The 57671-nt window shown below is 64.2% G+C and carries 47 protein-coding genes (1 of these 47 running past the window's edge); 14 read left to right on the top strand and 33 right to left on the bottom strand.

Annotated features, from left to right (window positions below; all coding sequences use genetic code 11):
* Positions 1–331: the 3' portion of an acetyl-CoA hydrolase/transferase family protein gene (locus ACVOK8_RS01740; protein ID WP_481565292.1), read on the top strand. The gene continues 1184 nt to the left of window position 1, outside the view; the window shows 331 of its 1515 coding nt (coding positions 1185–1515); the start codon falls outside the window, past its left edge; it ends in the stop codon at positions 329–331.
* A 263-nt stretch (positions 332–594) separates the two neighbouring features.
* Here ACVOK8_RS01740 and ACVOK8_RS01735 read toward each other — a convergent pair whose 3' ends face one another.
* The 13 genes from ACVOK8_RS01735 to gspE form a co-directional block, all read right to left on the bottom strand.
* Positions 595–930, bottom strand: a complete 336-nt coding sequence (locus ACVOK8_RS01735) for a YegP family protein (protein ID WP_481535920.1) — start codon at positions 928–930, stop codon at positions 595–597.
* 129 nt (positions 931–1059) lie between these two features.
* On the bottom strand, positions 1060–1317 hold the full coding sequence (locus ACVOK8_RS01730; RefSeq protein WP_481565291.1) for a GIY-YIG nuclease family protein: 258 nt from the start codon (positions 1315–1317) through the stop codon (positions 1060–1062).
* Positions 1318–1333: 16 nt separating this feature from the next.
* Positions 1334–1777 carry a hypothetical protein gene (locus ACVOK8_RS01725; protein ID WP_481565290.1) on the bottom strand — a complete coding sequence of 148 codons (444 nt, stop codon included), beginning with the start codon at positions 1775–1777 and terminating at the stop codon, positions 1334–1336.
* Between the two features lie 149 nt (positions 1778–1926).
* Positions 1927–3000 carry a 3-deoxy-7-phosphoheptulonate synthase gene (locus ACVOK8_RS01720; RefSeq protein WP_481565289.1) on the bottom strand — a complete coding sequence of 358 codons (1074 nt, stop codon included), beginning with the start codon at positions 2998–3000 and terminating at the stop codon, positions 1927–1929.
* A gap of 262 nt (positions 3001–3262) precedes the next feature.
* Positions 3263–3736 (bottom strand): type II secretion system protein GspM, encoded by a 474-nt coding sequence (gene gspM, locus ACVOK8_RS01715; RefSeq protein WP_481565288.1) that lies wholly within the window; start codon positions 3734–3736, stop codon positions 3263–3265.
* A 35-nt stretch (positions 3737–3771) separates the two neighbouring features.
* Positions 3772–4926: a type II secretion system protein GspL gene (gspL, locus tag ACVOK8_RS01710; RefSeq protein ID WP_481565286.1), complete on the bottom strand. Its 1155-nt coding sequence runs from the start codon at positions 4924–4926 to the stop codon at positions 3772–3774.
* Entirely contained in the window at positions 4923–5867 is a 945-nt protein-coding gene (gene gspK, locus ACVOK8_RS01705; protein ID WP_481565285.1) for a type II secretion system minor pseudopilin GspK, read from the bottom strand. Before gspK ends, gspL begins: the two co-directional genes overlap by 4 nt.
* On the bottom strand, positions 5864–6478 hold the full coding sequence (gene gspJ, locus ACVOK8_RS01700; protein WP_481565284.1) for a type II secretion system minor pseudopilin GspJ: 615 nt from the start codon (positions 6476–6478) through the stop codon (positions 5864–5866). The genes gspK and gspJ overlap by 4 nt, the downstream gene beginning before the upstream one ends.
* Complete coding sequence (gene gspI, locus ACVOK8_RS01695) at positions 6475–6837, bottom strand: type II secretion system minor pseudopilin GspI (protein ID WP_481565283.1); 363 nt, start codon at positions 6835–6837, stop codon at positions 6475–6477. Before gspI ends, gspJ begins: the two co-directional genes overlap by 4 nt.
* Positions 6834–7340, bottom strand: a complete 507-nt coding sequence (gene gspH, locus ACVOK8_RS01690; protein WP_481565282.1) for a type II secretion system minor pseudopilin GspH — start codon at positions 7338–7340, stop codon at positions 6834–6836. Before gspH ends, gspI begins: the two co-directional genes overlap by 4 nt.
* A gap of 2 nt (positions 7341–7342) precedes the next feature.
* A complete protein-coding gene (gspG, locus tag ACVOK8_RS01685; protein WP_481516645.1) occupies positions 7343–7771 on the bottom strand; it encodes a type II secretion system major pseudopilin GspG in 429 nt (142 codons plus the stop codon).
* Positions 7772–7778: 7 nt separating this feature from the next.
* Positions 7779–8984, bottom strand: coding sequence for a type II secretion system inner membrane protein GspF (gene gspF, locus ACVOK8_RS01680; RefSeq protein WP_481565281.1), 1206 nt, complete (start codon positions 8982–8984; stop codon positions 7779–7781).
* A 28-nt stretch (positions 8985–9012) separates the two neighbouring features.
* Complete coding sequence (gene gspE / locus ACVOK8_RS01675) at positions 9013–10521, bottom strand: type II secretion system ATPase GspE (RefSeq protein WP_481565280.1); 1509 nt, start codon at positions 10519–10521, stop codon at positions 9013–9015.
* A 306-nt stretch (positions 10522–10827) separates the two neighbouring features.
* On the opposite strand from gspE, the gene ACVOK8_RS01670 reads away from it, so the two are divergent.
* The 5 genes from ACVOK8_RS01670 to trxC all read left to right on the top strand — a co-directional run bounded on the left by ACVOK8_RS01670 (position 10828) and on the right by trxC (position 17122).
* Positions 10828–11283 carry a type II secretion system protein N gene (locus ACVOK8_RS01670; RefSeq protein WP_481565279.1) on the top strand — a complete coding sequence of 152 codons (456 nt, stop codon included), beginning with the start codon at positions 10828–10830 and terminating at the stop codon, positions 11281–11283.
* Positions 11280–13193, top strand: coding sequence for a type II secretion system secretin GspD (gene gspD, locus ACVOK8_RS01665; RefSeq protein WP_481565278.1), 1914 nt, complete (start codon positions 11280–11282; stop codon positions 13191–13193). Before ACVOK8_RS01670 ends, gspD begins: the two co-directional genes overlap by 4 nt.
* A gap of 94 nt (positions 13194–13287) precedes the next feature.
* Entirely contained in the window at positions 13288–15990 is a 2703-nt protein-coding gene (locus ACVOK8_RS01660) for a M66 family metalloprotease (RefSeq protein ID WP_481565277.1), read from the top strand.
* A 47-nt stretch (positions 15991–16037) separates the two neighbouring features.
* On the top strand, positions 16038–16592 hold the full coding sequence (locus ACVOK8_RS01655) for a type II secretion system protein N (protein ID WP_481565276.1): 555 nt from the start codon (positions 16038–16040) through the stop codon (positions 16590–16592).
* 83 nt (positions 16593–16675) lie between these two features.
* On the top strand, positions 16676–17122 hold the full coding sequence (trxC, locus tag ACVOK8_RS01650; RefSeq protein WP_481565275.1) for a thioredoxin TrxC: 447 nt from the start codon (positions 16676–16678) through the stop codon (positions 17120–17122).
* A gap of 193 nt (positions 17123–17315) precedes the next feature.
* On the opposite strand, the gene ACVOK8_RS01645 is transcribed toward trxC, so the two are convergent.
* From ACVOK8_RS01645 to ACVOK8_RS01610, 8 genes are all read right to left on the bottom strand, one after another.
* A complete protein-coding gene (locus tag ACVOK8_RS01645) occupies positions 17316–17924 on the bottom strand; it encodes a DUF6445 family protein (protein WP_481535937.1) in 609 nt (202 codons plus the stop codon).
* Positions 17925–18023: 99 nt separating this feature from the next.
* Positions 18024–19670: a chaperonin GroEL gene (groL, locus tag ACVOK8_RS01640; RefSeq protein ID WP_481565274.1), complete on the bottom strand. Its 1647-nt coding sequence runs from the start codon at positions 19668–19670 to the stop codon at positions 18024–18026.
* 143 nt (positions 19671–19813) lie between these two features.
* A complete protein-coding gene (locus ACVOK8_RS01635; protein ID WP_057631623.1) occupies positions 19814–20101 on the bottom strand; it encodes a co-chaperone GroES in 288 nt (95 codons plus the stop codon).
* Positions 20102–20555: 454 nt separating this feature from the next.
* On the bottom strand, positions 20556–22871 hold the full coding sequence (locus ACVOK8_RS01630) for a hypothetical protein (protein ID WP_481565273.1): 2316 nt from the start codon (positions 22869–22871) through the stop codon (positions 20556–20558).
* 20 nt (positions 22872–22891) lie between these two features.
* On the bottom strand, positions 22892–23599 hold the full coding sequence (locus ACVOK8_RS01625; protein WP_481565272.1) for a PilW family protein: 708 nt from the start codon (positions 23597–23599) through the stop codon (positions 22892–22894).
* On the bottom strand, positions 23596–24015 hold the full coding sequence (locus ACVOK8_RS01620) for a hypothetical protein (RefSeq protein ID WP_481565271.1): 420 nt from the start codon (positions 24013–24015) through the stop codon (positions 23596–23598). Before ACVOK8_RS01620 ends, ACVOK8_RS01625 begins: the two co-directional genes overlap by 4 nt.
* Positions 23999–24499, bottom strand: a complete 501-nt coding sequence (locus tag ACVOK8_RS01615) for a pilus assembly FimT family protein (RefSeq protein WP_481565270.1) — start codon at positions 24497–24499, stop codon at positions 23999–24001. Before ACVOK8_RS01615 ends, ACVOK8_RS01620 begins: the two co-directional genes overlap by 17 nt.
* Positions 24496–24903: a type IV pilin protein gene (locus tag ACVOK8_RS01610; RefSeq protein WP_481565269.1), complete on the bottom strand. Its 408-nt coding sequence runs from the start codon at positions 24901–24903 to the stop codon at positions 24496–24498. The genes ACVOK8_RS01615 and ACVOK8_RS01610 overlap by 4 nt, the downstream gene beginning before the upstream one ends.
* 187 nt (positions 24904–25090) lie before the next feature.
* Here ACVOK8_RS01610 and cutA point away from each other — a divergent pair, with 187 nt between their 5' ends.
* Genes cutA through ACVOK8_RS01595 form a run of 3 tightly spaced genes read left to right on the top strand, consistent with a single transcriptional unit; the run spans position 25091 to position 28368 of the window.
* Positions 25091–25414 carry a divalent-cation tolerance protein CutA gene (gene cutA / locus ACVOK8_RS01605; RefSeq protein WP_481565268.1) on the top strand — a complete coding sequence of 108 codons (324 nt, stop codon included), beginning with the start codon at positions 25091–25093 and terminating at the stop codon, positions 25412–25414.
* Positions 25415–25417: 3 nt separating this feature from the next.
* Positions 25418–27778, top strand: coding sequence for a protein-disulfide reductase DsbD family protein (locus tag ACVOK8_RS01600; RefSeq protein ID WP_481565267.1), 2361 nt, complete (start codon positions 25418–25420; stop codon positions 27776–27778).
* Positions 27778–28368, top strand: a complete 591-nt coding sequence (locus ACVOK8_RS01595) for a TlpA family protein disulfide reductase (RefSeq protein ID WP_481565266.1) — start codon at positions 27778–27780, stop codon at positions 28366–28368. The genes ACVOK8_RS01600 and ACVOK8_RS01595 overlap by 1 nt, the downstream gene beginning before the upstream one ends.
* A 412-nt stretch (positions 28369–28780) precedes the next feature.
* On the opposite strand, the gene ACVOK8_RS01590 is transcribed toward ACVOK8_RS01595, so the two are convergent.
* From ACVOK8_RS01590 to ACVOK8_RS01535, 12 genes are all read right to left on the bottom strand, one after another.
* Positions 28781–30343, bottom strand: coding sequence for a sodium/sugar symporter (locus tag ACVOK8_RS01590; RefSeq protein WP_481565265.1), 1563 nt, complete (start codon positions 30341–30343; stop codon positions 28781–28783).
* Between the two features lie 119 nt (positions 30344–30462).
* Positions 30463–33039 (bottom strand): glycoside hydrolase family 3 protein, encoded by a 2577-nt coding sequence (locus ACVOK8_RS01585; protein WP_481565264.1) that lies wholly within the window; start codon positions 33037–33039, stop codon positions 30463–30465.
* 2 nt (positions 33040–33041) lie between these two features.
* The gene (locus tag ACVOK8_RS01580) at positions 33042–34451 is read right to left on the bottom strand and encodes a sugar porter family MFS transporter (protein ID WP_481565263.1); all 1410 of its coding nucleotides are present in this window, start codon (positions 34449–34451) and stop codon (positions 33042–33044) included.
* 41 nt (positions 34452–34492) lie between these two features.
* Complete coding sequence (gene xylA, locus ACVOK8_RS01575) at positions 34493–35827, bottom strand: xylose isomerase (protein WP_481565262.1); 1335 nt, start codon at positions 35825–35827, stop codon at positions 34493–34495.
* 38 nt (positions 35828–35865) lie between these two features.
* Positions 35866–37359, bottom strand: coding sequence for a xylulokinase (gene xylB / locus ACVOK8_RS01570; protein WP_481565261.1), 1494 nt, complete (start codon positions 37357–37359; stop codon positions 35866–35868).
* 28 nt (positions 37360–37387) lie between these two features.
* Positions 37388–39769, bottom strand: a complete 2382-nt coding sequence (locus tag ACVOK8_RS01565; protein WP_481565347.1) for a glycoside hydrolase family 95 protein — start codon at positions 39767–39769, stop codon at positions 37388–37390.
* A gap of 97 nt (positions 39770–39866) precedes the next feature.
* Entirely contained in the window at positions 39867–42734 is a 2868-nt protein-coding gene (locus tag ACVOK8_RS01560) for a TIM-barrel domain-containing protein (RefSeq protein ID WP_481565260.1), read from the bottom strand.
* A gap of 52 nt (positions 42735–42786) precedes the next feature.
* Positions 42787–44478 (bottom strand): DUF5597 domain-containing protein, encoded by a 1692-nt coding sequence (locus ACVOK8_RS01555; RefSeq protein WP_481565259.1) that lies wholly within the window; start codon positions 44476–44478, stop codon positions 42787–42789.
* A 67-nt stretch (positions 44479–44545) separates the two neighbouring features.
* Complete coding sequence (locus ACVOK8_RS01550; protein ID WP_481565346.1) at positions 44546–46381, bottom strand: sialate O-acetylesterase; 1836 nt, start codon at positions 46379–46381, stop codon at positions 44546–44548.
* An 83-nt stretch (positions 46382–46464) separates the two neighbouring features.
* Positions 46465–48738 (bottom strand): cellulase, encoded by a 2274-nt coding sequence (locus ACVOK8_RS01545; RefSeq protein WP_481565258.1) that lies wholly within the window; start codon positions 48736–48738, stop codon positions 46465–46467.
* 28 nt (positions 48739–48766) lie between these two features.
* A complete protein-coding gene (locus tag ACVOK8_RS01540; protein ID WP_481565257.1) occupies positions 48767–51703 on the bottom strand; it encodes a TonB-dependent receptor in 2937 nt (978 codons plus the stop codon).
* Between the two features lie 305 nt (positions 51704–52008).
* On the bottom strand, positions 52009–52962 hold the full coding sequence (locus tag ACVOK8_RS01535) for a LysR substrate-binding domain-containing protein (protein WP_481516668.1): 954 nt from the start codon (positions 52960–52962) through the stop codon (positions 52009–52011).
* A 245-nt stretch (positions 52963–53207) separates the two neighbouring features.
* Between ACVOK8_RS01535 and ACVOK8_RS01530 the strand changes: the two genes are divergently transcribed.
* Genes ACVOK8_RS01530 through ACVOK8_RS01510 form a run of 5 tightly spaced genes read left to right on the top strand, consistent with a single transcriptional unit; the run spans position 53208 to position 57543 of the window.
* On the top strand, positions 53208–53942 hold the full coding sequence (locus ACVOK8_RS01530) for an SDR family oxidoreductase (RefSeq protein ID WP_481565256.1): 735 nt from the start codon (positions 53208–53210) through the stop codon (positions 53940–53942).
* A gap of 1 nt (position 53943) precedes the next feature.
* Positions 53944–54561: a 2-dehydro-3-deoxy-6-phosphogalactonate aldolase gene (locus ACVOK8_RS01525; protein WP_481565255.1), complete on the top strand. Its 618-nt coding sequence runs from the start codon at positions 53944–53946 to the stop codon at positions 54559–54561.
* Positions 54558–55709 (top strand): galactonate dehydratase, encoded by a 1152-nt coding sequence (dgoD, locus tag ACVOK8_RS01520; RefSeq protein WP_481565254.1) that lies wholly within the window; start codon positions 54558–54560, stop codon positions 55707–55709. Before ACVOK8_RS01525 ends, dgoD begins: the two co-directional genes overlap by 4 nt.
* A gap of 8 nt (positions 55710–55717) precedes the next feature.
* Positions 55718–56623 carry an SMP-30/gluconolactonase/LRE family protein gene (locus ACVOK8_RS01515; protein ID WP_481565253.1) on the top strand — a complete coding sequence of 302 codons (906 nt, stop codon included), beginning with the start codon at positions 55718–55720 and terminating at the stop codon, positions 56621–56623.
* Entirely contained in the window at positions 56620–57543 is a 924-nt protein-coding gene (locus ACVOK8_RS01510; protein WP_481565252.1) for a 2-dehydro-3-deoxygalactonokinase, read from the top strand. Before ACVOK8_RS01515 ends, ACVOK8_RS01510 begins: the two co-directional genes overlap by 4 nt.
* Positions 57544–57671 lie beyond the last annotated feature (128 nt).

Here is a 57671-nt window from a genome sequence, read left to right as displayed (position 1 = left end):
CGGCTTCCTGTCCACCTTCCTGAGCCCGTCGATGGCCAAGGGCGGTTCGATCTCGGCGATCGTGCCGATGGTCAGCCATGTGGATCACACCGAGCACGATGTCTCGATCATCGTCACCGAGCAGGGCCTGGCCGATCTGCGCGGCCTGCCGCCGCGTGCACGTGCGCGTCAGGTGATCGACAACTGCGCGCACCCGGATTACCGCGACCAGCTCAACGATTACTTCGACCGCGCCTGCCGCGACAGCTACGGCAAGCACACGCCGCACCTGTTGCCGGAAGCCCTGTCCTGGCATCAGCGCTATATCGATACCGGCAGCATGAAGGCCTAAGGCCAGCCCTGTAGTGCCGAGCCATGCTCGGCAGAGGCTCTACCAGCGAAAAGCCGCCCTCACCCCAACCCCCGCTCCGCGCCCCGGCCCTTGCGCTGGCGCAAGGTCGTTCGAATGGCTGCGAACCTTTGGTTCGCAAGCAGCCCTTCTCACCCCGCGAACGGGAGAGGGGCTTAAAGCGCATTCCCGAGCATGGCTCGGCACTACAATTGAAAAACCCCGGGCAAGCCGGGGTTTTTTTCAACACAACAGCAACCACACCGCTACGCGGTCTTGTCCTTGATCGTGGTGCTGGGGCCATTGCCCTTGACGCTGGTGATGCCTGCTTCGCGCGCGGCTTGCGATGCGTACAGCTGGCTGCTGCCGATAACCTGATGGTTGGCCGCTTTCAGGTTGAAATGGTAGCGACCGTCACTGGCGGTCTTGCGCTCGTAGTTCGCTTCATCCGGGCTGTTCTTCTGCACCGAGGCGATGCCGTTCTCTGCACCAGCACGACCGGTGTAACGCTCGCTGGTCAGGATGACCTCGGCGTTGCCTGCCTTGAGCACGAAGTAGTACTGACCGTCGCTGCTCTTGTCCAACTCATACCAACCTGCCATTGCAATACCCCACTTGAGGATGATGCCGGCACGCTGCCGCCCTGCTACCGCCGCTGCATGCGTGGCTGTTGCCCGGATGACCGGACGTTGGAAGCCGCTAACTGCCGCGGCTACAGGTACGACTCTACCTCAATCCTCTGTCCGTTCCAGCCAGGCCAGCTTGCGCTCACGCGGCAGCTGCTTGATCTGCCACTCGGCGCGTGATGCGGCCGAGCGATCAGCATAGGCGCGGCTGGCCAGTATCCGCAGCGGCGGGTGCGAGCGGGTATAGCGCGCACCCTTGCCGGCAGCATGGACCAGGAAACGGGCCTGCACATCGGTACTGATACCCGCGTAGTAGCTGCCATCACGGCATTCCAGCAGATACAGAAACCACAGCCCCTTCACTTGAGCCTGCCTCGTCTTACAGGCTGGCTGCGTCAGCAATCTTGCACAGGCCTTCGCCAACCGCCTTGTTGGAGGTCATCTGCCCGCCCTTGATGCTGAAACGCACTTCGACGCGGACACTGCCATCAGGCTGGCGACGCACGGTGGTGCGCAGCGGAACGGTTGAACCACCACCACCGCGGACCGGGTTTTCGGCAGCGATATAGCCAGTGGTCTCGTTCGGGTAAATACCAACCATGCCTTCGGCTTCGATCGCCGCCACGGTCTTGGCGAATGCGTCGGCGTAGCTGACACCTTCATGGTCGGTCGAGGCCAGGAACTGCTTGCCGCTGGTGAAGCCGCCGGCCACCGACAGATTCTGCAGGCAGCCACTGCCCGAATCCACGACTTCCTTCTTGGCCAGCGCCAGCGACGGGACCAGCATCAAAGCCAATGCCACGGTGCACATACGGGTACGCATCAGTTCCTTCTCCATGGAGCGTTGATTCATAGCCTTCCTGCCGGAGACGGTGCTCCCCTGTCTTCACAGCAGGCGGGAGGCCTACCGCCTCCCGCCGGGTAAATTACGCGGGCAGCCCGATGTGCGCCAGTGAAACTGTCACGGAATCCTCAGGCGGCCGCTTCCAGCTGGGCGCGACGACGGGCCCGCACCGCATCGGCCAGACGCTCCAGCACCTGCACGGTACTGTCCCAATCGATGCAGCCATCGGTGATGCTCTGGCCGTAAACCAGCGGCTGGCCTTCGACCAGGTCCTGGCGACCGGCAACCAGGTGGCTTTCGATCATCACCCCGACAATGCGCTGCTCACCGGCTTCCAGCTGGGTAGCAATGTCATCGATGACCTTGGGCTGGTTTTCCGGCTTCTTGTTGCTGTTGGCGTGGCTGGCATCGATCATCAGCCGCGCCGGCAGCTGCGACTTGGCCAGCACGTCGCTGGCGGCCTGCACGCTGGCGGCGTCGTAGTTCGGGGTCTTGCCGCCGCGCAGGATCACATGGCAATCCGGGTTGCCGCGGGTGGCCACGATGGCGGTGCCGCCTTCCTTGGTCACAGACAGGAAGTGGTGCGGGTGCGAGGCCGCGCCGACCGCATCGGCGGCGATCTTCACATCACCGGTGGTGCCGTTCTTGAAGCCGACCGGGCACGACAGGCCCGAAGCCAGCTCGCGGTGCACCTGACTTTCGGTGGTACGCGCACCAATCGCGCCCCAGGCCACCAGGTCGGCGATGTACTGCGGCGAGATCACGTCGAGAAACTCCACGCCGGCCGGCAAACCGAGGCGGTTGATGTCACGCAACAGGCCGCGCGCCACGCGCAGGCCCTTGTTGATGTTGAAGCTGCCGTCCAGGTCCGGGTCGTTGATCAGGCCCTTCCAGCCCACCGTGGTGCGCGGCTTCTCGAAGTACACGCGCATCACGATCTCAAGCTCGCCGGCCAGCGCATCACGCAGCGGACGCAGGCGCTGGGCGTACTCCATCGCCGCCACCGGGTCATGAATCGAACACGGGCCGACCACGACGGCCAGGCGGTCGTCCTGGCCGTGCAGGATGCGGTGCAGCGAGGCGCGTGCGTCGGCCACGGTCTGCGAGGCGTCTTCATCACAGGGCAGCAATGCCAACAGCTGCGCCGGCGAGGTCAGGGGTTCAAGTTTGCGGATGCGCAGATCGTCGGTATGGGGGGGCATGGGGGGTCTCCAGTTCAAAGCTAGTGAATGGTTTGGCCCCAGCGTGGCGGCATGAAAAAAGCCGCCAGGTTCGCTGGCGGCTTTTCGGGAATGCATCTGAAAGTTTCTTCAGGGTAAGCGCAGTCCTTCCTCCGCCAGCGGCTTGGGAAAGTAATACCAAAAATAAAAGCTGGCGCGGGCTGCGTTCATGGGGAGCATTGATAACATGGTTTTTTGTGTGATGCGACAGTTTCAGCGGCAACAGACCCTGCGGTCGTCACGTTCAGCTTCGCGAGACGAGCAACAACACCTCGCCATTCCAGCTTGCATCGGGCTGCTGTGCCAGTGTCAGCTCATCCACGGAAACGCCCAAACTCTGCAGCGTCTGCAACCAGAGCATCACATCAGCTGGCGCGCCACTCAAGGCAAGTTTTATGCGCTGATCCGCCTGCTGCACCGCACTGATTGCCAGCCCATGTTTGTCCGCCGTTGCTGTCAACAGCGCGGGCAGCTGCTCCGGGTTTGGCGCAGCAGTGCGCTGCGTTGCTGCAATCAAACGTGGTGCATTGGCACGCAGGTGGGTCTGCAGTTGCTGCTCCGTAGTCACATTGCTGCGTGCCTGTCGCAGTGCTTCGCGGGTGGGCAACCATGCACCAAACCAGAATGCCAGCACAATCGCAACCGCCAACAACAGCTGCAATGCGGCGCGATCGCGCGGAGCCAACATGCGCCAGCGCGCGGCGAGCCAATCGCGCATGACCTGCATTCCTGGCGTGTTTGAAACAGGCGCACTCATTGCGTTTCTCCAACACTCAATTGCAGGCCACCTTCATCCAAGCGCGTCGCCTTCACCCGCAGCGGCATGGACTGCAGCCCTTGCTGCAGCCCGTGCAACGCAGACTGTTCGCCCTGCAGTTGCAGCAGCAACTCGCCCTGCCCGGCGTGATAGTGCATCCGTCGCAGCTGCACCTCCGTCGTAGCCGGCATGACCTCGGCAACCGCCGCCAGCAAATTCTGCAACTGGGTGGAGGAATTGCCTAGGCGCAAATGCTGGTCGAACTGCGCTTTCAGATCGACGATACGCCGCTCCTGCGGAAACAAACCCTTGTAGATGGCTTCGTTGGCTTGCCGATAAGCGGCTGCCTGCTGGTTCAACAACCACGCCTGTGCACCATCGAATGCAAGCTGCGCCAGCAGTACAGCCGCCAGCGCCCATGCCACTGGCTTCCAGTGATGCAGGCGCAGGCTTGAGGCGGCAGCAAATTCTCCCTGCGCCAGATTCAATGCATGCGAACACTGCCCGGCCATCCACGTCGGCTGCGTGCCGTCGAACATCTGCAGTTCGACTTTCGCCCCGGCCGGCAACACCGGTTTGTCATCGAGGGCGTGGAATACCTTGCAGGTTGCTGGCAGCCGCTCCAGCACTGCACGTAGCTGCGCTGGCGTCAGCGCGAGCCGCAGCCCATTGGCAACGGCCAAAAGACAACGCTCACTGTCCCAATACAAGCTGGCAGGCTCGTTCGGCAGCAGGTCCGCATCCACATGGATTGCGCTTACCCGCACACCGTTCTCGCGCAGGTAACGCAACCAGGTCTCCAGCAGCGTGCGCTTGATGGCCACCACCCGATGCTGACCATCGTGCAGGCGTTCGCCCAGGACCAGATGCATTCGCTCCACCTCTTCGGCCAGCAGCGGCTCCAGCGCATAGGGCAAGGCTTTCAACTGCCAGTGCCTGCTGCCTGCGGGCAGGCTGACTGCACAGCTGGCGACGTGCTCAACCGGCACGATCAAGGCGATCGTGCGGCCCTTGAGTGTTGCCAACGCCTCACGCAAGGGCAGCTGCGCGGCCTGCTGGCCATCGCTCCAGCTGACCTGCAGATCATCCTGCAGGCTCGCGCTGCACCATGCAGGCAGGAACAGACACGGCAATGGCGGTTGTGGCTTCATCGATCTTTCTCGGGAAATGCAGGGGGAGCCAACTGCCGGGCAACTACCTGCACGCTGCCCGCATCGCGGTGCAAGGTGCTGAGCAGACGCAGGCGGCGTTCGCCGATGACGACTTCAGTACTGGCGAGGAACCAGTTGCTACGCACCGCCAAGCCGCTGCGTGCCACCAGCCGCCGCTGCAGCACCGGCTGCGCCAGCACCTCATCGACACTGGCAAAACCATTGCCAGCGCGAGCGGCAACCAAGCGTTGGCCATCGGCAAGGCCGAGCCCATCGGCGAGACTCGCCAATAGCAGCGGATCGGCGGTATTGAGATTGAGCGCAGCCGTTGCCGGTAGCGCGCTGACATGCGGCAGCAGGCGCTGGTAAGCCGCGTCGTCGACGCCGGCCAGCAAGCGCAGCTCACTGACATCCTGCAGGGCGCGGCGCGCTGGCCGATACGCCGGCTGACGGCGCTGGTACTCGCGGTCGCTGGAAAGACGGATCGCATCCGGCGCCAACGACGGGGCCAGCCAGGCCACCAGTTGCCAGGCCAGCTGCGGATCCATCCGCAACAGCACCAGCAGGCGCTGCAGGCGTGCAAATGCAGCGGAATCCAGTGCGCCGTTCTGCACAACACTGTTGAGATTGAAGCGGCCGGACAGATCGTCGATCGACACACTCAGCTGACCACCGTCCACTGGATACACCGGCAGGCCTTGCGCCCAGGGCTCGCCGCGATGATCGATGCCCGCACTTTCGCGCAGATCCGCCGTCAACATGGCGCTGGCCAGCTGCTCGCCACCTCGCGCGTAGTGCCAGGCCTGACGCGCATGCAGTTGATTGGCACTGGCGCGTATCGACAGCTGCTGACGGGTGACCAGTGCCGCACACACGGTGGCCGCCAGCGCAACCACCAGCAACACCGTGATCAGCGCGATGCCTTGCTGCGCCCGCTTCATGGCGACTGACTCCCGGTGGCACCTGCGGGCAGCAACAGCACCCTTCGCAACGCACCGAAACGGGCGTGTTCAATGCGTACTTCCAGTGCGCGCGGCAATGGCTGCGCCTCCGTGCCCTGCCATTGCGTGCGCCATAGGCCCTGCCGATCCAGATAGCGCCATTGCAGGGCGATGACGTTCTGCAGGACGTGTTGCCGCTGGGCTGCGGTGTCGTCGCCACGATCGAGCACCGGCCAGTACTCGCGCAGGAGATCCGAACCGTCGTGCCGCCAGTGCACCCGCTGCAGCTGTGCGCGCGGCGCGCCCTGCGGATTGCTCCAGCCAGCACGCGTCCAGTGCAGGCCCTGCCCGTCGGGATCGCTCCAGAATGCAGGCTCATCGCTACCGTCATTGGCCAGTACCGGGCGCGCGACGGCCTGCTCGACATCGCGTTCCAGGCTGGTCATCGCCCGCAGCAGTTGCCGCAGTTGCTGCTCCTGCTCGCGGGTCTGCGAATCCACGCGTATCGCTGACACCAGCAGACGATGGCTGGCAATGCCGATCAGGGCAAAGATCGCCACCGCAACCAGCACTTCCAGCAGGGTAAAACCAGCATCTGCGCGCTGCTTCACCGCCCCACCCCGACGAAACCGGTCAGGCTGACACCACCATCCTCGTTGTCCGCATCCGTCACCCGCAGCTGCACCAGCCGCAGCTGCGGCTCGGCGGTGGCCTGTATCTCGCACCGTACCCGCCAGCGCCGACTGCCCTGTTCGACGACGACATCACTGCTGCCCGGTGCCGCCGCCCCCTGCAGCTGCAGCTCGGCCAGGGTGGTATCGGCGAGCCAGCCGGCCAATGCACGGTTCTCCAGCAGGCGCGCATTGTGCACATGGCGCTGCAGGGTGACATGCACCATCGCCGCAACCACGGCCAACACAGCCAGTGCCACCATCACTTCCAGCAGGGTGAATCCACGCGCCTGCTTCATTGCTGCGACACCAGTTGTACCTGCGGGTCACTGAAGCCGTCCGCGGTGATCCGGTAGGCAAGACCGTGCTTGTCAGTGGCAGTCATGGTTGCGCTGAAGGGTGTCGATTGCGCCGAAGACGACAGCACGATCTGTGGCGGCTGTGCATCGACGCCGGCATCCGTGAGGACAACCGGCGCACCTTCCACACTCAACGTCAGCTGCATGGTCGGCGGCAGCTGTCTCGATGACCAGTCCGACTGCACACGCCAGCGCCCATCGAAGGCGTCATAGGCACGCAACTCGTAGCCCTGCGCACTGATACGCACGCCGTACTCGCGATTGTCCTGCACAGCCTCATCGGCTAGCACGCGCAGCACCGCAGCAAAGCGCTCGGCCTCCTCGCGCAGCACATAGCCATCGCCACGCGCCGCCCCGGATAAGCCCACCGCTCCGGCCAGCACGCCAATGATCACCATCACCACCAGTACTTCCACCAGGGTGTAGCCGCGCGCATGCCGCACGCTCAGATATCCCTGCTGTCCAGGTCGGTGTCCAATGCATCGCCGCCTTCGCGACCATCGGCACCGTAGCTCCACAGGTCATAGGCGCCCTTGCTGCCAGGTGCCAGGTACAGATAGGGTTTGCCCCAGGGATCAACCGGCAGGCGCCCGAGGTAGCCCTCGGGATTCCAGTTGTCGGCACCACTGGGCGGGCGCTGCACCAATGCTTCCAGGCCCTGCTGGGTATCCGGATAGCGGCGGTTGTCCAGCCGATACATTTCCAGTGCCGAGGCGATCGCCTTGAGATCGCCACGGGCGACGGTGACCTTGGCCTGCTCAGGCCGTCCCATCACCTTGGGCACCACCAGCGCGGCAAGAATGCCGATGATCACCACGACCACCATGATTTCTATCAAGGTGAAGCCGGCCTGCTGTCTTGCCGATACGTTCATTGCTGTTTCAACCCACTAGTTGGTTCAAGGACATGATCGGCAGCAGGATGGCCAGCACGATCAACAACACCACCGCCCCCATCAGCACCAGCATCAAGGGCTCGAACAAGCCGATCAGCAAGGCGATGCGTGCGGCCAGATCGGTTTCCTGGTTGCGTGCGGCGCGCGCCAGCATCGCCTCCAGCACACCGGATTTCTCACCTGCGGCAACCATGTGCAGCAGCATCGGCGGCAGTGGCGTGTGCTGTTCCAGCGCGCGGGTCAGGCTGCCGCCCTCGCGCACAACGACTTCGGCGTGCAGCAGACCGGCCTTGATGCACTGATTGCCAACCACCTGTGCGGCGATACGCAGCGCATCCACCAAAGGCACGCCGCTGCGCACCAGGATTGCCAGCGTGGAGGCAAAGCGCGCACTGTCCAGGTCGCGCAGCAGCAGGCCGAACAACGGCAGCTGCAGCAACGCCCTATCACAGCGCAGACGCCTGGTCGGCTGCTGCAACCCACGCCACACCAGCACACCGGCAACGGCCAGCACCGGCAGCAGCCACGGCCCCCACTGGCTGAGCGCGTTACTGCTGGCCACCAGCGCACGGGTCAGCAAAGGCAGCGCCTGGCCGGAATCGACGAAGACATCGATCACATCCGGCACTACGTAGCCCAGCAGAAAGCTGACGATCAACCCAGCCACCACCAGCAGGATCAACGGATACAACAAGGCCAGCTGGATCCGCTGCCGTGACTGCTGGCGCTGTTCGGTGTAGTCGGCAAGCTGCTCCAGCACCACACCGAGATGGCCACGTTCGCCTGCCGCTACCATGCTCCGATAGATACCCGGGAAGGCACGCGGATACGCCGCCAGCGCCGCAGCCAGGCCGTGCCCTTCCAGAATCCTGCCGCGCACCGCCAACAAGGTCGCGCGTATGCGCGGCTTGCTGGTCTGTGCGGCGACCGCGCGCAGGGCTTCTTCAACCGGCAGAGCGGCCTGCACCAAGGTGGCCAACTGCCGGGTCAGCAGAGCCAGGTCGGCGCTACCGATGCGCCCGCCGCCGCTACCGCTGGCCGTACCTTCGCGCGCCGCGACCGGATCCACCTGCACCGGTGCCAGATTGCGCTCACGCAGCTGCTGCCGTGCCTGGCGTGCGCTGTCGGCCTCGACCACACCCTTGTGACGACGGCCATCGGCGGATAAGGCCAGATACTCGAACGCCGCCATCAATCCCTACTCCCTACGACACTGGCACTCACAGGTCGCGCCCAACCCGCAGCACTTCTTCCAGCGTGGTGACGCCATCGAGCACCTTGGCGCGGCCATCGTCCAGCATCGACGGGCCCTGTCGTCGCGCCTGCTCCAACAGCTCAGCCTCACCCGCGCCGTCATGCACCAGCGCGCGCAGCTCGGGACCAAATTCGACCAGCTCGTAGATGCCGGTGCGGCCGCGGTAACCCTGGCCTTTGCAGTGATCGCAACCAACCGCGCGGAACAGCAGCGGCCGTTGCCAGGCTTCCATACCCAGCTGCGCGCACTCGGCGCTGGACGCCGGCGTTGCCGCCCGACACTGCGGGCATAGCCTGCGCACCAGCCGTTGTGCCAGCACACCTAGCAGCGAGGAGGACAGCAGGAAGGATTCGATCCCCATGTCGAGCAGACGGGTGACCGCACCAACCGCGCTGTTGGTATGCAGGGTGGACAGCAGCAGGTGGCCGGTAAGCGAGGCCTGTACGGCGATGCGCGCGGTTTCGCTGTCGCGGATTTCGCCGACCATCAGCACATCGGGATCCTGGCGCAGGATGGCGCGCAGGCCGCGTGCGAAGGTCATGTCGATGCGGGCATTGACCTGGGTCTGGCCGACGCCATCGAGGTGGTACTCGATCGGATCTTCAACGGTGAGGATGTTGCGCTCGCGGTTGTTGATGGCGCGCAGGCCGGCATACAGGGTGGTGCTCTTGCCGGCGCCGGTGGGGCCGGTGACCAGCACGATGCCGTGCGGCCGGCACAGCATCGCCTGCATCACCCCGACATCGCGCATCCGCATGCCCAGGTGCTGCAGCGACAACTGCCCGGTTTGCTTGTCCAGCAGTCGCAGCACCACCCGCTCACCATTGGCCGCAGGCAGGGTGGACACACGGATATCCACTTCGCGTCCACCCACCCGCACCGAGATACGTCCGTCCTGTGGCAGCCGCTTCTCGGCGATATCCAGCCGCGCCATCACCTTGATGCGCGACACCAGCAGCGCTGCCAGTTCGCGCCGTGGCTCGACCACGTCACGCAGGATGCCATCCACGCGGAAACGCACCACCAGGCGGCGTTCGAATGATTCGATGTGGATATCGGAGGCTTGCTCGGCCAACGCCTCACCGAGCAAGGCGTTGATCAGGCGGATGATTGGCGCATCGTCCTGCTGGTCCAGCAGATCCTCCACCTGCGGCATGCCTTCCACCAGGCTGGCCAGATCCAGGCTGTCGCCGAGCTCATCGGCCATGCTCATGGCGGTGCCGGAGTCCTGCTGGTAGGCCTGCTGCAGTGCCAGCTCGAAAACCTCGTCGGCAACGATCTGCTGCGGCAGTGCGCAACCGGCAATGCGCTGCACTTCAGCCAGCGCGCTCAAGCCGGCATCGCTGCGGCAGACGATCTGGCGGACAGCATCATCCAGCAACACGCCATGGCGGCGAGCGAACGCAAACGGCAGGCGCAATGTAGGCACGCCGCCAGCAGGTGCCGGCGACGCCGTGAGCTCCTTTTCAAACATCAATGCTGCAAGGTGATATCGCTGCGCGGAGCGATGTCACACTTTCCCCTGTAAAAACGTGCCCGGAAAATGCCATGTTCCGGACAAAAAGGCGTGACTTCGACATCGCTTTCCGGATGACGATCACACTTCCGTACGTATCCGCATCGCACTCTCTTACATACGCAGCTAGAGTACCGGCTTCGCAGAATCTGACACTGCGAAAACAGGGGAAAACCAGAGATCTTTAGCGCGACGTTGCCTGAAAAGTGCAGCGAGCTCCCCCTTGTGCGCGCGGATTTTGCCAAGGGAGATTCCGTAACAACGATGTTCCAGTCTGATACCTCCAAACTGCTGCCGAAGATCGTCGCGATCGCCATCCCACTTGTCGCTGCTGCCGCACTGGCATGGCAGGCGCGTCAGCTCTATCTGCAGATGAGCCGCCCGCCAGTCAGTGCCAGCACGATGCCAGTGAGCGCTCCTCAACTGTCGCCGCAACTGCTGCAACGGCTGTTCGGCAATCCTGCGGCCACGGGCGCAGCCAATCTGCAAGGCGTGCAGCTGCAGGGCTGCATCGTCGCCGCCGACCCACGGCAATCACAAGCATTGATCAATATCGAGGGCCAGGGCGCGCTGAACCTGTTGGTTGGTGACGAGTTCCTGCCCGGCGTCGTGCTGCGGCTGATCGCGCACGACCATGTGCTGTTCACCCGTAATGGCATGAACGGCCGGCTCGACTTTCCCGGCCCAGCAACACCGCAGACAGTGGGTGGTGTCGAATGATCCACGCAACCGCACGCAGCTTGCTGCGCAGGATGACGCTGCTGTCCTTGCTGGCATTTGCACCGGCAACACTCAGCGCAGCGCCAACCACCGATGCTCCCCAGCAATGGAGCATCAACATGAAGGACACAGATATCCGTGACTTCATTGGCGCAGTGGCAAACATCACCGGCGACACCTTGATCGTCGATCCAAGGGTGGTCGGCGATGTCAGCGTGACCACCCAGGAGCCGATGACGCTGCCGGAGGTCCGTCGGCTGTTCCTATCGGTGATGACCGTGCATGGCTTTGCGGTGATCGAAGAAGACACCCAGACCCGGGTGGTGCCAAATGACGAAGCGCACGTATTTGTCGATGGCCGCGGCCGTGGTCCGGACGCGATTGAAACCCGGGTACTGAGCGTACAGAACGGCAGCGTCACCGATCTGCTGCCCATGCTGCGTCCGCTGGTACCGGCCAATGCCCACCTTGCAGCAGTGCCCACCGCGAATGCGCTGATCATCAGTGATAGGCGCGGCAATATCGCCCGCATCGAGGCCTTGCTGCGGCAGCTGGACGCGCCCAGGCTGCATGCGCACAGTGCCTACGAGGTGCGCTACGCAAGCGTGGAAAGCCTGCAGAAGCTGCTGCAGGCCAGCGTCGCCGGTAGCGCCGGCACCAGCAGAAAGGTGCTGGCCGATACCCGCACCAACCGCCTGCTGATCTTCGGCCCCGAGCAGGCCCGCGAACGGCTGCTGGCACTGGCCCGCTCGCTGGACGTGGACGCACCGCGCTCGACCACCACCCAGGTGATCCGCCTGCAGCATGGCGATGCCAAGCAGATGGCGCAGACCCTTGGCGCCATCGGCGATTCCATCAAGCAGGAGGGCGATGACAAGCAGACCCAGATCGGCACCTTGATCCGCGCCGATGAAAGCCTCAATGCAGTGGTCATCCACGCCAAACCCGAGATGCTGCAGGTACTGAGCGACATCGTCCGGCAGCTGGACATCCCGCGCTCGCAGGTATTGGTGGAAGCGGCCATCGTCGAGATTTCCGGCGACATCGAGGATGCCCTGGGCGTGCAGTGGGCACTGGATGGCGGCTCACGCAGCAATGGCGTGGGTGGCGTCAACTTCAACAACACCGGCATGTCGATCGGCACCCTGCTCAGCTCGCTGGCGGCCGGCACCCCGCCAACATCGCTGCCGTCCGGCGCCATTCTCGGCATCGGCAACAGCAACTTCGGTGCGCTGGTGACGGCGCTGTCGACCAATTCCAAGAACAATCTGCTGTCCACGCCCACCCTGCTGACCCTGGACCACGAGCCAGCGGAAATCCTGGTCGGCCAGAACGTGCCATTCCAGACCGGCTCGTACACCACCACCGGCGATGGCACCAGCAATCCGTTCACCACCATCCAGCGCCAGGACATCGGCGTGACCCTGAAGGTGACGCCGCATATCAACCAGGGCGGCACGCTGCGGCTGGAGATCGAACAGGAAATTTCCTCGCTGGCGCCTACACCCAGCGGCATCACCCTGTCCGACGTGATCACCAACAAGCGCTCGATCAAGAGCACCATCCTGGCCAATGACGGACAGGTGATCGTGCTTGGCGGACTGATCCAGGACGACGTCACTCATACCCGCTCCAGCGTGCCGCTGCTCGGCAGCATCCCTGGCCTGGGCCGCTTGTTCAGCTCCACCAGCGACACCCGGGTCAAACGCAACCTGATGGTTTTCCTGCGCCCCAGCGTGATTCTCGGGCAGAGCGCGGCCAACGACATGAGCGCGCGCAAGTATCTGGATCTGCGCAGCGCACCGAGCACTGGCGGCAAATACGCCAACCCGCTGCCTGCGTCGGCCGAACAGCTGTTCAACGCCGACCCGGCATCCGATCGCGTCAGTCCGCCGGCCACCGGCAACTGACGCGGCCAGCAGCCGCAATGACACCCGGGCGTTGGGACCCCGGTGCCTGCAGCCGCACCAATCTGTAGTACTTCAAAACCAAGGGGAGTAATTCTTGAAGAACGCATTCAATCCGCGCGTCCTTGTTCTGGCACTGTCCACCGCCCTGCTGGCTGCATGTGGCGGCGGTGGTGGTAGCAGCGGTGGTGGTAGCAATGGCGGCGGCAACACCGGCGGCGGCACACCCACCCCGGCCGATCCGTACCCGGAACCGACCAGCGCGGCCTATGACGAAGTCGAGCTCAAGGGCTTCTACGACATCGACGCCAGCGGTGCCACCCGGGCAGTGCGCAATGATCTGGCCGGCAACCTGCCGGCAATGGTCCAGTTCGCGCAAAGCCACACCGTCGACCCCAGCGGCAACGAAGCCAAAAACATGCCACGCCTGACCACCGAGCGCGCCGCATTGCTGCTGGTCACGCCGGATCCCTCGTTGCAGGGCGTCGACTCGGTCAAGGTCACCGTGTCCATCGACGGTGCCGTCAAGGGCACACTGGACCTGCTGCACCCGAACGCGATGTACCGCTCGGACTACAACAACAACGACGGCCGCCCCGACTACAACTGCTCCCGCCGCGCCTGGTCGGTGCCGCTGCCGTGGGACTGGGTCAAGCCAGGCATGAGCCTGAGCATCACTGACAGCAAGTCACGCAGCGGCAGCCTTGCCGCTGACAAGATCGAGTTCGGCGCGCCTGCTGAACTGGTGGTGCACAACATCCGCCTGGGCATGCTGACCGCACCGCCCGCAGAGAGCGATGCGTTCTGGCTGCTGAAGCATCCCGAGCAGGGCGCGGCCGATTATTTCCAGACCATTCCAGCCGCACGTTTCACCGTCGCCTATTACGAACCGATGCAGCTGGACAAGGTGATGGTCGCCAACGGCACCATCTACGACACTGCCAGCGCTGGCGAAGGCGGCGTGTATTCCGGCGACATGCGCGAGAACACCGGCAAGTCCACGGTCAGTGTCGGCATCAACCTGGCCAACTTCGGTGCCACAGCCTCCGGCATGGCCGGGCAGTCGCAGCCGCAGTGGTTCCAGAACGTGGTGGCCCACCATGCCGTGGGCAGGTACAGCAACGGCGTGCAGAGTCATGGCTTGAGCGGCGGCAACGGCATGCTCACGCTGTACTCCACCAGCGGCAACGAGTTCAGTCACGAGATCGGCCACCACTACGGGCTGGGCCACTACCCGGGCCAATCCGGCGACAACTACTTCCTGTCCGGCCACCACCACGACAGCGGCTGGGGCTACATCTCCTACCGCAAGCGCATGCGCGGCAACCTGCATTGGAGCCGGGCCAAGACCGACGGTTTGAGCGGCATGCCGATCTATGAAGACACCTACAGCTTCGCCACCGATGCCATGGCCGGCGGCAACTATTCCAGCGCACTGTCGCGTTACACGCACTACACCGGCTACAGCACCAGGATCGCGATCCAACCGCGTTTGAACAAACCGGTGCCGGCGCAGAGTTCGACCACCGGTTACCTGGGCTGGAATGCAGACACCCGCAGGATGGAGCCGGTGACCGGCAAGGTTCCGACCAACAAGGAACTGTTCTTCAACTCGACCGATGGCAACTACCTGAAGCCACGCCTGGTCGGTACACCAGTCTTCACGGTGCTCGGCGGTTACGACCCCAGCACCGGCAACGCCCTGCTCTACCCCGCGTTCCGCGGCAACTGGGGCAATGTGTTCGACCTGCCGGCACCGGTAGCCAATGCCAGCAGCCGCCAATGCTGGCTGCAGGTGACGTTCAACGGCGGCAGCAGCAAGCGCATCGCCGTGGCCGGCAACGTCCTGCAGAACGGCTCGGTCAACAAGCTGCATATCAACCTGGCCCAGGCCGACAAGCCGCAGCAGGCCAGCCTGCAGTGCCAGGACGCCGGCGCAGCGGTCAGCACCCTGGCAACAATGAGCTTCCCGCAGAATCTGCCGCCGATGAAGGCACCGGTAGTCGTTGGCAAGGAAGCCGGTTACAGCGCGTTGCGTGCGGTCGAACTGCCGGAACTGGACACGCTGCTGGCAGCCGCCGCTGGCAAGCCACTGATCAACCTCGGTGCGCGTGGCAACGTGCTGTATGCGAGCTGGGGTGACGACGCCAGCGGCCTGTCCAGCGAAGCCCGGCAGGTACGCGATGCCTACATCGCGCAGGAGACCAAGGCCACACGCCTGAATCGCTGGATGAACCGCTACCGCGCCGACCTGCAGGCCAGCAACAACACCGCTGCAGTGGAAGCACTCAAGAAGCTGCTGGATACCCTGGGTCTGCGCAAGACACCCTTGTTGCCGGCCGCCCAGCAGATGCTGGTCACCAACAGCAAGCACTGCCTGAAGACCGAGACGGTCGATGGCAAGCTGTCGGTCTACATCGCCGATGCCAGCACCTGCAGCGGTGCCGACAATGAGCTGTGGATGGCCGATCTGCGCGGCGCGATCCACAGCGCGGCCAACCCGGCCATGTGCCTGTCCGGCAACGGTGGCAACAATACTGCGGTGACCTTGAGCAGGTGTGATCGTACGCTGGATGCGCAGATGTTCGACCTCAGTGCATTGCCGAAGATCGGCCGCAATGGCAGCTGCCTGGACCTGTCTGGCGGCTTCCTGACCGCAGGCCGCGGCAAGTTGATCACCTACGCCTGCAGCGGTGGTGCAAACCAGCGTTGGACCGGACTGAGCGCCAATGACAACGCCTTGCTGGCGCTGCTCAGCCCCAACAACCTGGTTGTGCTGCGTGGTTTGAACATCCAGTAACCAGCAACCGCCCGGGGCCACCGCGCCCCGGGCTTTCGCGCATGCAAATGAAGCCATCAATTCCATCATTGCCACTGATCACCAAGCTGGTCATTGGCGCGTGCTACAGCGTCACCAGCGTGGCGATGGCGCAACCCGATGCGCATGAGCAGCGCCCGCCGCTGTACGCAGCCAGCGCCACCCAGGCACCAAGACTGCTGGCAACCTTCGTGCATCCGCAGGCAGAACGCTCGTTGGCGGTAGTCCAGCAAGCCGGCGCTGCGTCACAGACGCTGCACGTAGGCGAGCAGATCGGCAACGGCCTGCGCCTGCACGCCATTGCCCGCGACCACATCGTGATCGCCCGTGGCTCGCAACTGTTTACCCTGCGCCTGCTCGGCCAAGGCGGGAAACGCAAGCAGCCGGCGCACGCGCCGAAGCATCAACCAACGGCTGCCGCCGACGCCGGCAACAGCGCAGCGTCAAGCGAAGGTGGTGCGCTATTGCGCGCGGACGATCTTGACGCGGTACGTGCCGCTTGCAGCGACACCGCAACGATGACGGCGCTGCCCGACGCACAAAAGGCCGAGCTGGCTGCACTGGGGCTGTGCAACACGCCTTGATCAACGCGGACCGCGCCCTGCAACAGCAGGTTCAGCAACACAGCGCATACTGTTACCCGGTCCAGCGTGCGATGGTCATCCCGATGAGCGACACCCATTCCGATCTGCTGCAGATTGCCTGCCCGCATTGCAATGCGATCAATCGCGTCCCGGCTGCGCGTCTGTCACAAGCGCCATCCTGCGGCCGCTGCCACCAGCCACTGTTTGCAGCCGGGCCAGTTGCATTGAACGCAGCGGCTTTCGAAGCACACGCCAGCCGCTCACAGATTCCGCTGCTGGTGGATTTCTGGGCCAGCTGGTGCGGCCCGTGCCGGCAGATGGCCCCCGAATTCGCCAAGGCCGCCGTACAGCTGGAACCGCGTATGCGCTTGGGCAAACTGGATACGGAAGCGGAGCCGGCCATCGCCACCCGCTATGGCATCCGCAGCATTCCGACGATGGTGCTGATCCAGGGCGGCCGCGAGATCGCACGTCAATCCGGGGCGATGCCGGCCAGCAGCATCGTGCAATGGGCCAACACGCACCTGTAGTGCTGAGCCATGCTCGGCAGGGGCTTTACCAGCGACGCATCGGCTGGAAGCGGCGTAAGCCGCAACGTTGACACAGCCCGAAGAAGCTGAAAATTCCCCCCTCCCCAACCCTTCCCTTCGCTACGCGAACGAGTGGGGGCAAACCGTAATGCCGAGCCATGCTCGGCAGGGGCAAGGAGGCGCACTGCCGCACTCAACGGCTGGCAAAAAACATGAGATAGATGAGTCGCCCATTTTCCGGGTTGTCACCAAAAGCCTGGCCGGCCGTGTGCCACAACCATGGTCGCAGCAGGATCAAGCGATTGAAGCGCATCGGCACACGCATGGTCATTTCCCACTGCGCATCGTCATTGCTGTCGCGCTCGATGATGTCGCCATGCGCCTGCTCGGCATTGGCATAGCCCAATTGCGCCAACTCCTCAGCGTTGAGGGGCATGCGATCGGTATTGGTGCGGCGGTGACGGAAGAACTCGGTCCCGCCCTGGCAATCCTGCGGCCGGCTCAGATAGAGGATGCCCGACCAATGGGAACGATCAATATGCACTTTGGCCCTGCCCACGTCGCCGGCCAGGGTCAAGCGGAATTTCCCGTGCGACTGCAATGGATTGATGAGCTGCAGCGGCTCATTGACCAGCCGCGACGCTGCCTCGGACAGGCCTTCAATCTGCAGACGCTCGAGTGAATTACGTCCTGGGAAGGCACCATCCTGATCTGGATAAGTAAGCCGCAGGCCAGCCTCGCGCAGACCCAGCGCATCCTGGGGCGAAAGAAAATCATCGACAACGATCAACGAGGTTGGCATGGCGATTCCGCGCAATGGGACTGCGCAGCACCATAAAACAAAACCCCGCCTTGCGGCGGGGTTTTGTGTACTACAAGCAGTGGTAAGGCTGCGGCGGACTTAGAAGTCCATGCCGCCCATGCCGCCCATACCGCCCATACCGCCGCCGCCCATGGCCGGCTCGTCCTTCTTCGGAGCTTCGGCAACCATGGCTTCGGTGGTGATCATCAGGCCAGCGATCGAGGCTGCGTTCTGCAGCGCCGAACGGGTCACCTTGGTCGGGTCCAGGATGCCGAATTCCAGCATGTCGCCGAATTCGCCGGTAGCGGCGTTGTAGCCGAAGCTGCCAGTGCCTTCCTTGACCTTGTTGACGATGACCGACGGCTCTTCACCGGCGTTGGCAACGATTTCGCGCAGCGGGGCTTCCATCGCGCGCAGGGCGATCTGGATGCCGTGGTTCTGGTCTTCGTTGATGCCCTTCAGGCCGGACAGAGCGGTGACAGCGCGCACCAGGGCGACGCCGCCGCCCGGGACCACGCCTTCTTCCACAGCAGCGCGGGTAGCGTGCAGGGCGTCGTCAACGCGGTCCTTCTTTTCCTTCATTTCGATTTCGGTCGAGGCACCGACCTTGATCACGGCAACGCCGCCGGCCAGCTTGGCAACGCGTTCCTGCAGCTTCTCACGATCGTAGTCCGAAGAGGTTTCTTCGATCTGGGTCTTGATCTGCTTGACGCGCGACTCGATGCCGGCAACGTCGCCAGCGCCGTCGATGACGGTGGTGTTTTCCTTGGAAACCTGCACCTTCTTGGCGCGGCCCAGGTCCTTGATGGTGGCCTTCTCCAGCGACAGGCCAACTTCTTCGGAAATCACGGTGCCGCCGGTCAGCACGGCCATGTCTTCCAGCATCGCCTTGCGACGATCGCCGAAGCCCGGTGCCTTGACTGCCACGACCTTGACGATGCCACGGATGGTGTTGACCACCAGGGTAGCCAGCGCTTCGCCTTCGATGTCTTCAGCAATGATCAGCAGCGGCTTGCCTGCCTTGGCGACGCCTTCCAGCACCGGCAGCAGATCACGCACGTTGGAGATCTTCTTGTCGTGCAGCAGGATGTACGGGTCTTCCAGGTCAGCGGTCTGCGACTGCTGGTTGTTGATGAAGTACGGGGACAGGTAGCCGCGGTCGAACTGCATGCCCTCGACGACGTCCAGCTCGTTTTCCAGGCCCGAGCCTTCTTCAACGGTGATCACGCCTTCCTTGCCAACCTTCTTCATCGCTTCGGCAATGATGTTGCCGATCGACTCGTCCGAGTTGGCCGAGATGGTGCCGACCTGGGCAATTGCCTTGTCGTCAGCGGTGGGCTTGGAGATGTTCTTCAGCTCGGCGACGGCAGCGATCACAGCCTTGTCGATACCGCGCTTCAGGTCCATCGGGTTCATGCCGGCAGCAACAGCCTTGGCGCCTTCGCGGATCAGGGCCTGGGCCAGCACGGTGGCGGTGGTGGTGCCGTCGCCAGCGTCGTCATTGGTACGCGAGGCAACTTCCTTCACCATCTGCGCGCCCATGTTCTCGAACTTGTCAGCCAGTTCGATTTCCTTGGCGACGGACACGCCGTCCTTGGTGATGGTCGGGGCGCCGAAGCTCTTCTCGAGCACGACGTTGCGGCCCTTCGGGCCCAGGGTTGCCTTGACGGCATTGGCGAGAACGTTGACGCCGCGCACCATGCGCGAACGGGCGTCTTCACCGAAACGAATATCCTTGGCAGCCATAGCTTTGAAACCTCGGGAATAGGGATTGAAAAAGAGGAAAGGGGTAGATCAGCAGCGGGGCTTCGAAGGCGGAGGAAAGGTCGGCGCCAAGCGCCTTTGCCAATCCCGAATTCCGGCATCCCGAATCACCGCCGCAAAGGCAATCAGCCGATGATGGCGAGTACGTCGTCTTCGCGCAGCACCTTGTACTCGACGCCTTCGGCCTTGTAGGACGAACCGGCGTACTGGCCGTAAATGACCTTGTCGCCAACCTTCAGCGACGGGGCACGCACCGAACCGTTGTCCAGCGGCTTGCCCGGGCCCACGGCCACGACTTCACCCTTGGTGGACTTTTCCTTGGCCGAATCCGGGATCAGGATGCCGCCGGCGGAGATTTCGTCGGCTTCGATCGGCTTGACCACAACGCGGTCGTGAAGCGGCTTGATGCTCATGAAGGACCTCTTAAGTAATTGATTGGCCTGAAATTTCGGCGACACCGGCTGGGAAACAGGGGGACGCCGGCATCACGCGTAAAAAGGCCCGTCGTGCGGGCTTGTTTGGGAGATGGGGCTGGCTGGGGGCCTTTCAAGGGCAGGCCGGCAAATTGATCATCCCCGCTGTCAGTGCCCGCTGCCTGCCGCTACCGCCACCGCGCAGGACAATCACCTTCCCCATTCCGCTGCAGCGGCCCCCCGAAGAGAACGATACGACCAGCGGCCCGCCCGGATCCGCCCGGCCGTTGCCAGCTTCGGCACCTGCAGCGCCGGCCACCAATGGCACGGCGTGGTCGCTGAGATTGAAAACAGTTCACCCAGCCGCAAAGCAAAAAAAGGCGCGCCCCGGGGGATTTCGGGACACGCCAGGAAGAGAGAGCTGCCGCCTACGCGGCGATTCTTATTGTTTGCTTCAGAGATAGCGCGACCACTGCACGGAGGCGATTCCCGGTGTTGTCGGCAATGACTGACTGCCCTTGCTGCATACCGGCAACTGCCCAAGGTTCTTCCAGTCCTGCGGGGTTTCCACCTTCATGCCGGTGGAGCCGATGTCAATCTGCGAAAACTCGTTGTTGCCAACGCTCAGGCTGCCTTCGATGTTTACCTTGGCACCGCCCACGACGATCTTCTTGCCCAGCACCACCGAGCCGCGGATGCTGGTCCAGCTTTGCGCATTGAGGCCACCGCTGGCGATCACCGCCGCGTTGCCGATGGCCGCACCGGTATAAACGACGCCTTCGGCATCCTCCCAGGTCACGAACGCACTGCGGCTGGCACACAGGTTTGTGGGGTAATACGCGCCGCCACAGACCTTGGCCACGCCAGCGAAGTTGGGAGCTTCGAGCAGTTTGCTGCCGCCACCGTCGCTCAAACCCAGGTTGCCGCGCACGATCAACGTGCCAACGATGGGGTTGGCGGATCGCACCTCCAGCGGACCGTCGAACCAGAAGATTCCCGGCGGTGTCTTCTGTGGTTGCAGGTTCCAGCGGCCGTTGCTGTACATGGCCCGGCAGCCCTTGTCCGCGCCCGCCCAGCTACCACAGGCAAACAGGTCTTCCAGCACCTTGAGCTGCGCCGCATCGGGATTGGTCAGCGGATAGACGGTGCCACTGGCAGCACCGATCACCACGCCATCGGCGCCGATCACATTGCGGATGGTCAACTGCGGTTGGCCGCCATTGGCATCGAAGATGTAATTGGATTGGTCACGGTAGACATCGGCATCGATGTAGTTGGTGCGCACATCGCAATAGGGCAGGCCCGGCAGACCCGGCGAAAAGCCGCCTTGGCTGCCCTGCACGGCAAAGCCAGCCGGTTTCATGGCTTCGGTCATCAGCTTCTTGCTGCCGCCGTGGTAACGGTAACCAGCAGTACGCCCAGTGACTGCTGGAAAACCCGCACCGGCTTCATTGCCGCTCTGCGCCCAGATCTCACCGCCACCGGCAAACTCAGCGATGCGTACGCCCTGGTGCTGGATTGCCAGGCTGCCGGCGGCACGCACACGCTCGTAGCGACGGTTGTCACTGCCCAGGCCCAGGTTCCAACCCCAGGCATCGGCGATATCGGTGGTGGCACCGCCACCCTGGGTGAACCCGCCGCCATGAATGGCCTTGGCTTTGAAGCTGAGTACGGCCGAGCGGAATGCGGTTTCCTCAGGACCTGACAGCTGCTCCATCACCGCACCGGCACCGTGCAGTTCACCGGTGGCACTGTCGACGGCCTTGGCCATGTCCAGGGCCGGCAGATTGAGCAGGAAGTTCACTTCTTCCGCCGTGCCCTTACCCTGTGCCAAGGTCACCTTGACCCGCGACAGTGCCGTGGGCAGCACGGTGCCCTGGGTCCACGGCACACCGCCGGAGACAGTGGCAGGGATCAGGCTGCCCCCGACGCGGGCCTCACCCACCGCCACACCGTTGGCGTACACCACGGCGTCGTAGGCACCGGCCCAGGCCCTGGCGAGTGGACCGCCGCTGCCGCCATTGAAGGTAATCTCGCGCGCCCAAAGCCGCGCACCGGCGGGAAAATTCATGCCGCCTATGATCAGCTGGCTTTCCGAGTGCAGGTGGCCGTTGTCGGCGATATCTCCACCGGTGACCGTGATCGCCCCCTTGGCACAGCCGGAGACCTTGCCCTTTCCGCCGGCGCCGATGGTCAGCTTGCCGGAGACGACGATGTTCTCGTAGTCGTACTTGTCGTCGACCACCTGGGTACCTTCACCGTCCAGCCTGACGTCGCCGTTGAACACCACTGGCGCATTGGGCATGGAATGACATACCGGCGGCACGCCCGGCATGCCATTGCCCGGCACCACGTCGTAAACGACTTCCACCGTGGCCGTGGTCAGGCCCGAGCCAACACCCGCCTGACCAGTGACTTGGGCGATCACCCGGTACTGGTTGCTGCCGATCGCTTCCACCGCGGTCACCAGCGCCTTGCGGACCCCCAACGCTTCCAGCCCGGTGACCGGTTTGTGGGTATTGCCCACCCAGCCCGGCCATACCGGCTTTTCGACCGCCAGCAGGTACAGACGCAGGGCCTCGACGCCGCGCCAGGCGGCAGCCTGCGCAGCGGTGGCGGAATGGGTTGTGAGCTGCTGCGACTGGGTGCCGCGCAGCGAATAGATGGTTGCTGCAACCGTGACCGATACCGCCAGGCCAACCATCAACACGATCAGCAACGTGGCTACCCCGCGCTGCCGCCTGAATGCGGAAAAGCGATTCATGTCCATGCGTACACGCTCCTTATGCATCAGCTGGTCACTGCAAGATTGGGCAGGCAGGCCACGAACAGGTGGCCGCTGGCATCACTGCGCTCCAACGCCAATTGCTGCCCGACCGCTGCAGTTGGCGAGGTACTGAAATCCTGCTGCATGTAAGGCAGGCATTTACGCTCGCCCTTGAGCGTAAACACGTAGCCTGGCGCCAAGCTCATCGCGCCGACTTCCTGCTCACCCGAGGCGAAGGCACTTCCGTCCTTCTGCATGGGAGTGAAGAACGCCGCGCTGCCCGCAAGCAGGCGCTGCTCGTTGTTTTTCCATGTGATTGCCTGGGCATCGCTGCAGGCTTTGGGGGTGAAGCGGTACAGGCCTTCACCGTCGACCAGACGCAGCCCCGAGCAGACGTAGGCGCTGGCGCTGAGCTCGGCCTTGTAGCGCCAGACCAGCTCCTTGCCCACCTCGCGCACGTACAGTTTGCTGTTCAAACTGTCAGCTGCTGGCACGCCGAAGCCAGCACTCTGCAACTCCATCTGCGCCGACAACAACGCCGCCGACACCTGGCCATCGCGCAATGCCGATCGCGAGGCGTTGCTGGAAACTTCCACCATGGTTTTGTACAGCGTCATCATCGCGGCAATGGTGATCAGCGAAATAACCAGGCCCACCATCATGCTGATCAGGCTCTGCCCGCGCTGCTGCTGGCGGCCCATCCTGGAGGAGGTGTACGTGTGCATGTTCATTGCCTCGTGGACACCAGGAGATCGGGGTCGTTCTCGCTGCCACCCTTGCTACCGATGTCACTGGCAGTAACTGTCAGGTCTACCCGTTGCGGTGCATCCACCGTGCGTGCCACGCCGGCCATGGCCATCGTGGCCGTTGCCGGCTCGCAACTGACTCCAGCACTTTTCGTAGCACCGTTGGGCAGGCTGATTTCCAGTGTGGCGCTACCGCATAGACCCACACCTTGGCCATGCAGGCTGTCGCGCAGACGCTCGACCATCAGGTTTTCCACCTTGGAATCGCGCTGGCTGTTCATCACGTTGGCAACTACATGGGCCAAACCGGCACCGATGATGCTGGTGATCAACACCCCGACCAGGGCCTCGATCATTATGTCGCCGCGCTGGCGGCGTGGTGGGTCAAAGCAGATCGACATAGAGCGGATCCTGGCTGTTCATGCCGATGGCGATACGCGAATGGGTGATACCACTGCTGCAGCTGGCCGCGTCTGGCAGGCGTTGGCCCCGGTTGTCGAACGCCACACAGGACAACAGATCGGCCGAGGCCTGAAGTTCGTCGGCATCGGCGTAGTCGCTGGCGCCGGTCAGCCGATAGTCTCCACCACGCGGCAACTCGCCCTGCCACAGCACCTCTTTGCCATCGCCGCGCATTACCTGCAGGTTCCGCTCACTGCGCTGCAGACGCGCCGAGGTCGCCGCGCCGGTGACCTGTTCCGGGTTGCGTAATGCCAACGAACGGGTCTGCGATACCGCTTCCCAGAACAGGTTGCGCGCCTGCATCTGCCGGTTGCTGTCTATCCACTGTCGCGCGAACGGCATGCCTGCCAGCGCCAACACCGCCATTACTGCCAGGGTCACCATCAATTCGACCAGTGAAAAACCCGTGGCGCGCCGGCTCATGGCCAGTCACTCACGCCAGCACAGCTGCCAGAAACCGTGCGGCCATTGCCGGAATCGAGCTTCAAGGTGCAACCACTGGCCTTGCCCAACGCGCTGCCGGCAACGGCCTTCAACTCGTAGCCGCCGCTGCTGGCGGTGTAGCTATACGTGAACTGGCCGGCCTTGGTCCCCGCGCTCCAACCCTTCTTGGCTGCTGCGTCGCTGGTCGGGTAGCCCAGGGTGCGCTGGCGGTGGTTTTCAACCGTGCTGGACAACGCCATCAAATCGCTCTGCGCTGTACGGATCTTGGCCCGTAATGCGTAGTCGGAGTACAGCGGTATGGCGATGGCCGCCAGGATGGCAATGATCGCCACGACGATCATCAGCTCGATCAGCGTGAAGCCTCGATTGTTGCGTTGTTGCATACGCCCCCCTGTAGAGCCTTGCGAACAGGTGCATCCGTTGTGGAATGGCACTACGTAAGAATTGGTCTTCGTATTTCGCCAGATGAAAAACAGGTGAAACTGTGATCGACCGCAATATACAATTGATGACAACGATGTCAACACTTCCATCCGAAAACGCCTCAAGCGCTTCTGCCACAATGGCCGGATGGACGTAAGACTGGTCTTCTGCACCTGCCCCGACGATCAAACCGCGCAGGCATTGGCTCACCACTTGGTAGAGCAGCGTTTGGCTGCCTGCGTGAACTTGTTGCCTGCGATGCGGTCTGTGTACCGCTGGCAGGAGCAGATTGAACAAGCTGAAGAGATTCAGCTTGTTATAAAAACCTGTGCTGATCGGTTGGATGCGTTGAGCGCCGCGATCAAGCTGCACCACCCCTATGAATTGCCGGAGATCGTGGCGATCTCCCCCAGCGCCGGCTTGCCTGCGTATCTGGACTGGATCCGGGCGCAGACCCGGGAGGAAACATAATTAATGATGCTGTTGCGACAATTTGCCGCTTTCTGCCTGCTTTCCCTGGCCGCCCTGCCGGCGCTGGCCATCAATGAAAAGGATCTGCTACCGGTAGACCAGGCCTTTGCTCTGCGCGCCGAGGCCCCCAGCCGCGACCGTATCGAGCTGCGCTGGGACATCGCCCCGGGTTATTACCTGTACCACCACCGCACCAGCGTCAAAGCCGGCCCCGGCTTCAGCGCCGGTGCGCTGCAGATGCCGCAGGGCGAGAAGAAGCACGACGAATTCTTCGGCGATGTGGAGACCTACCACCGCCAGCTGCGTTCGATCCTGCCGGGCACCGCTGACGCGGGCGCCACCAGCGTCACCCTCGAAGTCCGCTACCAGGGCTGTGCCGATGCCGGCGTGTGCTACCCGCCGCAAAAGCGCAACGTCGAAGTAAGACTGCCCGCAGCAAGCGGCGCCGCGCCCGCGGCTGCAGCCGCTGCACCGTCTTCCGCACCCATCTTCAACCCGCTGGCCGGCAACAACGGCGGCGGCCTCAGCCTACCCGGCGCCCCTGCCGTGCAAGGCCTGCCACTTCCCTCGGAAAAAGCCTTCGGCTTCGAGGCCATCGTCGACAACGGCAACCGTCTGCTGCTGCGCTTCTCGCCGGCGCCGGGTTATTACCTGTACCGCGACCGCACCTCGCTGGCGCTGGAAGGCGCCGATGGCGTGCGCGCCGGCCGTCCACAATGGCCGGCTGGCAAGCCGTACCGCGACGAACATTTCGGCAACGTCGTGGTCTATTTCGACCAGGTCGATGTGCCGCTGCCGTTGCGCCGCGACAAGCCTGACGCCACCCCGGCCACCTTGGTTGTCACCTTCCAGGGCTGCCAGACCGACGGTATCTGCTATCCGCCGATGACCCGCCGGGTGCGACTGTCGCTGCCTGCCGGCAAGGTATCGTCAAAGGAAAAAGAAGAGCTGGCAGTCGCGCCGTTGGTGATCCAGCCGCTGCCTGCGGGCAAAAAGGGCGAAGTTCCGCCGATGCCGCTGATCGACCCAGCCAACCCGCCGGCGCCACAGCCGCTGGTGGTGCGTCCGGCTGCCGAGGCCGCCAGCCTGGCCGAGGCCGCGCCGGATGCATCGGCCGACAACACCCGCCGCAGCCAGCCACCGGCCGATACCGCCGGCGATGGCTCGTTGTTGTGGATTCTGCTGCTGGCGCTGGCCGGTGGCCTGATCCTCAATCTGATGCCCTGCGTCCTGCCCATCCTGTCGCTGAAGGTGCTGGGTGTTGCACAGAGTGGCGAGAGCCGCCAGCGCGCGCGCAGCCACGCACTTTGGTATACGGCAGGCGTGCTGGTTGCGTTTGCCGCGATTGGTGGCCTGGTGCTGGCACTGCGCGCAGCCGGCCAGGCGGCCGGCTGGGGCTTCCAGTTGCAGCACCCGTGGTTCATCGCCGCGCTGGTGTACCTGATGTTCGTCGTTGGCCTGAGCCTGTCCGGGCTGTTCACCCTGGGCGGCAATGCCGGCCAACTGGGCCAGAGCCTCGCCAGTCGCAGCGGCCCCAGCGGTGATTTTTTCACCGGCGTGCTCGCCTGCGTGGTCGCCAGCCCCTGCATCGCGCCGTTCATGGGCCCGGCCTTGGCCTACGCCTTCACCGCACCGCCGGCCTTGGCACTGCTTGTGTTCTTGGCATTGGGGCTGGGTCTGGCACTGCCGTTCCTGCTGATCGGTTTTGTGCCGGCACTGGCAGAACGCCTGCCCAAGCCGGGCGCGTGGATGGAAACCTTCAAGCACGTGATGGCCTTCCCGATGTACCTCACCGCCATCTGGCTGCTGTGGGTGCTGGGCAAGCAGCGCGGCATCGATGCAATGGGCCTGATGCTGATCGGCCTGACCTTGTTGGCACTGGGCCTGTGGTGGTTTGAGCGCAGCCGCTGGCATAGCCGCAAAATCGGCATGGTGCTGGGCGCGGTGATCGCGCTGCTGGCTTTGGTGCCGGTATGGGGTGTGACCCGGCTACCGCCGCCGGGCGCTGCCGTCGCAAGCGCAGGCACGGTGGCTTATTCGCCGCAGATGCTGGACCGCCTGCGCGCCGACAACCGTGTCGTGTTCGTCAACATGACTGCGGACTGGTGCGTCACCTGCAAGGCCAATGAACGCAATGTGCTGGACCGGGACAAGTTCCGCGACACGTTGAAGCGGGTCAACGCGGTGTACATGCGCGGTGACTGGACCAATGTGGATCCGCAGATCAGCGCCTTCCTCGACCAGCACAAGGCTGTCGGCGTGCCGCTGTACGTGGTCTACGGCCCGGGCGCACCGCCGCGCGTGCTGCCGACCGTGCTTACCCAGGCGACCGCCGAAGAAGCGCTGCTGCGCGCGGCGCGCTGATGCGCCGCGCCGTGTGGTGGGTGGCAGGTATCGCAGCAGCGGCCGGACTGTCGGCCGGTGCATGGCTGAGCCGCCCCACCACACCGCCATTGCCATCGATGAGCACGCCTTCGGCACCACTGAAATCGGCGACGCCGGTGCAGGGTGTGCGTGTTGGTGAGTTGATGCCTTCGTTCACCCTGCCCGACCTTGATGGCATGCCGGTGAAGTTCCCGGACCGTTTCAAGGGCAAGCCGCTGTTGATCAATGTATGGGCGAGCTGGTGCGCGCCGTGCATCGAGGAGATGCCGGAGTTGGCGCGGTTCGCCGCGCGTCATGCCGATACTGGACCGCAGGTGGTTGGATTGGCCTTGGATACACCGGAAGCGGTGTTGGATTTTCTCGGCAACGTGCCGGTGTACTACCCAATCGTTATCGAGACGCCGGGGCCGCAGGATGCCAGCGTCAAGCTGGGCAATTCGCAGGGGCTGCTGCCTTACAGTGTATTGGTTGATGCGCAAGGGCGCGTGCTCAAGCAGAAGCTTGGGCCGTTCAAGGCCGGCGAGATAGATGCGTGGGTGGCAGGTGTGGAGCCTGAAGCGGCGGAGTAAATCTGCAAGCCTTGGATTGATGGCACGAGTAAGCGTAGCGCCCTCGGGGTTTGGTCTGCGCCAAGAGCCAAGAGCTCCCCCTCATCCGCCCCTTCGGGGCACCTTCTCCCGCAAGCGGGAGAAGGGAATGCACTCCGCTCGTATTCTGCTGCAACTGACGCCCCCCTTGCTCTTTACTGTCCCGCTAGTTCTCTGCTCTGCTTTGCTTTGCTTTGCTCCGCTCCGCTTTGCTTTGCTCCGCTTTGCTTTGCTTTGCTTCGCTCTACATCCCTTCTCCCGCCTGCGGGAGAAGGTGCCCCGAAGGGGCGGATGAGGGGAAGCTTTGAGCTTCTGTCTCTGGCTTCTACAAAGTGCTACGCACCTCACCCTCTCCCCAACCCCTCTCCCGGAGGGAGAGGGGCTCAAGCTCAGATCACCAGAACACCGCGTACAGCGCAATCAGGATGGCGATAACCGCCACCGAGCCAATGTTGAACACACCACCCGTGCGGTAATCCACATCACGGGTTTCGATGATGTCCTTCTCCGGCGCCGCCGGCGTCAGCAGTGAAATACCCACCGCCAAAGCCAATGCCAACAGGAACACCAGGCCAACGCGATCGATGAACGGCAATCCCGGCCAAGCCAGCTTCAACACGATCGACAACACGAACGAACCAATCGCCGCCGACAGTGCACCAGCCTCATTGGCACGCTTCCAGAACAGGCCCAGCATGAAGATCACTACGATCCCCGGGGTGAAGAAGCCGGTGTATTCCTGGATGTACTGGAAGGCCTGGTCGAAGCTACCCAGCAGCGGCTTGGCGGTAAGAATACCCAACACCACTGCCACCACCGCCGCGATGCGGCCGACACGCACCAGCTTGGTCTGATCCACCTCGGGATTGCGCTTGGCATAGAAATCCAAAGTGAAAATCGTCGCCACCGAATTGATCTTCGAGGCAAGCGAGGCAACGATGGCCGCCACCAAGGCGGCAAACACCAGGCCGAGCACACCGGTAGGCAGCATCCGCATCATCGTCGGGTAGGCCTGGTCGGGCTTGTCCAGATTCGGCGCCAGCATCACCGCGGCGATACCCGGCAATACCACGATCACCGGCATCAACAGCTTCAGGAACGCAGCAAACAACACGCCCTTCTGTGCCTCGCCAATACTCTTGGCCGCCAGCGCACGCTGGATGATGTACTGGTTGAAGCCCCAGTAGCTGATGTTCATGATCCACAGCCCGCCCAGCAGCACGCTCAAGCCCGGCAGATCCTTGTAGAAGGGGTTGTCCTTGCTCAGGATCATTTCAAAGTGATCCGGCTGCGCCTGCCACAGCTTGTTGAAGCCGGCGACGATGCCCGCGCCATCACCAAGCTGGTTCAAGGTCAGCCCGGTGACGAAGAGACCGCCCAGCACCAGCAAGGTCACCTGCACGATATCGGTCAGTGCCACTGCCTTGAGTCCACCGTACAGCTGGTACAGCAGCGCAAACACGCCGATCAGCACCACCGCAGTCATCTGGTCGATGCCGGTGACCTGGTTGACCGCTACCGCACCCAGCCACAGGATCGAGGTGACGTTGACGAACACATACAGGCCCAGCCAGAACACCGCCATCACCGTGCGGATGCGCGCGCCGTAACGCTGCTCGAGGAACTGCGGCATGGTGTAGATGCCGTTACGCAGGAACACCGGCAAAAACCACTTGCCGACGATCAACAAGGTCAGCGCCGCCATCCATTCATACGACGCCACCGCCAGACCAATCGCATAGCCCGAGCCGGACATGCCGATGATCTGCTCGGCGGAAATATTCGCCGCGATCAAGGAGGCGCCAATCGCCCACCACGGCAACGACTTGCTGGCCAGGAAGTAATCCTTGGCGTCCTTGCTGTGCCCGGCTTTCTCCCGCGACACCCATTGCGCAAGGACGAAGATACCGGCCAGGTAGACCAATACGATTGCGATATCCAACGTACCCAAACCCATTCCACTACTCCCTGTTGTGCACCGACCGGGCCGTCATCCCTGCGCCCTTTCGCTACCGACCCCAACGGGCCAAATCATCAGGTGCGCCGGCACCCTCCCGTACCGGCGCATTCGCTGTCTCAGCGTGTTGCGCAGTCTACGTTTACCTCGGCCTCGCCGGCAGCGCCAAGGGCGATGCGTGATACCGAAATATCCGTAGCAGCAGCGGTTTCCAACTCGGTTGTACGTTGGATTTTTGACAGATCCGCACCCGCGGCGGCGAAACATTTGAGTGGCACGCCAACACTTACCCACTTGCCAGCCGGAATGGCCGACAAGCTGGATTGCAGGTCGACCTTGGCCGCGCAACCCGCACCGCAACCCACGCTCACCGTCAGCGGTGCCGATACCGCGCTGTCACGGCGCAAGGTGAGTTGCAGCTGCACGTCACCATTGCTCTCGCGGGTGACGTCGATCGGTGTGGCTGCAATCAAGGCGAACTTTGCCAGCGCCGTGCCCGACCACTGCAGGCGGCGTGCATCTTCCTGCGCCTTATGATCGACCGCGGTCATCTTCAAGCTGCCGTCAGCCAGCACGGTTGGCACGGTGGTGGCCGGCATGTCCGGCTGCGATGCACTGGACAGCTGCAGCGACAGACCCAGCGACGGGCGGCCCTTGGCGAAATACACGCCGCTGCCGGCCTGCTCACCGGTCACGCCGGAGTCTTCCGGCAGCGCTGCCACATCTCCCTTGTCGGCGTAGCTCAGGCCGTGGCCGAATTTGTACAGCGGGTTGTGACCCGGCTTGTTGACCGCCGAGTCAATCGCGGTGCGCGGCCAGGAGAAGCTGAGCTTGCCCTTGAAGTCGTGGTTGACGCTGCCATCGGCCTTTCGCAGCAGCACATCGGCGATACCCGCGCCTTCCGAACCCGGCAACCAGGCCGCGACGAAGGCGTCGGAAGCATTGATCTCGCGGTTCATCCACAGCGGACGACCGCTGATGAACACCGCCACCACCGGAATGCCTTCGCTCTTCAGGCGCTTGAGCAGTTCCAGGTCGGCATCGTTGCCCGGCTTGTACAGCAGGTTGGGGATGTCACCCTGGAATTCGGCATAAGGCTCTTCGCCGAACACCACCACCGCGACATCCGGCTTGGCCTTGTACTTGCCATCGACCGCCAGCTCGGCGCTGCCACCAGCAGCACTGACTTCACGCTGCAGGCCTTCCCAGATGGTGTCGGCATTGGGGAAGTCGGCACGTGTCGTGCCGGTGCCCTGCCAGTTCAAGGTCCAGCCACCGGCCTGCTTGCCGATGTTGTCGGCGCCATCACCGGCCACCAGCACCTTCTGGTCGGCGCGCAGCGGCAGGATGCCGTTGTTGTTCTTCAGCAACACCAGCGATTCGCGCACGGCCTGACGGGCGACCGCACGATGCTCGGCTGCACCCAGCAATTCAAACTTGCCGCCCAACGCACGCGCCGAAGGCTTGGGCGCATCGAACAGGTTCATGCGGAACTTCACCCGCAGCACGCGACGCACGGCATCATCCAGGCGCTCGGTCGAGAGCTTGCCCGACTTCACCGCCGCAACGGTGGACTCGTACATGCCCTTCCAGCTATCGGTGGCCATCGCCATGTCCAGGCCAGCGTCGTAGGTGGCGGGGCAATCGGTGGTGCTGCATCCGGGAATCTGGCCGTGGCCATTCCAGTCGCCGACCACGAAGCCGCCGTAGTTCATGCGGCCCTTCAGCACGTCGGTCAGCAGCGGCTTGTGACCGTGCATTTTGACCCCGTGGAAGCTGTTGAACGAAGCCATCACCGACTGTGCACCGGCCTTGATGGCGGTGACGTAACCGGCGCTGTGGACATCGCGCAGCTCGGCCTCGCTGACCGCGGTATCGCCCTGGTCCTTGCCGTCGGTGGTGCCGCCGTCGCCGACGAAATGCTTGACCGACACCATCACGTGCTTGTCGTCGAGGAAGTCCGGCGCGCCGACCTTGCCCTGCAGGCCTTCGACCATCGCCGCGGCGAACTCGGCCACCAGCTGCGGGTTCTCCGAGTAACCTTCATAGGCGCGGCCCCAGCGCACGTCCTGCGGCACCGCCACGGTCGGCGCGAACGCCCACTCCATGCCAGTGGCGCGGGTTTCGGCGGCGGTGATCTGGCCGATGCGGCGCTGCAGTTCAACGTTGCGGGTTGCGCCCAGACCAACGTTGTGCGGGAACAGCGTCGCGCCCACCACATTGCTCTGGCCGTGCATGGCATCGATACCGAACAGCAGCGGAATCGCCTTGCCGCCACCGCTGGTATCCATCGACGCGGCCCAGAAATCATCGGCCACCTGCAGCCAATCCTTTGCCGGTGCGTTGTACTTGCCACCCGGGTCGGAGCTGCCACCGGCCAGGATCGAGCCCAGCCGGTACTTGCGCACGTCGTCCGGGGTGATGCTGGCCAGGTCGCCCTGCACCAGCTGGCCAACCTTCTCCTCCAGCGTCATCGTCGCCAGCAGATCGTTGACGCGCTTTTCCAGCGCCGGGTCTTCCGCCAGCGGCCATTCCACCACCGGCCACTGTTCCGGATGGATGGTGCCGTCGTATGCGGCATCGGCCGTGGTCGCCTGCGGTGCAGCCTTGTCGCCGCTGTTGCAGCCGGCCAGCACCGCGATAGCCACTGCCAGCGCGCCAACCAGGGCAGCGCGGCGTGTCGAAAACGTCATCATCGTCAACCCTCCATCTGCTCGAGCGAACGACCCTTGGTCTCACGCACGAACTTGATAACAAAGAACACCGAGATCACCGCCGACACCAGGTAGATGCTGTACGTCGATGCCAGACCAATACCGGCCAGCAGCATCGGGAAGGTCACCGTGACGATGAAGTTCGCCGTCCACTGCGCCGCACCGGCAACCGCCAGCGCCGAACCGCGGATCTGGTTGGGGAACATCTCGCCCAGCATCACCCACATCACCGGGCCCCAGGACACGTTGAAAAACACCACATAGGCATTGGCCGCGACCAGCGCCAACGTGCCCATGTGACCGGGCAGCTGCAGGTGGCCTTCCACCATCGAACCACTGGCGAAGGCGTAGACCACCAGCGCCAGCGATACCGCCATGCCGCTGGAGCCGATCCACAGCAGCGGCTTGCGGCCGATCTTGTCGATCAGCAGCACGGTGACGATGCAGGCACCGATGCTGAGCGCGCCGGACAACACATTGATCAGTAGCGCATCGCTCTCGGAGAAGCCCACCGCCTGCCACAGCACCGCGCCGTAATAGAACACCACGTTGATGCCGACCAGCTGCTGGAACACCGCAAGGCCAATGCCCACCCAGACGATCGGGCGGATCTTGCGGGTGGCTTTGTCGACCAGATCCGACAGCTGCGGGCGGTGGTGGTCCTGCGACAACGACGCGTCGATCTCGCCCAGCGTGGCCTGCGCCTGCTCGGCACCGAACAGGCGGGTCAGCACGGCCAGTGCTTCGTCCTTGCGGCGCTTGACCACCAGGAAGCGCGGGCTTTCCGGGATGAACAACAACAGCAGCAGGAACAGCAGCGACGGGATCGCCTGCATCCAGAACATCCAGCGCCATGCGGCCTGGCCGGCCCACAGCGGCTCGGTCGAGGCGCCAGCGGCCTTGGCCAGCAGGTAGTTGCTGAGAAAGGCGATGAACAGGCCGGAGATGATCGCGATCTGCTGCACCGTGGCCAGCCGACCGCGATAGCGCGCCGGTGCAACCTCGGCGATATAGGCCGGCGACATCACGCTGGCCGCACCCACCGCGAACCCACCGACCACGCGCGCAGCGATGAACACCAGCGAGCTGTGTGCACCGCCGGCACCCAAGGCCGACAGCAGGAACAACACCGCCGAGATGATCAACACCGAGCGCCGCCCCAGCCGATCGGCCAGGCGGCCGGCGAAGAACGCGCCGATCGCACAGCCCAGCAGCATTGACGCCACTTCAAAGCCCAGCTGCGCCTCGGTGGAACCGAAGGCCTGCTTCAAGCCATCAACGGTGCCGTTGATCACGCCACTGTCGAAGCCGAACAGGAACCCGCCTATCGTCGCCACCACGCTGATCAATACGATCAGCGCGGTGTTTTCCTTGTTTGCTGCTGACTGCCCCATCCCCTCACCCTCTCTGTCTGGTTATGTCGTCGGCCTGGTGCTCAGCGCAGCAGGTATTGGTTGAGCAGGTTCTCGTAGCGCTCCTGCTTGCCGCTGGCCTGCACCGGTTCGCCGTTGCCGGCCGCGAGCTTGGCCAGCTCGGCCAGGCCCAGCTTGCCGCTGGCGAAGTCCTTGCCGGCGCCGGCATCGAAGCTGGCGTAGCGCTGTGCACGCCACTGTTCCCAGGGCGAGTCATTGAGCAGGCCGTGGGCCACTTCCAGACCGCGTGCGAACGCATCCATGCCACCGATGTGGGCAATGAACAGGTCTTCCATGTCGGTGGATTCGCGGCGCGGCTTGGCATCGAAGTTCAGGCCGCCGACCAGGCCGCCCTGGCGCAGCACCACCAGCATCGCGCCGACGGTGTCGTACAGGTCGGTCGGGAACTGGTCGGTGTCCCAGCCGTTCTGCGCGTTGCCACGGTTGGCATCGATGCTGCCGAGCAGGCCGTGATCGGAGGCGACCTGCAGGTCGTGCTCGAAGGTGTGGCCGGACAGCGTGGCGTGGTTGGCCTCGATGTTGAGCATGAAGTCGTCCTGCAGGCCATTGGCCTTGAGGAAGCCGGCGACGGTTGCCGAGTCGAAATCGTACTGGTGCTTCATCGGCTCCATTGGCTTGGGTTCGATGAAGAACTTGCCGGTGAAGCCGATGCTGCGGCCGTAGTCGCGCGCGGCGCTGAGGAAGCGTGCGAAGTGCTCAAGCTCGCGCTTCATGTTGGTGTTGTGCAGGCTGGCATACCCTTCGCGGCCACCCCAGAACACGAAGTGCTCGCCGCCCAGTTCAACCGTGGCTTCCAGCGCGGCCTTGACCTGCACCGCGGCGCGGCTGACCACGTTGAAATCCGGGTTGGTCGCCGCGCCGTTCATGTAGCGCGGGTGCGAGAACAGGTTGGCAGTGCCCCACAGCAGCTTGGTGCCGGTGGCCTGCTGGCGTTGCTTGGCCAGCGCCACCACGTGCTTGAGATTTTTTTCGTAGGTACCGATGTCATCGGCGTCCGGCGCCATGTCGACGTCATGGAAGCAGTAGTACGGCACACCGAGCTTGGTGAAGAACTCGAACGCCGCATCGACCTTGGCCTCGGCGGTTGCCATGGCATCGCCCTTCTCCCACGGGAAGCGGCGCGTGCCCGGGCCGAACGGATCGGCACCGGCGTTGCAGAAGGTGTGCCAGTAGCAGGCAGCGAAGCGCAGGTGCTCGCGCATGCTCTTGCCACCGACCAGCTTGTCCGCGTCATAGACCTTGAACGCCAAGGGGTTGTCCGAGTCGCGACCCTCGAACGGGATCTGGCCGATGCCGGGGAAATACTCGGTGGCGCCGATGAAGGGCTGCTTGCTCATGGTGCGAATTCCTGTGTCGACAAACTACGGGGAAAGAATCAACCGCGGTACAGCGGCATGACGGCGTGCAGGTGTTGCAGGTAGCGCTGGTAGGCCAGCGCATAGGCCGCACTGCGCGCGCCGTCGGGCGTGGCAGTCGCTGCGGCATCGGGGGTTACATGGGTGGCCGCGAGTGTGGCCAGGGATGCGTCGTTGCCGGCGCTGCGCTGCAATGCCCACAGCGCCTGCAGGGCGGCCCCGAATGCGGCGCCTTCGGACTGCTGCGGCACTTCCACCGGCAGGCCGAACACATCGGCGACCATCTGCCGCCAGGCAGCGCTGTTGCTGCCGCCACCGGTCAGCACGATGCGGTCGAAGCGCATGCCGGCGCCGACGAAGGCGTCAAAGCCGTACTTCAGTGCATAGGTCGCCCCTTCCATCGCCGCGCGGTAGAAGTGCGAGGGGTTCATGGTGGTGGCGTCCAGACCAGCCAGCATACCCTTGCCCAGCGGCAGGTCGGGGGTGCGCTCGCCATTGAGGAAGGGCAGCATCACCAGCCCATCTGCGCCCGGCGTGGTCGCATTGATATGCGCATCGCCGTCGCGGCTGCTGAAGCCGAACATGCGCGCCACCTGCTCGGTGACCACGGTGCAGTTCATCGTGCAGATCAGCGGCAACCAACCGCCGCTGGACGAGCAGAACGCCGCCCATGCGCCACCGGCATCCACCACCGGCACATCGGAACTGGCGAACAAGGTGCCCGACGTGCCCAGGCTCATCGCCAGCTTGCCCGGTGCAACGCAGCCGGTGCCGATCGCGGCCATCATGTTGTCACCGCCGCCTGCGCCAATCTTCACCGTGGCCGGCAAACCCAGGCGTGCTGCAGTCCCTGGCGCGATATCGAACAGGACATCAGCGTCCACCAGTGATGGCAGGCAGGCAGCGAGATCGCGGTTGGCATCGGTCGCCTTCAGCAGTTCCGGCGACCACTGGCGCGTGCGCACATCCAACCAGCCAGTGCCCGAGGCATCGCCGTGCTCGCAGTAGTACTGGCCGGTCAGCACGAAGTTCAGGTAGTCGTGCGGCAGCAGGATATGCGCCAGCTTTGCGTAGGCCTCCGGCCGGTGTTTGGCCGTCCATGGCAGCTTGGAGGCGGTGTAGCCGGCAAGGATGGGGTTGCCGGCCAGTTCGATGCAGCGCTGCGCGCCGCCGGCCGCGTCCATGATCTGCGCGCATTCGGCGCTGCTGCTGGTGTCGCACCACAGCTTGGCCGGGGCCAGCACCTTGCCGTCCGCATCCAACGCGACGAAGCCATGCTGCTGACCCGACACCGCCAGCGCCTGCACCTGCTGGCGCAGCTGCGGGTCGATGCGGGCGAAGCAATCCTCCATCGCCGCGACCCACGCTGCCGGATCCTGCTCGCGGCTGCCGTCATCGGCACTGTGCAGCTGCAGCGGTGCGCTGGCCGTGGCCAGCAACTGCCGTTGCGCGGCGTCGTAGACCACGACTTTCAAGCTCTGCGTGCCCGCGTCGATACCGGCGACGATGCTCATGCCGCGCACCAACGGGAAGCAAGGTGACTCATGCAAGACTCCATTGACCGTCGTGCAGCTGCGCGGTGATGCGCTGGCCGGCACGCAGGTCCAGTTTCAGTTCGTGGGTTTGGTAAACGAGGTTGAAGGCGTCGCCGCGTTCGGCCAGCAGGCTGACCTGCTGCAGGCGGCCTGCGCTCCACTGCAGGTCGAGCACGCCGGCATTGCGCACACGCACGCCCTGCAAGCTGCCCTGCGCCAGTTCGGCCGGCAGCGCAGGCAGCAGGAACACCGCCCCGCCCCAGCTCTGCACCAGCATCTCGACGATGCCGGCGGCGCCACCGAAATTGCCGTCGATCTGGAACGGCGGATGTGCGTCGAACAGGTTTGGATAGCTGCGCTGCGGTGCCAGCAGCAGGCGCAGGATCTGCAGGCAACGCTGGCCTTCGCCCAGCCGCGCCCACAGGTTCAGGCGCCAGGCGATGCCCCAGCCGGTCGCTTCGTCACCGCGCAGTTCCAGGGTGCGGCGTGCGGCGGCGCTGAGCTCGGGGGTGTCGCGGCGGTTGATCTGGCTGGACGGGTGCAGGCCGTACAGATGCGAGACGTGACGATGCTGCAGTTCCGGCGCCTGCATGTCCCAATCCTGCTGCCATTCCATCAACTGGCCGGCGCGGCCGACCCGGTTCGGCGGCAACTGCGCACGCAGCGTGTCCAGTTGTGCGGCGAAGGCGTGATCGGTATCGAGCAGGCGAGCGGCTTCGATGCATTGGCCGAACAGGTCACGCAGCAGCTGCGCATCCATGGTCGGCCCGGCGCAGATCGCCGCGCCGTGCGGATGCTGGTTCTCCGGCGAGATCGACGGCACCGTGACCTGGTGGCCGGTGTTCGGATCGCGCTGCAGGCTGTTGACGAAGAACAGTGCCGCGCCCTTGAACAGCGGCCAGACCTGACGCAGGTAAGCCGGGTCGCGGCCGTAGTCCCAGCGGTCCCACAGCTGCTGCAGCAGCCATGCGCCGCCGGTCGGCCACAGCGCCCACTGCGCGCCATCGGGCGGCGTGCTGACGCGCCACAGGTCGGTGTTGTTGTGCACCACCCAGCCATCGACGCCGTACATCTGCTGCGCGGTGAGCGCACCGCTGCGGGCCAGTTCGCCGATCATCCGCTGCAAGGGCTCCACGCATTCGGGCAAGGCCGCCGCTTCGGCCGGCCAGTAGTTCATCTGCGTGTTGATGTTGAGCGTGTATTTGCTCTCCCACGGCGGGTCCATCAGATCGTTCCAGATGCCCTGCAGGTTGGCCGGCTGGGTGCCGGGACGCGAGCTGCAGATCAGCAGGTAACGGGCATAGGCGTGGTACAGCGCGACCAGTGCCGGATCATCACCGCTGGCAAAGGCCGCGATGCGTTCGTCGGTAGGCTTGTCGGCGGCAACAGTGCGGCCCAGGTCCAGGCGCATGCGCCTGTACAGGCGCTGGTGTTCGGCCAAGTGATCGGCGCGCAGCTGCGCGGCGCTTCTGCCTGCAGCCTTGGACAACTGTGCGGCGGTGATCGCTTCCGGATCGCCGCCGACGTCATCGAAGGCGCGGTAGCTGGTGGCGGCGACCAGTCGCAGTTCCAGCTCACGCACGCCGTCGAAGGCGATGTGATCGGTGTTGATGCGCAGCTTGCCGCCAACGTGGCGTACCTGCACACGGAACGCAAAACGCAGCTTGCCGGGCACACCGTCGCGCGACACGTTGTGGCCGCTGACCAGCCAACCATCGTCGGTGGCCGTCGTACTGGTTGCGTGCTCGTTGGCGGTGCGGATGAAACCGCCCATCGGCTCACCGTCTTCCACGGTGTAGCGCAACACCAGGCATTGATCGACCGGCGAGATGAACACCTCGCGGCGATGCAGGCCGGCACCGGCACGGAAGCTGGTGCGGGCAATAGCCGCATCCAGATCCAGCTCGCGGCGGTAATCGCTGATGCCTTCCAGGCGATGGAACTCCAGCCACAGGTTGCCCAGCGGCTGGTACGGCATCTGTTTGACCGGCCGCGAGATCAGCGTCTCGTTGGCCAGTGCTTCGGCGGCGGCATAGTCACTGGCGAAGACCAGCTCACGCACACGCTGCACGCTGTCGCGCGCACGCGGGTTGACCGCGCTGTACGGGCCACCGGCGTAGAGCGTGTCTTCATTGAGTTGCAGGCGCTCGTTGGCGACGCCACCGAACACCATCGCGCCAAGCCGGCCATTGCCCAGCGGCAAGGCTTCCACCCAGCTGCGCGCCGGCTGCCGATACCACAGCAGGTCGGCGGCCGACGCCGCGACTTCCGACGTCGCCGCCTGCAGCATGCCGGCCAGCGGCAGGTTGCCGACGGCCAGCGCGGCCGCCGCGCCCTTGAACAGCGCACGGCGGCCGGGCTGTGCCAGCCCGGCGCTTTCAGTGGTCATCCCGGCGACCGGGGCAGGACCGTTTGCAGCGTTCATTCCGGCCCTCCCAGACTCAAATGTCCACCGGTTTCCATAATGCCGAACTCGGCTGCCGCTGTCAGCGGGCAGCCGGACGGGTGATGGCCTGCGCCTTGCCGTCGTAACGCACCACCACGTCGGCCTTGGGCTCCAGCGTGCCGATGCCGTCACGCGGGCCATCGACCCAGCGCACGCGCAGCTCGCGCTTGTCCTGCATGCCCGGGTAACTGCCCTCGCGCGCACCGATGCTCAGCACGCCCTTGGCCTGGTCCCACTGCAGCGCGATGCGGCTGGACTGGCCACGCTCGTAGCCATAGTTGCGGCCGTTGTCCTCGTACAGCGAGCAGCTGCCGTCGGCGCCGGTATAGACCTCGATGGTGACCGGTGCGTTGGGCTGCTCGTCGACGTACTGCTGGACCACGGTGCGCGGGACGATGGAGCCGGCACGCACGAACAGCGGGCTGCGCTCCAGTGGTGCGGCAGCGGTGATGGTCTGGCCACCGGCATGACGCTCGCCGGTGTTGAAGTCGATCCAGCTGGTGCCGGCCGGCAGGTAGACCTGGCGGCTGGTGGCCTTGAACTCGGTGACCGGCGCGACCAGGAAGGCCGGGCCGAACAGGTACTGGTCGGCGATGTCACGCACCTTGGGGTCGGCCGGAAAGTCCATCGCCATCGCGCGCAGGATGGTGCCGTCCTTCTGCCAGGTATCACCGGCCAGGGTGTAGATGTAGGGCAGCAGCGTGTAACGCAGCTTCAGGTAGTGGACGAAGCTGTTGTAGTGCGCCGAGCCTTCCGGGGCGATTTCCCAGATCTCGCGGTACGGGAACTGGCCGTGCAGGCGGAACACCGGCACGAAGGCGCCGTACTGGAACCAGCGCAGGCTCATCTCGCGCCACTCCGGCAGGTGCGCCGGGTCCTTGTCGATGAAGCGCTGCTCCGGCGAGAAGCCACCGATGTCGAAGCTGACGTTCGGCGCACCGGCCATCGAGGCATTGACCAGGCCGGAGATCTGCTCACGCATGTCGTCCCAGCGCGGCACGATGTCACCGCTCCAGAACGCCGCACCGGCGCGCTGCTGGCCGGCGAAGTAGGCACGCGAGAGGATGAACACACGCTTGTCCGGATCGACCTCGCGCGAGCCTTCGTACACGCCTTCGGAATGCACCAGCGGATAGGAGTTGAAGTACTCCACCGAGGAACCGATCGCGGTCGGCGTGGTGCGCGCCTTGCGCTCACCGATGTCGATGTTGCTGTGCAGGTCCGGTTCGGAGGCGTCCAGCCACCAGGCGTCGATGCCACGGCTGTTGAGCTTCTCGTTGACCTGCCGCCAGAAGATGTCGCGGCCCTTCTGCGAGTACGGGTCGTAGAAGGAATTCAGGTAGCCCTTGCCGATCCAGTCCAGCTCGCCGACTTCAACGTTGCGGTGGTACATGGCACCGGCGGCGTCGAGTTCCTTGTAGTTGGCGGTGGTCGGGTAGAACTTCGGCCACACCGAAATCATGATCTGCGCGTTCTGCTCGTGCACGTGCTTGATCATGCCGGTCGGGTCCGGGAAGTTCTTGCTGTCGAAGTCGTGCGAACCCCAGGCGTCTTCCGGCCAGTACGACCAGTCGAGCACGATGGCGTCGATCGGCAGCTTGCGGCGGCGGTACTCGTCCAGCGCACCGGTCAGCTCGTCCTGGGTCTTGTAGCGCTCACGGCTCTGCCAGAAGCCATACGACCACTTCGGCAGCAGCACGGCCTTGCCGGTCAGTTCGCGGTAGCCGGCGATCAGCTCGTCGGCATTGCTGCCGGCAACCACGTAGTAGTCGATCATCTGCCCGGCTTCGGACCAGATCGAAAGATCATTGGCTTCGGCGGCGGGCAGCGGGTCGCGATGCAGCAGCGCGATATAGGCCGGATCGATCGCGTCCCATTCCACCTTCACCTGGTGCTTCTGGCCCGGCTGCAGGTCCAGCGCGAACTCGTGGTGCCACGGGTTCCAGTTCTGGCGCCAGCGGTCGATCACCAGCTTGCCGTCGATATAGACCTTGGCGTACTCGCTGTTGTACATCGAGAACGTGTGGCGACCGCCCTGCTTGGCTTCGATGGCGCCTTCCCACACCACCTGGGTACGGCCGCCCTGGGCCTTGTTCCAGCCGTCGGCAGGCAGCGCTTTCAGGTCCTTGATGTACTGGTAGTTGATCTCGTTCTCGCGACGCACCACACGCTGCTGGCCATCGAACGAGTAGGTCGCGGTGAATGCACCCGGCTTGCCCTGCGCGTCATAGACCACCAGGTCTTCCTGCAGCGGTCGCAGGCCCTTGGGATCGCCGTAACGGGTGATCGAGTTGTTGTCCCAGAGGATGCCGTAGTTGCGGCTGGAGATCAGGTAGGGAATGGCGTTGTCGATGTTGTGCTGGAGCAGTTCGACATCGCGGCCCTTGAGGTTCATCCAGCCCTGCTGGTGCAGGCCGGTGCCGTACAGCGCTTCGCCTTCGACCGAATCAAAGCGCTGGCGCACGCTGTACATCGGCTTGCCTTCCACCTGCTCGGCGCTGAAATCACGCGTTGCGGCCGACTCGGCAAGCAGCGGCTTGCCGGCGGCATCGAAGAAGCTGACGCGGCCATCAGCCAGTGCAACCTGCGCGGAGATGCCCGCGGCCTTCAGGGTCACCGCGTTTGCGTCCTGGCTGACGTCAAAAGCCGGTACCGGCGCGCTGTTGGCCACGCGCATCAGGCTGGGGCTGCGCTGGAAATCACCATCCATGTCCGCGCTGACGCGGATGATGTTCTGGTCCACCAACTGCAGGCGGACCTTGGCCGCCTTGGCATTGGCCGGTGCAACCACCACGCCGTCGACTTGCCGGTCCACGCTCTGTGCGGACGCTGCCAGTGGTGCCATCGCGGCGGCCACGGCCAGTGCCAATACGCTGCTGCGCAGACACGCAGATTTGTTCTTCGACATCATCATTCCCCTCCGCTGCGCCGCCCTGCGGCGGCGCCTTATGGTCAAGTGCTCAGTACGTCGCCAACTTCACCCGCAACAGCTGGGTGGCATTGGAGAAGTTGAGCCCGTAATCGGTTTGATCGCCGTTCCAACGACGGCGGAACTGCCATTGCCCATCGACGTAGGTGCCTTCGTCGACCGAGTGATAGATCTGCCGTGCGGCGACTGCCGGGTCGGCGGCCACCAGGCTGATGCGGGCATGCGCGCCGGTCAGCAGGAACTCATCCGGCCCCAACTGCACAACCAAGGCACGGCCGATAGGCTCCGCATTGCCCGGTGGCGTGCCCTGGAACCAGAACTGCGGCACGCCGTAGGTGATGACCGCATTCCACTTGTCGTCGATCTTCAACGTCTGCGTGCCCTGCCCCGGCTCCTCGGCGGTGCCGTGCACTTTGCCCTCGAAGCTGGCCTTGGCGATCACCTCGGCCGCCGGTGTCAGCAGTCGGTAGTTCAGAGCGAACGGCTCGAACGCAGCCGGATTGATGTCCTTGGCACCGAGCGGGTAGTTGCTGTACTTGGAGTAGTCGATACCGAACGGCGACCAGCCTATGCCCTGATGGCCCAAGGTCGAGAAGATGTAGCGGGCGTACTCGGCGCGGTTGCCGGTTTCGGCGACGAACAAGGGATTGTCGTCACGCGCGTAGCGGTCCAACACCGTGGTGTACAGCGCGTAGTCCGGCATGTAGATGTCCGGTGCCAACAGGTCGATGCTCGGCGCAGCGGCCTTGTACACATCCAGCACGTTGTCGGTGGGGCCGCCACTGGCGTAGGAGCCCGGCTGGCCTGGATTGAACGGCCCACGTAGCGCCGCATTGACCAGCATCGGCAGGTTGTATTCCGCCTTGCCGGCAGCAGCCACTTGGTCAATGAAGTGGGCGATATGCCAGGCATGGAAGAACTCGTCGGCATCTGCACCAAACACGTCACGCCACGTCCCCGGCTGCTTGCCCAGCTTGTTCAGCAAGGCCTCGGGCACGGCCGCATCGAAATCCTTCTGCGCAAGCGGCGAGAAGTCACGCACGCTGCCATAGGTGCCCGGCTCGTTCTGCGGCTGCACCATGATCACGGTGTGCTGCGGGTCCTTGGCTTTCAGGTGACGCATCAGCTGCACGAAGGCCTTGCGGTCGGCCTCCAGGGTTGCCGGTGCATGCGGCGACAACGAGTTGAGGGTGCGGCCATCGGCGGTGATCACGCGCGGGAAGCGCTGGTTGTCCAGCTTCACCCACTCCGGCGCGTAGTTCGGGCCGTTGTTCTTCCAGGTGGCGAACCACAGCAGGATCAGCCGCACTTTCTTTTCGCGGGCTTGCTCAAGCAGCGTGTCGACGAAGGAGAAGTCGAAACTTCCCTCCTTGGCTTCCACCTGCTCCCAGGCCACCGGCACCATCACCGTATTCGGCTTGACGATGTCGATGGCCGGCCATACGTCGTCCAGCGCCTGCGGGTAGTTGCTGGAGTTGTTGACCTGCGCGCCGAGGATCAGGAACGGCTTGCCGTCGACGAACAAGGCGTGCCGACCGTTTTCGGTGACCACGCGCGGAAGTTCCGCTGTAGTGGCCGACGTCGCGGCTGCAGCCTTGGCTTCGCCACCTTGCGCTGCGGGTGCGTCCGGGTTGGTGCTGCCACAGGCAGCCAACAGCAATGCCATCGCGGTTGCGAGCAGGCCGCCGGTGACCGGCGCGGAAAGTTGGGAAGTCAGCTTCATGGTCGTTTCCTCTTGCTTCTTGCAGGGAACCCGGGCCGTCATGGCCCGGTACAGAAAAGCGATGCCGTCATGGCCCGGTGCGGAAAGGCGACGCCGGCAAGCCGGTGGCACCTGTCAGATTCGCGGCCTGCGCGGTATCACTCCAGCCGTAACGTGCGGCCACCGGCGCCTTCACTGCATTGCTCTGCAGGATCACCCGGTTGCCATCGATGCGTGCCTGCGCGCGATGGAAATACCCATCACTGCCAGCAACCTCAAAGCCCTTCAGTTCACCGCCACCGCCTGCCTGCAACGGCGCAGCGCCCGCGTCGAAACGCAGCACCACGCTGCTGCCCTGCACGTCATGGCCGACGTAGCTCGGGCCGGATGCAATCACCGTACTGCCGCCATGGACCAGCTTCCCTGCGGCGAGCGCCAGACGATCACCAACGGTGCGCTTGTTGCGCGGATGGATGTCGTGCACATCACCAACATCGGTGATCACCACCTGCGCGGTGGCCGGCAGCGCCAGTGTCGCGCTCTGCGATTCACGCAGCAGGGCCCACGGGCTTTCCAGCGCCACATCGTCCGCATCGCGCTTGTCCGCACCGGACGAGAACGGCGCCAGCTGCACCCACAGGAACGGCAGCGCAGGTGCCTTCCACTGTGCGCGCCACTGCGTGATCAATGCCGGGAACTGCCGACGGTAGTTCTGCGCCTGCGGCAAGGTGTTGGCGTTGGATTCGCCCTGGTACCAGAGCACGCCACGCACGCCGTAATCCTGCAGTGGATGGATCATCGCGTTGTAGAGCAGGGTTGGGTGTTGGTTCTTGTCGTCCACCAGCGCGACCTGCGCGCTCTCGACACGGAAGCTCCAGCCATCCAGCGCACGCGCGGCCGCGCCCTGCGGCTGTACGAACACTTCGCTGGCCTCGCCGTGGATGCCACCACCGCCACCGAAGTCCTGCACGCGCACCGCGACATGGTTGAGCCCGGCGTGCAAAGCGGACGCGGGCACGCTGTAACGACGCGCCAGGTTGTATTGCAGCTTGGTTTCGCCGACCTGCTGGCCGTTGACCCAGGTGGTGTCGCTGTCGTCGATGCGGCCAACGCCCAGGGTCACGCCCTTGGCGGCTTCATCGGCACTGAGACGGAAGCTGGCGCGGTACCAGGCAACGCCGTCCATGCCATTCCAGCCCTGGCTTTCCCACAGGCCGGGCACGCTGATAGTGGTCCACTGCGCCGCATCGACATCGGCCTCATGCCAGTGGCTGGCATCGGCCGGCAGCTGCGGCCAGCGCGCAAGGTTGGCGTGGGTTACCTGCAGCGCCTTGGTGTCGGCGTCGCGCAGTGCAGCCGCCTGCGCGGCCAGCGCGGCGCTATCCAGGCCCTGCGTTGCTGCATCGGTCCATGCTTCGATGGTGCTGCCGCCCCAGGTGCTGTCGATGATGCCAACCGCAACACCGGTGCGCGCACGCAGCTGCTGTGCGAAGTAATACGCCACTGCCGAGAAGTCGCCGGCAGTGCGCGGGGTTGCCTGCCGCCAGTCGCCGCCATTGAGCTGCCACTGCGGTGCGCCGGCCCACGACTTGGGAATCTTGAAATGGCGGATCAGCGGATCATTGGCAGCTGCAATCGCCGCCTCGGCGCCATCGGTCTGGGCCAGTGGCCATTCCATGTTGGACTGGCCCGAGGCCAGCCACACTTCACCGACGTAGACGTCACGCAACTGCTTTTGCCCAGCCTTGTCGTCGATGCTCAGCACATACGGGCCGCCAGCGGGCAGCGCGGCCAACTGCGCGCGCCAGTTGCCGTCGGCGGCGGCCTTCACCGTCACCTGCCTGCCAGCAAAATCGATACGCACCTGTGCGCCTGGCGCAGCCTTGCCCCATACCGGCAAGGGCTGGTCGCGCTGCAGCACCATGCCGTCGGCGAACACGCGCGGCAGCTCAACTGCCTGTGCACTGCTGGCAAGCACTGCCAGGCCAATCACTGCGAACAACGGTTTCAATTCGATTCTCCGTACCAGATGCCACGGCCTTCGGTGCCGAAATAGACGCGGCCGGGAATACGCGTATCACCGGTGACGTGACGGATCACGCCGCCAAAGCGCTGCGCGTCGTTGTCGATGCGGGTCCAGCGGCGGCCACCGTTGTCCGAGCGGTACAGACCGCGCTTGCCGGCCATCTCGCCGAATACGAACAGCACCGGCGTGTCACCGTCCTTGAGCGGCTTGCCCAGCCCGACCGAAAACACGTTGTCCAGGCCTTCCACACGACGCAGCTTGCCCGGCGACCAGTGCAACAGGCCTCGCCAACCAGCGGCAACCCAGGCCTCACCGGCCTGCCACGGATTCGATCGGATCTCGGCACGGAACCAATCACCCACCGCGCCGACGCCGGCCTCGGCCTGACGGAATTCCACGCCGCCGTCGCCACTGACATACAGCGCGCCACTGACCGGATCGAAGCCGTAGTACACGCCGGCCTCCAGCTTGTCCGCTTCCACCACCGCATTCTTCGGCAGGCCTTTCACCGCCTGCCAACGGCCGCCGAAATCGGCACTGAGCCAATGGCCGCCATTGCGGGTCTGCCAGATCACCCGCTTGCCATCGGCAGCCAGGGTGATGCGCCCTGCACCTTCGCCATCGGCCGGCTCGTGCGCGAATGCCGTCCAGCTGCGCCCGCCATCCTTCGACCACGCCGCGCGCACCGCGCCTTCGGGGCGGTCATGGAAATAGCCGGTACGCACCATCAGCTGCGGTGCCTGCCCGGCATAGGCAAGGCTTTCGGTATTGGAGAAGCGCACGCCGGCAAACCGCTGCTGTGGCGTGTCCAGATCGTCATGCACGAAACCGTCGATGTCGCCCAGGCCACTGACCAGGTGCGCGCCCTGCGGCGGGCTGACCAGCGCCAGCGGAACGGTCTCCTCGAAACCGGCCAGCGGGAAACGCCAGGTCAGGCGCTTGCCTTCATCGAAGCTGCGCAGGTCGCGCGTATCCCAGATGCCGTAGCCGGTGACGAACTGCAGGTGGCCGGGGTCGTGCGGATCGATCGCCAGCACGCCGATCCAATGCGGCCGTGCTTCCTCGGTCCACTGTGCATAGGAGTGGTCGAAGTCGGCGCGCGTGGACAGCGCGGTCCAGCTGCGGCCGCCATCGACGCTGCGGAAGATGTCGTCATGCGGCGCGAAGCGGTTGAAGGTGCTGGCGACGATGCGTTGCGGGTCCTGCGGATCCACCGCCACCGCACCCCAGCCGAAGCCGTCGCCCTGCAGGTCGGTGGACTGCGGCACCGGGGTGATGTCGGTCCATGCACCGTCGCGCGGATCGAAGCGCCACAGCGCACCGTTGTTCATGGTGTTGGGGCCGGGCTGGTCGCCATAGCTCAGCAACCAGCGGCCCAGGCTGTCGCGCACCATGTGGTTGGGGCGCAAGCCGGTCGGCTGGCCAGGCACTGCCTGCCAGCTGCTGCCGGCATCGTCGGAGCGGTACAGCGCGGTCTGCTGGGTCGAGACGCCGGCGTACACCGTGCGCGATGCACCGTCGCCAACCTTGCTGTCTGGTTCGAAATTGATGAAGGCCACGCCGATGGCCTGCGCACCGCCCCAGCTCTGCGCAGTGGCTGCGGTGGATTTGGCGATTGCCGGGAACGAGGTCAACTCGCTCCAGCTGATACCACCGTCGGCACTGCGCCACACGCCGTTGGAGCGGGTGCCGAACAGCAGCACCTTGCCGTCATTCGGGTCCACCGCCAGGCGCTCACCGTTGGCGCGGCCAAGTTCATTGCCGCCCATCTTGAACGGCAGTTCGGTGCGCTGGAAACTCTGCCCGCGGTCGCTCGAACGCAGGATTACGCCATTGCTGCCACGCTCGTGCAGATAGGTGCCCACCGCCATGTACAGGCGCTCGGGGTCGGCCGGATCGACGGCCAAGCTTTCCACGCCGAACCGGCCCTGGTCGCTGGCGTCCATCCAGTCCAGCAGGGGGTGCCAGCGCTGCTGCGCCGGCTCCCAGCGGTAGGCGCCACCGATATCGGTGCGCGCGTACTGCAGCCCCTGTTGCTGCGGGTGGAAGACCAGCCCGGTAACGAAACCACCGCCGCCGATGGCGACGTTGTGCCACTGGTACTCCGGCTCAGCGCCGGCCTGTGCGGCCGGCACGCAGAGCAGGGTTGGCAGCAGCAGTGCCGCTGCCGCCAACCATCGCCGCAGATATCCTGCGCTGCTGGTGGCCGCCTGCCGCTGCCTGCCACCTGTGGTGAAGCGCCTGATACCTGCCATACCGCACCTCCATCTACACAAGCCGCGTTTACAGATCCAGGTTGGCCCGGATGCTCATGCCATAACGACGATCGTTGACGTACCAGCCATTCGGACGGCTGGTGCTGCCGTAGTAGTCCGACCGCACCTCATCGAGCAGGTTGGTGCCGTCGAGCGTCAGCGACCAGATCTCGTTGAGGTTGATGCGCAGCGAGGCATCCAGCTGGCCGGTGGCGTCGTGGTACTGCGGCACATGGCCAGCATTCGGCGGCCGCGTGGTGACCAGCCAGGTATCACGCCAGTTGTAGGCAGCGCGGAACGAGACGCGGGACTTTTCGTACATCAGCACCACGTTGTAGCTGTTCTTGGACAGCCCTTCCAAGGGCAGGTAGGAGATTTCCACGCCATCGGTGCCAGCGGCATCCGGTGCCGGCGCCTTGCTGTCCACATAGGTGTAGTTGGCTTCGAAACCCAGGCCATCCAGCACGCCTGGCAGGAAGGTGAAGAACTGGCGGTAGCCGAGCTCCAGCCCCTTGATCTTGCCGTCCTTGCCGTTGGAACGCGTCTGCAGCTGGAACTCACGCACGCATTCGGCGCTGACGCAGGCGCGGGTTTCGCCGGTGGTCGAGCCCTCCAACGGAACATCGAAATTGGCGTCGTAATAGTTAGCCGCGATGGTGTCGTAGTAGTAGAAGCCCTTCACCTTCTTGTAGAACGCGGTGCCGTACAGCATCGAGCCCTGGCCGAAATACCATTCCAGCGAGGTATCGAACTGGTTGGAATACATCGGCTTCAGGTAAGGATTGCCGCGGCTGGCATAGGACACGCCGCCGGTATTGAAGTCGAAGAAGGTGTCGTTGAGGTAGACGTAGGGATCGAGCAGATCGAAGTCCGGGCGCGACATCGCACGCGAGGCAGCCACGCGCCATTGCAGGCTGTCGGTCAGGAACATGCGGAAGTTCAGGCTTGGCAGAACATCGGTATAGGAGTTGGTGACGTCGATCTTCGCCACCTCGTTCGACGGCGAATTCTGCTCAAGCTCGTAACCCTTGACCGAGGTTTCGGTGCGCACCACGCGTACGCCAACGTTGGCATCCCAGGGGAAGCGTGCGTCGTCCTGGCCCATGCGCAGCATCGCGTATGCGGCATAGGTGTTTTCGGTGTAGTCGCGGATGTCGGTGGTCGGGTTGTAGGCAACCGGATCGTGGCCGAACATGCGCACGGTGTTTTCGTAGTCGGCAACCATCTGGTCGCAGGCGACGTAGCCGGTCGGCAGGCCGCTGGCGCCGCGGAAGTGGTCGCTGAAAGGGAACAAGCGATAGCAGGCGTTCGGATAGTCCTTGAAAGGTGCCGCCGAGAAGCTGCCCCACGCATTGTCGGTGCCGGCCGGGGCGATCTTCTGCCAGTTCCAACCCGAGCTGCGGGTGATGGCCGAGCGGTCGGTATAACGCACACCCATGCGCAGGTCGTTGAGCAGATCGCTGTCGAGGAAATCCCAACGCAGGTCGGCGCGCCAGGAGAACTGGTCGGCGTCGTTGTTGTCGCGCTTGTCCAGGTGCGAGTACCAGCCACCGTAGTTGCTGATGTCACTCATATAGCCATTGATCGGCTTGCCGGTGGCGCGGTCGAGCACGGTCACGGTCGGGTACTTGCCGGTCATGTCGACCTTCACCGGCGGCACGCCGTACAGATTGGCCCAGCCACGCCAGTCGTCCGGATCCACCTGGCCGGCCAGAAGGTCCACCCAGTAGTTGACGCTTTCGGTGGTGGCATCGATGTATTGGAAGTCGGTCGACAGATGCAGGTTGTCGTTGACCTGCCACTTGCCACCCAGCGCCAGATCGGTGGTGACCGAATTACGCCAGTCCATGCGCGAGGTGGTGGTCACCAGCGCATTGTTGAAAGTACCGTACTGGAACTCGCCGTTGCCGTCGAAGCCAAACGGGTCGTTGAAATTCTCATAGCCGGGAATGCTCGGTGAAACGAAACCCCAGCCCTTGTTGGACCCATTCACCAGATCCTGGGTATTGTTGTTGAGGTTGCCCACGCGCACGCTGTATTCGCGGTTGCGGAACTTGTAGTCCGAACGCAGGCCGGTGGCGTACAGCTCGATATCGTCATTTGGCTTCCACTGCAGCGCGATGTACTGGCCATCGCGTTCGCGGTCGCCAAAGTGGCTGTACATGCCGACTTCGCTGGGCACCACAACTTCCTTGCCTTCGTAGCCGGGCACGTCGTCATAGGCCAGGTAGCTGCCCATGTTGATGCGGTCTTCGCGGTACTGGCCTTCCTGATGGGCGATGTTGAACAGCACGCCGAACTCGCCGGCATTGGTATTCCAGCGGTTGGAGAACAGGAACGAGGCCGAGGGCTGCACCGAATCGCGCAGGTCCCACTTGTTGACGGTGAAGCTGCCCGAGAGCTTCATGCCTTCCTGATCGAACGGCATGCGCGTGCGCAGGTTGACCAGGCCACCGAGGCCGCCTTCGATCAACTCGGCGCTGGGGTTCTTGTATACATCCACGCCACCCAGCAGTTCGGCCGGCACGTCTTCCCAGCTCAGCGCACGACCACTGTTGGCGGTGAAGATGTCACGGCCATTGAGCTCGCTGCGCACCTGGGTGAGGCCGCGCACCATGATGTCGCTGCCCTCGCCCTTGTTGCGGGTGATCTGCACGCCACTGATACGTTGCAGAGCTTCAGCGACGTTGTTGTCAGGCAGCTTGCCGATGTCTTCGGCAACGATTGAATCGACAATCTGGTCGCTGGTTTCCTTGATCACCTGCGCCTTGGTCAGGCTGCCACGGGTGCCGGTGACCTGGACCTTGTCGAGCTCGGTGGCTTTGGCGGGCGCGGCTTCCTGGGCCTGTGCAGCTGCCGACAACAGCAGCGCGACACTCAGGGCAAGCACAGTGGGTTGCAGACCAGTACACGCACGATGGCGCGCACTATTGGCCACCGTAAGGCGGCGCTGGAACGTTGACATGAGTGTTCCCTCCCAGGACACATGGCGACGATTTGGTTTTTCCCAGCACCGACGTCATTGCGCCTTTGGCACCAGGTGAAGCAGATTGAAAACCGCGTACTAACGCACCCCGCAGTGGCAAGGCACTCGACTAACCGCTCTTCACATCCTTCGTTGCCGGTAGCCGCCTGCATCCCCTGTGCCTGCGGCCACCGACCCTGATACCGATGGTCATTGACCACCACGGCGGCGAGCATAGGCGCGGGCATACATTCCCGACCAATGAAAAAATGCACAGGATGTATATCGGAAGCGAATACCCCGGTTCAGGCGACCGGCGGGTACAAGCGCCGCGCGGTCAATCGCAGCGCCTCGAGCACGCGCTCGGCGCCGGGAGAGAGCAGCTGGTCACGGCGGCGGATGATGCCGAAGAACTCCATGCGCACGTCCAACGCGATCGGCAGGACCAGCATCTGCCCGGTCTGCAGGTAGGGCGCGACCGATTCGGCCGGCAGCGCGGTCAACATATCGCTGTGGCGCAGCAGATGAATGGTGACCGGCAACGAGGTGGTTTCGACGATGTTCTGCGGCGGCACCAGCCCATGTTCCAGGAACACCGCGTCCAGCCGTGAGCGCAAAACGCTGCCGTCGGGGGGCATGATCCAGCCGTACTCGACCAGATCGCCGTAACCGACCCGCTTGCGCGCGGCCAACGGGTGACCGGCGCGCACGATCACCGAGTGCGGCTCGTCGGCCAGTGGCTCGAACTCCAGCTCACTACTGCCTTCTGCGCCCATGATGCGACCGACCACGATGTCGAGTTGGCCGTCCAGCAGCTTGGCCACCAGCGGCCGGCTGTAGTCCATTTCGATCCGAATCAGGATGTCCGGGAAGTCGCGCTTGAGCGCGGCCACCGCCTGCGGCACCAGGTTGGTGCCAGGATTGACCACCGTGCCGATGGCGGCCTGGCCGGTACGACCACTACGCAGCGCGGCGATCTCGTCCTGGGCGCGGCCGATCTCCGACAGCGCAGAGCGCGCGCGGCGGATCAGCACCTGGCCGTACCAGGTCGGCTCCACCCCGCGCGCATGCCGCTCGAACAGCGGCACGCCCAGCAGATCCTCCATTTCAGCCAGCAGCTTGGACGCCGCCGGCTGGGTCATGTTGGCCGCCTCGGCCGCGCGCAGCACCGAGCGCTGCTCGTAGAGATGCAGCAGCAGCAACAGGTGCCGGGTCTTCAAACGGGTGGCATTGAACCAGCCGGTGGTGGGTTGAACCATGCGTGCCGATCCCCTCGACTGAGTAGCTATTCGCCCAGCGAATACATTACGACAAAAATTTCATTTGTCGCACATAGGTTCTCAGGCAAGGCTATGCCACGCTTCCGTCAGCAACGCTGCCGCCCCGTCGGGCCGGCGCGGCCAGTACCGACAGCAGGCTTCAGGGAGAAAGGGATGAAGGTTTCACGATCAGCCGGCGCCAGCGGCGCGGGCAGCTACTGCGTTTGCCAAGCGGGAGGCCAGCGATGAGTGGGCGCCTGTCCGGCAAGGTGGCGGTGGTGACCGGTGCTGCCAGCGGCATTGGCGCGGCCATCGCGCGCCTGTTCGTCAACGAGGGTGCGCAGGTGGTCGGTATCGACCTGACCCCCAGCGCTGGCGACGGCTTCGAGTTGCTGCAGGGCGACATCACCGATGCCGCGGCGATGCGCGGCCTGATCGAAGCCACCCTCACCCGGCACGGCCGCATCGATGTGCTGGTCAACAATGCCGGCGCCGATGTGTTCTCCGATCCGCTGGCATTGGATGACGCGCAGTGGCAGCGCTGCTTCGCCTTGAACCTGGAAGGTGCCTGGCAGCTGTGCAAGGCCGTGCTGCCCGGCATGGTCGCGCAACAGGCCGGCGCCATCGTCAACATCGCCTCGGTGCATGGCCACAAGATCATCCCCGGTGCGTTTCCGTACCCGGTGGCCAAGCACGCACTGATCGGCATGACCCGCTCGCTCGGCATCGAGTACGCCGCGTACGGCATCCGCGTGAACTCGATTTCGCCAGGCCTGATTCTGGTCCCGCGCATCGAAGCGTGGTTCGAGCGCGAGCCCGGTGCCCGTGAACGCCAGACTGCGCTGCTGCCACCCAAGCGCATCGGCAGACCGGAAGAAGTGGCGTATACCGCGCTGTTCCTGGCCAGCGACGAAGCACGCTTCATCAACGCCACCGACATCCTGATCGATGGTGGCCGCTCACAGGTGTACCACGACTGACATGACCAGCCTGCCCTTCCAGTTGCCCTTGATCGCCATCCTCCGCGGCATCACCCCGAGCGAGGTGGACGCGCATGTCGATGCGCTGGTCGAGGAAGGTTTCGACGCGATCGAGATTCCCAGCAACTCGCCGGGCTGGGAGCAAAGCGTGCAGCAAAGCGTGCAGCGCCATGGCCAGCACGCCTGCATCGGCGCTGGCACGGTGGTGCTGCCCGAGCATATCGACGCACTGTTGCATGCCGGCGGCAGGCTGATGGTCACCCCGAATACAGACCCGCAGCTGATCCAACGCGCGGTCGCCGAAGGGCTGCTGGTGGCGGCCGGCTTTGCCACCGCCAGCGAAGCATTCCAGGCGCTGCACGCAGGCGCGCAGATGCTGAAGCTGTTCCCCGCATCCGTTCACGGCCCCGCACTGATCCGTGCCCTGCGCAGCGTGCTGCCGCCCGTACCTCTTTTCGCCGTCGGTGGCGTCTCCCCCAGCACCTTGGCCAGCTATCTTTCCGCTGGTTGTCAGGGTGCGGGCACCGGCGGTGACCTTTATCAACCCGGCCAGTCGGTGCAGGCAACGCGCGACAACGCACGTGCCTTCCGCCAGGCCTATCTGGACTACTCGGCATGAAGATCGTGCGTCTGACCACCTACCAGGCTGCGCCGCGCTGGCTGTTCCTCAAGATCGAAACCGACGAAGGCATCAGCGGCTGGGGCGAGCCGGTGATCGAAGGCCGTGCCGCCACCGTGGAAGCGGCCGTGCATGAGCTCGGCGACTACCTGATCGGCAAGGACCCGGCGCGTATCAACGACCTGTGGCAAGTGCTGTACCGCGGCGGCTTCTACCGCGGCGGCGCGATCCTGATGAGTGCCATCGCCGGCATCGACCAGGCGCTGTGGGATATCAAGGGAAAAGCGCTGGGCGTACCGGTGTACCAACTGCTCGGTGGCTTGGTGCGTGACCGCATGAAAACCTACCGCTGGGTTGGCGGTGACCGTCCGGCCGATATCGTCAACCAGATGCGGCACTACAAGTCACTGGGCTACGACACCTTCAAGTTCAATGGCACCGAAGAACTGAAATTGATCGACAGCCCCCGCGCCGTAGACAGCGCCATCGAGAAAGTCGCAACCATCCGCGACGCACTCGGTAACAGCGTGGATTTCGGCATCGACTTCCATGGCCGGGTGAGTGCACCAATGGCACGGGTGCTGCTGAAGGAATTGGCACCGTACCGCCCGCTGTTCGTCGAAGAGCCGGTGCTGCCGGAACAGTGGGAGTACTACCGCCCGTTGTCGGAGATCAGCAGCATTCCGCTGGCTGCCGGCGAGCGTATGTATTCACGCACCGAGTTCAAGCCGGTGCTGGCAGCCGGCGGCCTGGCCATCCTGCAGCCGGACCTGTCGCACGCAGGCGGCATCAGCGAATGCCACAAGATCGCCGCCATGGCCGAGGCACATGACGTTGCGCTGGCACCGCATTGCCCGCTCGGCCCGGTGGCGCTGGCCGCCTGCCTGCAGCTCGACTTCGTCGCCCACAACGCGGTGCTGCAGGAACAAAGCATCGGCATCCACTACAACGAAGGCGCCGACCTGCTGGATTACGTCATCAACAAGGACGACTTCGCCTGTGACGCGCAGGGCTGTATCGCCGCCCTGCCCAAACCGGGCCTGGGCGTGGAGATCGACGAAGCACGCTTGATCGAAGCAAACAAGAACCCGCCGCGCTGGCGCAACCCGCTGTGGCGCCACAGCGACGGCAGCGTCGCCGAATGGTGAGTGCACAAGTGTCGGAGCCAGCAGTAGCCGACGCACGACTGCTGGTAGACAGCCGTTGTGAGCTGGGCGAGGGCATCCTCTGGTGCGACCGCCGCAATGTCCTGTACTGGACCGACATCCTCGCTGCACGCCTGTGGCGTTACGATCCAGTCAGCACCCGCAGCCAATATTGGCAGCTGCATGAGCCGCTGGGCTGCCTGGCATTGGCAAGCGACGGCCGCTTGCTGCTCGGCCTGGCCAACGGCTTGTATGTTGCCGACCCGGAAGCGCAGTTGCAGGACAGCGAGCTCAATCTACAGCTGCTGAGTCTGGTGGAAGCAGACAATCGCAATACCCGCATCAATGATGGTCGCGCCGACCGCCACGGCAACTTCGTGTTCGGCACCAAGAGCGACTACGCTGACGGACGCCGCGGCGGCAGCTTCTACCAATGGAGCGCCGGCAAGGGCCTGCGTCTCTTGCCCTTGCCACCTGCCACGATTCCAAACGCGATCTGCTTCAGCACCGGCGGCGAGCGCATCTATTTCTGCGACTCTCCGCAGGCCAACATCATCACTGGTCGCTATGACCCGCACGGCGCACAGGTTGAAGACCTACAGGCATTTGCGAGCGTGAGTGAACCCGGCATCGAACCTGACGGCGCCGTGGTCGACGTCCAAGGCAGGGTCTGGAACGCACAGTGGGGCGCGGGCCGGGTTACCTGCTATTCCGCTGATGGCCGCATCGAGCAGCAGATCCACATCCCCACCCAACACGCCTCCTGCTGCGTGCTGGCCCCAGGCGCGCTGTACATCAGTAGTGCCCGCGAGGGTCTGGACGCGACTGCATTGAGCGCGCAGCCAAGCGCGGGCGGAATTTTTGTCTGGGAGCACCCGCAACTGAAGGCAAGCGTAGACCGCGTGGAGTTGCCATGATCGCCGTCGATTGGGGTACCAGCAGCCTGCGCCTGTACCGCCTGGATGAGAACGGTCATGTCTGCGAGCGCCGCCGCAGCGAACGCGGCCTGCAAGCCAGTACCGGACAGTTTGAAGCGGTGCTGGCGGAAGAGATTGCCGGCTGGGATGACCCGTTGTTGATCCTGTCCGGTATGGTCGGCAGCCGCAGCGGTTGGCAGGAGGTGCCCTACCTGCCCTGCCCCGCCGGCATCGACGACCTCGCCATTGCCTTGGTGCCGCTGCAGGCACCCACCTTGGCTGGGCGCGCGCTCTGGATCGTGCCAGGTATAAGTGACACCGACAGCGACGCTGTACCCGATGTAATGCGCGGCGAAGAAACCCAGCTGGCCGCGTTGTTGGCAGTGCTGCCGCGTGGCAATCATGTTGTCTGCCTGCCCGGCACGCATAGCAAATGGGTTTCGATCGCTGATGGCCAGATACGCCGCCTGACCACGGCGATGACGGGCGAGTTGTACGCGGTGCTGCGTAACCACAGCCTGCTGGGCAAGCTGATGCCCGAAGACGACAGCCGCTTCGACGCCTGGGCATTTGAAAGTGGACTCAAACGCAGCCGCCACAAGGGCGGACTTCTGCATCACCTTTTCGGCGTACGCACGCTGGGCCTGTTCAACCAGTTGGAAGGCAACGCCTTGCCGTCGTACCTGTCCGGCCTGCTTATCGGACACGAGATACTTTCTTCCGGCGTACTCGAGCACACACCGCGTCTGTCGCAGGTGCATTTGATTGGCAATGACCGCCTGCTGGCACTGTATGCCCAGGCGCTGATTTCCTGGGGCATCGGCGTGCAAAGACACCCGGAAGATCTGGCTGCGCGCGGCATGCATGCGCTGTGGCAACGACGATTGGATTTGGGCATTACCGGCGACGTGCAGGGCTGAATCACCAGGCAAGTCGTTCGACGGTGGTTCTGCTCTGCTCTGCTCTGCTCTTGCTCTGCTCTTGCTCTGCTCCTGCTCCTGCTCCTGCTCTGCTCCTGCTCTGCTCCTGCTTTGCGCCTGCTTTGCTC

Source organism: Stenotrophomonas sp. STEN083 (assembly GCF_056759195.1).
The sequence above is the reverse complement of the archived record's forward strand: the minus strand, read 5'-3'. Positions and strand labels throughout refer to the sequence as shown.

Coding starts and splice junctions, on each gene's coding strand:
- ACVOK8_RS01735 (WP_481535920.1), bottom strand. CDS start 930: ATGGCAGGTTGGTATGAGTTGGACAAGAGCAGCGACGGTCAGTACTAC.
- ACVOK8_RS01725 (WP_481565290.1), bottom strand. CDS start 1,777: ATGCGTACCCGTATGTGCACCGTGGCATTGGCTTTGATGCTGGTCCCG.
- ACVOK8_RS01720 (WP_481565289.1), bottom strand. CDS start 3,000: ATGCCCCCCCATACCGACGATCTGCGCATCCGCAAACTTGAACCCCTG.
- gspM (WP_481565288.1), bottom strand. CDS start 3,736: ATGCGCGATTGGCTCGCCGCGCGCTGGCGCATGTTGGCTCCGCGCGAT.
- gspL (WP_481565286.1), bottom strand. CDS start 4,926: ATGAAGCCACAACCGCCATTGCCGTGTCTGTTCCTGCCTGCATGGTGC.
- gspK (WP_481565285.1), bottom strand. CDS start 5,867: ATGAAGCGGGCGCAGCAAGGCATCGCGCTGATCACGGTGTTGCTGGTG.
- gspI (WP_481565283.1), bottom strand. CDS start 6,837: ATGAAGCAGGCGCGTGGATTCACCCTGCTGGAAGTGATGGTGGCACTG.
- gspG (WP_481516645.1), bottom strand. CDS start 7,771: ATGAACGTATCGGCAAGACAGCAGGCCGGCTTCACCTTGATAGAAATC.
- gspF (WP_481565281.1), bottom strand. CDS start 8,984: ATGGCGGCGTTCGAGTATCTGGCCTTATCCGCCGATGGCCGTCGTCAC.
- gspE (WP_481565280.1), bottom strand. CDS start 10,521: ATGTTTGAAAAGGAGCTCACGGCGTCGCCGGCACCTGCTGGCGGCGTG.
- ACVOK8_RS01670 (WP_481565279.1), top strand. CDS start 10,828: ATGTTCCAGTCTGATACCTCCAAACTGCTGCCGAAGATCGTCGCGATC.
- gspD (WP_481565278.1), top strand. CDS start 11,280: ATGATCCACGCAACCGCACGCAGCTTGCTGCGCAGGATGACGCTGCTG.
- ACVOK8_RS01655 (WP_481565276.1), top strand. CDS start 16,038: ATGAAGCCATCAATTCCATCATTGCCACTGATCACCAAGCTGGTCATT.
- trxC (WP_481565275.1), top strand. CDS start 16,676: ATGAGCGACACCCATTCCGATCTGCTGCAGATTGCCTGCCCGCATTGC.
- ACVOK8_RS01645 (WP_481535937.1), bottom strand. CDS start 17,924: ATGCCAACCTCGTTGATCGTTGTCGATGATTTTCTTTCGCCCCAGGAT.
- groL (WP_481565274.1), bottom strand. CDS start 19,670: ATGGCTGCCAAGGATATTCGTTTCGGTGAAGACGCCCGTTCGCGCATG.
- ACVOK8_RS01635 (WP_057631623.1), bottom strand. CDS start 20,101: ATGAGCATCAAGCCGCTTCACGACCGCGTTGTGGTCAAGCCGATCGAA.
- ACVOK8_RS01630 (WP_481565273.1), bottom strand. CDS start 22,871: ATGGACATGAATCGCTTTTCCGCATTCAGGCGGCAGCGCGGGGTAGCC.
- ACVOK8_RS01625 (WP_481565272.1), bottom strand. CDS start 23,599: ATGAACATGCACACGTACACCTCCTCCAGGATGGGCCGCCAGCAGCAG.
- ACVOK8_RS01620 (WP_481565271.1), bottom strand. CDS start 24,015: ATGTCGATCTGCTTTGACCCACCACGCCGCCAGCGCGGCGACATAATG.
- ACVOK8_RS01615 (WP_481565270.1), bottom strand. CDS start 24,499: ATGAGCCGGCGCGCCACGGGTTTTTCACTGGTCGAATTGATGGTGACC.
- ACVOK8_RS01610 (WP_481565269.1), bottom strand. CDS start 24,903: ATGCAACAACGCAACAATCGAGGCTTCACGCTGATCGAGCTGATGATC.
- cutA (WP_481565268.1), top strand. CDS start 25,091: ATGGACGTAAGACTGGTCTTCTGCACCTGCCCCGACGATCAAACCGCG.
- ACVOK8_RS01600 (WP_481565267.1), top strand. CDS start 25,418: ATGATGCTGTTGCGACAATTTGCCGCTTTCTGCCTGCTTTCCCTGGCC.
- ACVOK8_RS01595 (WP_481565266.1), top strand. CDS start 27,778: ATGCGCCGCGCCGTGTGGTGGGTGGCAGGTATCGCAGCAGCGGCCGGA.
- ACVOK8_RS01590 (WP_481565265.1), bottom strand. CDS start 30,343: ATGGGTTTGGGTACGTTGGATATCGCAATCGTATTGGTCTACCTGGCC.
- ACVOK8_RS01585 (WP_481565264.1), bottom strand. CDS start 33,039: ATGATGACGTTTTCGACACGCCGCGCTGCCCTGGTTGGCGCGCTGGCA.
- ACVOK8_RS01580 (WP_481565263.1), bottom strand. CDS start 34,451: ATGGGGCAGTCAGCAGCAAACAAGGAAAACACCGCGCTGATCGTATTG.
- xylA (WP_481565262.1), bottom strand. CDS start 35,827: ATGAGCAAGCAGCCCTTCATCGGCGCCACCGAGTATTTCCCCGGCATC.
- xylB (WP_481565261.1), bottom strand. CDS start 37,359: ATGAGCATCGTCGCCGGTATCGACGCGGGCACGCAGAGCTTGAAAGTC.
- ACVOK8_RS01565 (WP_481565347.1), bottom strand. CDS start 39,769: ATGACCACTGAAAGCGCCGGGCTGGCACAGCCCGGCCGCCGTGCGCTG.
- ACVOK8_RS01560 (WP_481565260.1), bottom strand. CDS start 42,734: ATGTCGAAGAACAAATCTGCGTGTCTGCGCAGCAGCGTATTGGCACTG.
- ACVOK8_RS01555 (WP_481565259.1), bottom strand. CDS start 44,478: ATGAAGCTGACTTCCCAACTTTCCGCGCCGGTCACCGGCGGCCTGCTC.
- ACVOK8_RS01550 (WP_481565346.1), bottom strand. CDS start 46,381: ATGGTGCTGCAGCGCGACCAGCCCTTGCCGGTATGGGGCAAGGCTGCG.
- ACVOK8_RS01545 (WP_481565258.1), bottom strand. CDS start 48,738: ATGGCAGGTATCAGGCGCTTCACCACAGGTGGCAGGCAGCGGCAGGCG.
- ACVOK8_RS01540 (WP_481565257.1), bottom strand. CDS start 51,703: ATGTCAACGTTCCAGCGCCGCCTTACGGTGGCCAATAGTGCGCGCCAT.
- ACVOK8_RS01535 (WP_481516668.1), bottom strand. CDS start 52,962: ATGGTTCAACCCACCACCGGCTGGTTCAATGCCACCCGTTTGAAGACC.
- ACVOK8_RS01530 (WP_481565256.1), top strand. CDS start 53,208: ATGAGTGGGCGCCTGTCCGGCAAGGTGGCGGTGGTGACCGGTGCTGCC.
- ACVOK8_RS01525 (WP_481565255.1), top strand. CDS start 53,944: ATGACCAGCCTGCCCTTCCAGTTGCCCTTGATCGCCATCCTCCGCGGC.
- dgoD (WP_481565254.1), top strand. CDS start 54,558: ATGAAGATCGTGCGTCTGACCACCTACCAGGCTGCGCCGCGCTGGCTG.
- ACVOK8_RS01510 (WP_481565252.1), top strand. CDS start 56,620: ATGATCGCCGTCGATTGGGGTACCAGCAGCCTGCGCCTGTACCGCCTG.